The organism is Caballeronia sp. LZ065 (genome assembly GCF_031450975.1).
Classification (GTDB): Bacteria; Pseudomonadota; Gammaproteobacteria; order Burkholderiales; family Burkholderiaceae; genus Caballeronia.
Genome location: NZ_JARUXV010000004.1, coordinates 1,394,757 through 1,451,302 on the forward strand (window position 1 = coordinate 1,394,757; position 56,546 = coordinate 1,451,302).

Genomic DNA, 56,546 nt, shown 5'->3' on the forward strand with positions numbered 1-56,546 from the left:
CCAGCAGAACCTGTTCTGGGCGTTCGTCTATAACCTGATCGGCATCCCGCTGGCGGCGTTCGGTCTGCTCGATCCGATGTTCGCAGGCGCGGCCATGGCGTTCTCGAGCGTGAGCGTCGTGACCAACGCGCTGTTGCTGCGCAGCTGGCGCGCTCAGGCCGGCGCGGTGGACGAAGCGCGCGCCGGCAAGCCGATCACGCGTCCGGCATGACGCGCGTGCTCCGGCGCGACCGTCGGCTCGGCGGCAATGCGCGCGGCGACGTCCGCATCGAACGAAGCCGACTTCGGCGCGCCGCCGGTGTCGATGTGCATCAGCATCTGCTCGCACGCCGATACCGGTTCGGCCGAGTCGCCCTCGAACATCTCCAGATACAGATGGATGCGCTTCCGATCATGCGCGATCACCCGCGCCTCGACCCGCACCGCCGCGCCTTCCTTGATTTCCCGCAGGTAGCTGACGTGCGCTTCCAGCGTGTACAAGGTGCGCTGGCGGGCGCGGCGGCCGGCGGCGTCGAGACCGATGCGGTCCATGAAGGCGTCGGTCGCGAGGCTGTAGATCAGCATGTAGAAGGCATCGCGCAGATGGCCGTTGTAATCGACCCATTCGGCCTTCACGGTGTCGCGATAGATCATCGTCGCTCCTTCAGTCCTCGATGCCATGCCGCGCCTTCGCCGCCGCAATCGCTTCGATCACGCTCGAAATGCAGTCGTCGCGATAGCGTTCCAGCGCCTTGATGTCGCGTCCACCGGTTTGCCGCGACGTGCCGTCGACCACGCGGTCGATCAGTTCGTCAGTCAGTTGCGGTGCTACCAGCTTGGTCCACGGCAGTTCCAGCGCGGGGCCGAACTGCTGCATGAAGTGTCGCATGCCCGCCTCGCCGCCGGCCAGCGTGTAGGTCAGGAACGTGCCCATGAAGGACCAGCGGATGCCCGCGCCGTAACGAATGGCGTCGTCGATTTCTCCAGTCGTCGCGACGCCGTCGTTCACGAGATGCAGCGCCTCGCGCCACAGCGCCTCCAGCAGCCGGTCCGCGATGAAGCCCGGCACTTCCTTGCGCACCCGCAAGGGCCGCATGCCGATGGACGCGTAGAAGCTCATCGCTGCATCGATCGCCTCGCCCGAGGTCGTGTCGCCGCCGAGCACTTCGACGAGCGGCAGCAGATACACCGGATTGAACGGATGCCCGACCACGCAGCGTTCGGGATGCAGGGCGCGCGCGTAGAAGTCGCTCGGCAGCAGGCCCGAAGTCGACGACGCGATGATCGCGTCCGGTTTGGCCGCGCGACTCACGCGCTCATGCAGCGCAAGTTTCAGTTCCTCGCGTTCGGGCGCGCTTTCCTGGATGAAGTCCGCCTGGGCCACGCATTCCTCGACCGTCGCGACCACGCGCAAGCGTTCCGGCGATGCCCCCGCCGCCAGCCCTGCACGCTCAAGCGCGGGCCACGCGTTCGCGACGTTGGCGCGCAATTGCGCTTCGGCGCCGGGCGCGGGGTCCCATGCGGTGACATCGAGACCTGCTCCGAGCGCCCGCGCCACCCAGCCACTGCCGATCACACCCGCGCCGAGCGCGGCGAATTGCTTGACTTGCATGTTGATGAGGTCCGTTTGAGTTCGAGCGAGTGAAGTTCAGGCGAATTGTTCGAGTGAGCGCTTGTCGAGCGGACGCTCGCCGCGCGCGGGCAGCCCCAGCTTCCTGCGGCCTTCGGCGGGCGTCAGCGCGCGCGCGCCCAGCCGCTCGATGATCTCGAGCGCGCGCTGCACGAGCGAACCGTTGGTCGCGTGCACGCCGCGATCGAGCCACAGGTTGTCTTCGAGCCCGACCCGCACGTGGCCGCCGAGCAGCATCGCCTGGGCGACCATCGGCATCTGCATGCGGCCGATGCCGAAGCCGGCCCAGTGCGCGCCGGGCGGCAAGTTGTCGACCATCGCCTTCATCGTGCCGGTGTCGGACGGCGCGCCCCACGGAATGCCCATGCACAGCTGAAACAGCGGCGGGTCATCGAGCAGCCCTTCCTTCAGCAACTGGTTGGCGAACCACAGATGGCCCGTATCGAAAATCTCCAGCTCCGGCTTCACGCCGAGTTCCTGGATGCGCTTCGCGCCCGCACGCAACTGGGCGGGCGTGGAGACGTAGATGTAGTCGCCGTCGCCGAAGTTGAGCGTGCCGCAGTCGAGCGTGCAGATCTCCGGCAGCAGCTCTTCCACGTGCGCGAGACGCGTCAGCCCGCCGACGAGATCCGTGCCGCGCCCGAAGCGCATCGGCTCTTCGCCGGGACCGATCTCGAGATCGCCGCCCATGCCTGCCGTCAGATTGATGATGACGTCCACGTCCGACGAACGGATCCGGTCGACGACTTCGCGGTACAGCGCCGGGTCGCGGCTGCCTCTGCCGGTCTTCGGATCGCGCACGTGGCAATGCGCGACGGTTGCGCCCGCGCGCGCGGCTTCGATCGCTGCTTCGGCGATCTGCTTCGGCGTGACGGGAATGGAGGGATGCCGGGCGGTGGTATCGCCGGCGCCGGTGACCGCGCAGGTCACGATGACTTCATGGTTCATGGCGTTTCCGTTCCAGATGACTGTTAGGGTTCCTGCTTTCCCTGCCCGCCCGAAGATCCAGGAGAACGTCGGGCGCACTGCTCAGCGTGTCAAAGCCCCAGATACTGCTTCACCGCGGGCAAGCCGTCCTTGCCGTCGACCGTCTTCACGCCGGCCAGCCACGCATCCAGCACCTGCGGATTGCTCTTCAGATACGCCTTCGCCGCTTCCTGCGGGCGCTCCTTGTTCATCACGGGCTGCATCAGGCGGTTTTCCAGATCGGTCGTGAAGCGCAGGTTCGACACCAGCTTGCCGGCATTCGGACAGCGCGACAGGAAGTCGGTGTTGGTCAGCGTGTAGACGCGCGCCTCGCCATAGTTCGGGCCGAATACCTCGTCGCCGCCCGAGAGATAGTCGAGCTTCATCTGGATGTTCATGGGGTGCGGTTCCCAGCCCAAAAATACAACCGGCTTCTTCTCGCGGATGGCGCGCTCGACCGTCACCAGCATGCCCGCTTCGCTCGATTCCACGAGCTTGAAGCCGCCGAGTCCGAACTGGTTCGAATCGATCATCTTCTGGATCTTCGCGTTGGCGCTGCTGCCCGGCTCGATGCCATAGATCTTGCCGTCGAGCTCGTCGCGATGCTTGGCGATATCGGCGAAGGTCTTGATGCCCGCGTCATAAGCGTAGGCCGGCACGGCGAGTGTGGCCTTCGCGCCGGACAGATTCGGCGGATCAAGCTTCTGGATGCTCTTCGATTCAAGATACGGCTCGACGGCCTTCTGCTGCACCGGCCACCAGTAACCGAGCGAGACATCGATCTGCTTGCTCTTGAGGCCGGCCAGCGAGATGGGGACCGAGGCCACTGTCGTCTTCGGTGCATAGCCGAGCCCTTCGAACACGACCGAAGCAAGCGCGGTGGTGGACGTGATGTCGGTCCAGCCGATATCGACGAAACGCACGGTCTTGCAACTGGCATCTTCCGCACGCGCGTCCTGCGTCAAGGCAAACGCCACGCCCGCGGCGCAGGTTCCGGCCATCAGCAGCTGGGAAATCAGGCGATGTCTCATTGGCGTTCTTCCGTGGTGGGTTGTCTCGATGAACCGGTTCGTGGCGCCGGCATGGAGTTAAAAGTATCGCCGCATAAAAGTGCGCGAACGTCCGCCGGCGACTGCGACTTGCCTGCTTGCGACGTCGTTTCAAAAATCATCCGTTCGTGCGGTGGGAGAGGCGGCAACGAAAAGTATTTCGTTGCGTGCTTTGATCTTGACTGGCGGTTATTTCGCTCACGACAAGGCGAACGATGTCAAGGAAACCGTTCGGTCAGGAATGTCGCGAGTGTGTCATTTCGCAGCCCGACCATTCATGAATATGAAATGCTCGCGAGCAAGAGTAACCTTCATCGACGGCGGCAAAGTTTGTGGGAGTTCGTACATTGCCATGCCTTCCGGACGAGTAATCTGCGTTTGAGGGATCGACGCCGGGCACAGACTTAGACACGCAGCAGGGAAAAAGAGAGATTTCCCGTCTTGGTTCGAGTATCCAGGCGCTTAAAGCCACGCAGTCCAATTACAGGTGCATAAAAATGGACCGACAGGACGCTATCCGAGAGCGTGCGCGTAGCTACGCGCGCGAGCCGTTGTTTCAACCCGCCTTCGAGCAGATCAGCGCTTCACGCATGACAGCCTTCACTGAAGGCTTCGAGAAAATCATCGGCGAGCATTTCGGCAGTTATGCCCAATTGCATGAATTTGCGTGCCGTGAATATCGGCAGTTCTGGAAATACTTCCTCGATTCGGCCGAAGGGCTTGAATGGTCGGGATCGGATGAACCGGTTTGTATTGGCACGCAATCCGAAACAGCGCGATTCTTTCCGAATGTCGAATTGAATTACGCCGAGAATCTGCTAAGCAGGCGCATTGCTTCCGACGACGCTCCCGCGCTGACCTCCTGTTATGCCGATGGCCGCCGCATCACCTACACGCGCGGCGAACTGCGCGAACGGGTCATGCGGCTTGCGCACGCACTGAGTGAACTTGGCTTGAAGCCGGGCGACCGCGTGGCCGCCATCATGCGCAACGACGGCGATGCGATCACGGTTGCGCTGGCGGTGACGGCGCTGGGCGCCACGCTTTCCACGGCCGCGCCGGAAAACGGCGTGCAAGCAATACTCGACCGCTTCGCGCCGCTCGAACCGAAGATGTTGTTCGCGCACACCACGCAGCGGCCCTTCGACACCGGCGGCTCGATCTCGGGCCACATTGCGGCCGTCGCGACACAGTTGGGATCGCTCACGGATATCGTCTGTCTCGACGAAACCGAATTGCCCAGTTCCGTGACGGTGCGTCAGCACGAAATGCGTGCACTGATTCTGCGCGGCAATGCCTTGCGTTTCGAGTGGAAGCGTTTCGAGTTCAATCACCCGTTGTTCATCATGTTTTCGTCGGGCACCACCGGCAAGCCGAAATGCATTGTCCACGGTGCGGGCGGCACGCTCATCGAGCATGTGAAAGAACACCGGCTGCACAGCAACTTCGGCCCCGGCGACAAGCTGTTCTTCCACACCAGTTGCTCTTGGATGATGTGGAACTGGCAATTGTCCGCGCTGGCATCGGGCGTGGAGATCGTCACCTATGACGGCCCCGTGGCCGCGGTGGACACGCTCTGGCGGCTCATCGCGAACGAGCGCGCAACGGTCTTCGGCACGAGCCCCGCGTATCTCAAGATGAGCGAGGACGCCGGTCTCGAACCCGGCGCGCAGTTCGATCTCTCGGCGCTGCGTGCGATGTTGTCGACGGGCGCCGTGCTCTACGACGCGCAATTCCACTGGGTCCACGACCACGTGAAGCCCTTGCAGGTGCAATCGATATCCGGCGGCACGGACATCATCGGCTGCTTCGTGCTGGGCAATCCCAACCTGCCGGTCTATGCAGGCGAGGCCCAGTGCCGGAGCCTCGGCCTCGACGTGCAGGCGTTCGACCAGGGCGCGAGCACCATCATGCCGGGCGAGCTGGTCTGCATCAATCCGTTTCCTTCACGACCGCTCGGCTTCTTCGGCGATGCCGACCACACACGCTTTCATCAAGCCTACTTCGCGGCGAACGAAGGCGTATGGACGCATGGCGACGTGATCGAGTTCTCGCCACAGGGCTCCGCGCGCCTGCATGGCCGCAGCGATGGCGTGCTCAACGTGCGCGGCATCAACGTGAGCCCGGGCGAGATCTACCGCATCCTGAGCGGCATCGCGGAAGTCCGCCAGGCGATGGCCGTGCCGCAGACGGACACCAATGCGGGCGAGGCAGGGCAACGCATCGTGCTGCTGCTCGTGCTGCGCCCTGGTGCGCAGATGAACGCGGCGCTCGCCGCGCGTATCCGTCGCGAGTTGAAACGTCAAGGCAACGCAGCGCTGGTTCCCGACGTGATCGTTCAGGTGGACGCGTTGCCGGTCACGCACAACGGCAAACCTTCCGAGGCCGCGGCCCGCGATGCAGTGAACGGCCTGCCGGCGCGCAATGTTTCGTCGCTGGCGAATCCGGATTGCCTCGAACGCATTCGTGAACACCCGTCCCTTTCGCGCGTGAGGACCGCGTTGCCTGCGCCGGGCGAATCCATCGCGCAACTCGAGGCTTATCTGTGCGCGCTGTGGGAGCAGTGTTTCAGTTTTTCGCCGATCGGCCGCGACGACAATTTCTTCGACCTCGGCGGCCATTCGCTGCTGGCCGCGCGCATGCTCGCCGACGTGCAGCGCGTCACGGGCCACGCACTGACGCTCTCGACGATGATCGTCGCGCCGACCATCGCGCGTCTCGCGGCCGTGCTCGCCGCGGGTTCCGGGTCGCAGACCACGGGCTCGACAGTCGTGCAGATGCGCGCGGGCACGGGCCGTCCGCTGTTCATGGCGCACAGCATTACCGGCTCGGTGATGGAGTGCCTGACGCTCGCGGGCATGCTGGAGAACGAACGGCCCGTGTACGGTCTGCAGGCGCTCGGACTCGACGGCGACGAAGCACCGCAGCACAGCGTCGAAAAAATGGCGCAAGGCTACGTGCGGCGGATTCGCGAAGTGCAGCCGCAAGGCCCATATGCGATCGCCGGCTATTCGTTTGGCGGGCTGATCGCGTTCGAGATCGCGCAACAGCTCGTGGCCGCGGGCGAGCAGATCGAAATGTTGTGCCTGCTCGATACCTACGTGCATGAACACTGCCTGCCGTTCCCGCAATGGACGCGCTTCCAGGCGGACGTCATCGCCGATCGTCTGCGTGAATTCCGCTCGCTCGATACGCGGGCACGCCTGGGCTATGTGTGCACCAAGGCGGGCGCGTTCGCGGACCGCGTCCGCATGCGTCTGGGGCATCAGGCCCACAAGGCCGCGCCCGACGCGCAAGGCCTGCCGCCTGCGCTGATGCGCGTGCGCGAGTCGATGCGCGTTGCGATGACGACCTACACGCCGCGCCACTACCAGGGCGGTCCGATTGTCTATGTGCGGGCCACCGTTCTGGAGACGATGCGCGGCGATCCGCTGCCGGTATGGCAACGTGTCGCGAAGAACGGCTTGCAGGTGATGAAGGTCGAGGGCAGGCACACTGATCTCGTGGTCGAGCCGCAACTCGCGACGGTTGCGCAGACGCTGACGCACGCGCTCTCGCGCGCCTGAAGGGGTAACGCGCATGATGATCCGGCGCGCTCTACGGGGCGCGCCGGATTGCGCATGCATTTTGCTCTTGCTACGGTGAAGGGCTTACCTTCATCGAACCTCCGATGCCCGCTCCACAAGACATCCACTTTCTGCTGCTGCCCGAGTTCTCGTCGATCGGCTTCATGTCGGCGATCGAGCCGTTGCGCGTCGCGAACCGCTTCGCGGGCGATCTGTATCGCTGGCATATCCTTTCCACCGACGGCGGCGCCGTAGCCGCGAGCAACGGCATCACGGTGAATGCGGAAGCCGCGTGCAAGGACGTCACGGATGCCCGCACCGTGTTCGTCGTGTCGGGCTTCGAGCCGCTTGCGGGCTTCACACGGGAACTCGGCGACTGGCTCAAGCGGCTGGACCGCGCGGGCGCGACGCTCGGCGGCATCGACACCGGCAGCTTCATCCTCGCGCGCTGCGGCCTGCTCGCGGGTAAGCGCGCGACGTTGCATTGGGAAGCCGCGGCGGCATTCGCGGAACAGTATCCCGAGATCGAGACGAGCCAGGAACTCTTCGAAATCGATACGCGCCGCATCACCTGCGCGGGCGGCACCGCTTCCATCGACATGATGCTCGATCTGATCGGTCGTGAACATGGCGCGGGCCTCGCGGCACAGGTGTCGGAGCAGTTCGTGCTGGGCCGCATCCGGCAACGGTCGGATCATCAGCGCCTGCAACTTGCCGCGCGCTATGGCATCCACAATCGCAAGCTGATTCAGGTGATCGGCGTGATGGAACAGAACATGGAGGAACCGCTGGCGCCCGATGCGCTCGCCGCGTCCATCGGCGTCACGCGGCGTCAGCTGGAGCGCCTGTTCTGCGCGGCGCTGCAGGACACGCCGACACACTTCTATCTCGGTCTGCGCCTCGCGCGCGCACGCGAACTGCTGCAACAGACCGACATGTCGATCCTGGCGGTCTGCGTGGCGTGCGGCTTCGAATCGCCGTCGCATTTCTCGCGCACGTATCGCGCGCGCTTCAACACGAGTCCGCGCCAGGACCGAAGCGCACTGCGCAACGGCGGTCCCGCGCGGCTCGCGGCAGCCTAGAACGAGTGACGCATGCCGATGCGCACGTCGGACTGCGTGTTGGTGGATGAAGGCGTGAAGCTGTAGCCGATCACGGCGTCGATGGGGCCGGAGGCGCGCAGATAGTCGCCGGAGATATAGACGTCGGTGCGCTTCGAGAGCAGGTAGTGCAGGCCGAGCGATCCCTGATTCCAGTGATTGCCTTCAAAGCGCGTGTGCTGATAGCCGCCGTACAGCGCAAGGTCGGGCCTGAAGTTGTACGATGCGCCGCCCTCGTACACCTGCATGTGCGAAGTCTGGCCGAGCCCCTTGATGGTCGTGTACGTGAAGTTACCCGACAGCATCAGGTTGCCGAGCGTCCAGGCCGCGCCCACCGCGAACGCGCCTTGCTTGTCGACGGGAAAGGAGTTCGCGCTGTAGAGATCGGTGACGGCGCCCGTCGCGGGATCGACGGATACGGTCGGTTGGCCGAGAAACGTGCGCGCGCCGATCATCGCGTAGGGATCGAACGCATAGATACCGTTCGGGTTGTTGAGCTGCGTGTACGCGGCGCCTACGTTGAAGGTGTTCGCGGCGTAGTGCGCGCCGACGCTCCACGCGCTGTTCTGATGGAAGTTGCCCGACACGTTGCCGAACGAATACATGCCGCCGAACGTGAAGCCGCCGATGTTGTTCGACAGGAACTTGATCGAGTTGGGCAAGCGGTCGCCGTTCATGCGGTCGAAGTCGCCTTGATGGATTGCGTAGCCGCTGGCCCACGCCGAGATGTTGTAGAGATAGACGAACTCTTCGGTCATGTCGAGCTGATTGCCGAGCGAGACCGTGCCCCACTGGTTCTTCAGGCCCACATACGCCTGACGCCCGAACTCCGCGCCGCCGAACGCATAGCGGCCCGTGCCGAGACGAAAGCCCGATTCCAGCACGAAGACGGCTTGCAGTCCGCCGCCGAGATCTTCCACGCCACGAAAGCCGAGGCGGTTGCCGTAGGAAACGCCGTCATCGAACTTGACGACATGCGCGCCGCCGCTGTTGTTCACCCACGTGACGCCGGCATCGAGGATGCCGTAGAGGGTGACGCTGCTTTGCGCGTGCGCCAGCGCCGGAGCGAGGCTCGCGCCCGCGGCGACAGCGAGGCTCGCGAGCCGGGCCGTGCTTGCAGTGCGTGTCCTGCGGGTTGCGGCATGTCGCTTTCTCATGTGCTCGTCCTCTTCTCGTCGTGATCGGTTTCTGTCGTTGGAATGAGCGATGTCCCGCCTTCACGCGTCGCGTGATGACTCATCGCCTGACCTGCCGGGAACTGCGGAGACTGCCGCTGAAGCGCCTGAGTGGCTATGCGGCGAAACGGATCGATTCGCCGGTGTTGTAAAAATAAGGTTCCATATAAAGGAAGGCTCGACCGATTGCGACGCAAATCTGTCTCTCTGCGACTGATACGTTCCGCACCCGGATGAATTCGCGCCTACTTCACGCCGAGCGCTGTGTGCACCGCTTCACTCTGCTCGTCACGGCATGCACGAAGCGGGGTTCGCATTGCGGTCACGTTGCAGTGTCCGGGTCGACGCCCGAAGCCAAATTGATCGCGGCTCGCTCCGACCGCAAACTCTCATCACCCACCGTACAGCGGGCCGGAGCTCCTGATGAGCGCGCGTGTGAACGCTGGTTCAATGACGGGCCGAATCGATGCACTTGAGAAGAGTCAAGTACGCTTGGTCCCGCACGATCAAAAGACGATAACGCAGTGCACGAACGCAGTCGCGCGCATCGCCATGAACAAGCCAACGGCGCGCTTCGAGCTTGTGTCGCTGGATGCCTGAGATCAAGGTTGAACGCCTTAGATAAGTTACAGCCAAGACCTGCTTCACATGGTGCGCGATCCCGGGTGATTCGCACCGCCCTTTTCTTTCAAGGCTGTACACCTTCCCTTGACCATCATGCTCGTTAATTGGTAGTACCTCATCGCGCCGCTCCATGACGTGAACAGAGCAAAGCGATTTCATCAATTGACCGAGTAAGCATCAGATTTATCCAGTTCTCTTGCCGTGTTTATTACCTTACGATCACCACACACAAAAATTCTGCCCATCCAGAACGAACATTTCTAAGGTACGAAACACATGAGCAACATTTTCTTGAGCATAGGTGAAGTAAAAGGCGAATCAGCTGTTATCGGTCATGTGGGTGAAATTGAAGCACTCAGCTGGGGATGGCGACTGACTCAAGCGACCCGGGTATCGTCGTACTCGGAAGGGCGAAAAGCCAGCGTCGATAATCTTTCGTTCGTCCCATCGCGTCAGTCTCGCGTCAAACGGGCTCATGTCCATGCTATTGAAGTCGACCGTGGCGCAAAAAGCAGTGTTATCTCTCCGAAGCCAGGACGCTCAGGCGGCAACTGAAGGACTCGTCGGCAAACTCGTTCCCCCGCTCGATTTCATGACGATCACCATGAAGCACGTCATGGTGCATGACATCCGCCCATACGGCTCCGCTTAAGGTCACTTCGAAGAAGTCTTTTTGTCTTTCGCTGAATTCAAGCGCGACTACATACCCACCGCCATGGGTGGCGCCGTGGGCGGCATTGCATCGGTCTCCTATAACATCGGCCTGGCATGAAGATCAAAAGACCCAAACCCAATTGGTACACCGTTGCGGGGGGCGTCGCGGTCCTGCTGTTGCAGACACCCTTCATCCCTTCAGCGTACGAGTTCCAGACTCAATCCGTCACGGCGCTGGGCGAGGTGGTCCGGCTGAATGCCGGCGGCTTTCATCCGGAAGTAGTGTTCACCACGCAGAGCGGTGAGCGCATCTCGATCGCCGGGAGTAGCCGTTATCCAACCGAGGTGGGCGACAGGATCGAAGTGCGCTACATGCCCGACACCCCGAAGTTGGCGAAGATCAATCAGATCGAGAACATTTGGGGCATTGAGATTTACATCACGGCATTCTCCGCCATCTTCATCAACGGTGGCTTGTTTGGGATGCGGGCTTACTTGAACCGGCAGGCGGAGAGCGATGCTTAAAGAAAGCTTGTGGTCCTATGAGACATCGGGCGCCGTCGGCGGCACGTTTGGTGATCTTGCTCTATCGAGCGGGCCGTTCATCCTGAAAAGCCCGGAAGGCATTTTTCACGCTTATCGATATCGCGGCTTTGGTCCAGGACTGGGCGTAACAAGACGCGTACCGGAGCAGATACGTCTGCCCGACTTGAAACTGCCGCGGGGCAAGACCGGGAGCGCGACAGGCAGCACCGCCGACTTTCCCGGACGAGGCTGGGTGTTTCGCCTTCACAAGCCCGAACTCAAGCCGCGTGACTTCGAAGGCTTCACGCTCTTTGCCGACGCCTCTGCCGGCCTCCTAATCGCGGAAGGCGTCACGGGTTTGATTGTGGGCATCAGCGAAAAAGCCCTCGTGCCCTGGATATTCGCGCCCGGACTTTTCGCCCACGCCATCGCTGCCAGTGCAAAGAGTTTCGTGCTTCTTTAAGGGCAAAGCGAGGGCTTGATCGATGGCGGCGGGATTGGCTTCATGGTGGGCCACGTGTCTTATGTGGGCCTATGCTGAAAAGCGATTTCGACGAGAAGACATTCAAGCACCCGCACCACACACAATTTCACAAGCCGAAACACTCAATAACGTACGAGATCGTCTTATTCTGTCTACGCCTGCTGCTTGGTCGATTGGAATGGGTGAAGAAGCTTGAAGCGAAGTAGAGCACGCGTCCCGTTCGTGCTGTACGAACGAACGCGCTTAGTCCCGCTCATCCCGCTCGGGGTGAATGTCGTTCGTCTATGGGCGATGCATGGCGCGGTCAGCAAAAGGGCTTGACGCAAGGTACGCCTCCCCGGCACGGCTCTACGCTTACGGCTTCTGATGTTATCGCTCGTCAAGTGCGTGTACTTGGAGGTCTGCTCATGCGCTTTTCACTTCACAAAGCCAAAAAAAGAATGATTGACAGCAAAGCGATCCTGAAACGCGTCTCTCGCCACGCTTGAGGATCGCATCATCATCGCTATTGTTCAAATTGCGGATGGTGCGCATTTGTTATAGCACGCTCCGGCCGCGTTAATACCCATCCACCGACCCAACGGGAATACGAATTGACGAACGAAGTGTATCTCCGAGATATCGGCTTCATCGTACGCCGGCGTCCTGACTACCTGAGTTTAAGCTACGAAGAACTTGGCAATCGATTCCATGCCGAATTGTTTCTGGATCGGCGCGCGGAATGGTCAACCAACTTGTTCATCATGCCCGAGTTGTCCGCGCTTATCGGCATACACGGGATGGCTGGCTTCGACGCCTGCGAAGACATCGAGCGCGCGGTTCGCTCAGGTGAATTGCAGGTTGAATTGAAGGAGCCCGAGCACACCTTCGTGGGCCGCGAGGTATTGCCCCCGCCGCCCCGCGCTCGCACCTACACGCCCGAGCAGCTATGGCCACGGGCCGCGCCCGACGCGGCACCCATGAAGCTCAAAGCCATGGCAGCACGCCTCGATTGCTCTTATCTCGATGGCTCGCGTCGTCGCATCGACGCACCCGCCGAGTTGTACAAGCACGTCAACCCCGTCACTGCTTCATCGGTCGATCGAGTGACCTTCGATTTTCCGGGCGGGGGGCCAAGCCCCGCCTTCCTGAAAACGGCTCACGTCCACGGGCGGTCCGTGGATGTCTTTACGCCGCTCGGCAAGCCGCCTGAAGGATATGCCCTTCCAAGCGGCGATAGAGTCATCAAAGGCTTGGAAGTCCTTGCACCACAGCAAACCAAGGATTTGACGAGGGTTTCATTGAATACGCAGATGAATCCTGAAGACGCCTATTGGGCCACGAAATATGGAGAGGCCGGCTTCTCCTCCGGCGCGACTGCGGAAATAGAACAAGGCGTCGCGATCTTCCCATGGAAGGATTGGCGCGACATCCCGCAAGAATACGTGGATAGCACCATGAGCCATGAAACCGGGCATCTATGGAGTCAATCGCTATGGAAGGATGGATCGAAGAAACAGGCATGGCTCGACGCAATGGCAAGCGATGGAAAAGCGCCTTCCGATTATGCTCGCCGCAACGAGAACGAGGACTTCGCCGAATCCGTGAATATGTACTTTTCGAGTCTCGGCTCTCCCTGCGAAGAGAGGGGCCGGGAAAAATATCCGGCGCGTTACCGCTATTTGGATCGACACTCGAAATGAAGCGAGTCACGACATTAGCCGCAGCTATCTTCATGCTCAGCGCCTGCGCGAGCACCGTTATCTCAAGCACATCGCATATGAACCGAGCCGATTTTCCGGGTGCACAAGATGCATCTCAACCCCATCCGGGCACGATCACGATGAAGTACAAGTGGAACGGCAGCACCGAAGAAATGCGCGCCGCCGATTACCCGGATTTCTTCACCCTATACTGCTACAACATCGAAGGCAACAAAGTGAAAAGGAGTGAGGCTGCATGGTGCATTCCTGTTACCGAGGTTGAAACGGACTCTTTCGATAAGCAAGGAAAGCCGGCTGATCCGCACACTGCGGAGTTCATCGAAATCACTGTGTACGGTCCGGGCCATACGTTCCTCAAGCACATCACCGGACAGCCCCGTTCGTGGAGCGTCAACCCACGCCAGCCGCCTGCAAAGTGAAGGCATAAAAAAACCCGCGTCGATGGCAAGAACCAAAGACGCGGGTGAGGCAGATACCTAAGCTTCACAAGTGCCTCTTAGAGGCGCACGGTAAAGAGATATTCGAAGCGTGGCGGGAAACCGTCGCACCAGCATGGATCAGCGTCATGAGCGCCCCCACGCCGATCTCGTCGCGTCGGCCGTCACGTGACGACCCATCGCCTGACCTGCCGGAAACTGCGGGCCTGCCGCTGAAGCGCCCGAGTGGCCTTGCGGCGAAACAGACCGATCCGCCCCGCACCCGGAAAAAAGCCCGCTTACTTCACGCCCAACGCCGTCTGCACCGCTTCGAGGCCATTTCCGCCGCTTGCGGTCGTCACGCCATCGAGCCAGGATTTAAGCAACTCGGGATGATGCTTCAGCGCGTCGCTGGCGGCTTCATCGACATGGGTCTTCTTCTCCAACACCTCGGTGATGACGCCGTTCTCGAGATCCACATTGAAGGCCATCTGCTTGAACAGGCGTCCGAGATTCGGACACTGCTGCTCGTAGCCGCTGCGCGCCACCGTATTGACCGTCGCGCCACCGTAGTTCGGACCGAAGTAGCGGTCGCCGCCGTCGAGATACGCGAGCTTGAACTTCGTGTTCATAAGATGTGGCTCCCACGCAAGAAAGACGATCCACTTCTTGTCACGCAGCGCACGCTCGACCTGCGTGAGCATGGCGGTCTCGCTCGACTCCACCACCTTCCAGTCGCCCAGCCCAAAAGCCTTGTCGTCCACCATGCGCTTGATGTTCTGATTCGCGGGCGCGCCCGGTTCGATGCCATAGATGCGGTTATCGAACTTGTCCGCGTTCTTCGCGAGGTCCGCGAACGAATGCACGCCCGCCGCGGCCACGTAATCCGGCACGGCGAGCGTGAACTTCGCATTCGACAGATTCGGCCGCACCACTTCGATCGACTTCTCCTCGAAGAACGGCTTCACGAGCGGCGCTTGAGCGGGCATCCAGTTGCCGAGGAACACATCGATCTGTCCTTTCTTCAAGCCCTGATAGGTAATCGGCACCGACAGGTTCGCGACGTTCTGCCGATAGCCCAGCGCCTTGAGCACGATGCCACTCATTGCATTGGTGGCGTCGATGTCGGTCCACCCCGGGCCAGCCATGCGCACCTGCGTGCAGGACTGCGGCTCCGCGGCGAATGCGTGAGATGCCACGCAGGCGAGCGCGGCGGCGAAGAGCGCGTGGATGAAGCCCTTTTTCATGATGGGTCCTGTCGTAGGTGGAGAGAAGAGGAACACGTCAGCGCTCGACGGCCGGAAAACGCGCCATGGCTTCGAGATCGTCAAGGTCGATATGGTTGCGCATGTAGCGCTGGCTCGCATCCACGTGCGGCTGCCAGTCCCATGACTGGATGGTGCCGCGCGTCGTCGCCGCAAAGTGGAAATGACGGCGGCGCTGGCTCGTCAGCACGTCCTGATGCAGCGCATCGAGATTCCAGCGGCGCGCGATCTCCGCGCGGAACTCGGCCACGAGCGAAGCGTGGCGTTCCACGTCAGCGAGATTGGTGCGTTCGAGGGGACCGGAATGAACGTCGTACAGCTGGTCCGGATCCACGCTGGAATGGATGAACTTGTAGCGGCCCCGCCGGATCATGACAATCGGCGCGATGGCCCCTTCCGCGAGGTACTCGCCGGTCGCCTCGTCATGCCCGCCGCTGCCCTGCAGATGCGGCACGAGGCTCTGGCCGTCAACGCTGTCGGGCCATGCTTCCGGCCCGGTCACGGCCGCTCCGCGCGCCAGTTCGACAAGCGTCGGCAACACATCCAGATGCGACACCGACTCCGTCACGCGACGCGCGTGGAACTGCTTCGGCGCGTGCACGATCAGCGGCACGCGGCAACCGCCTTCGAAGAACGTCATCTTGTACCAGAGGCCGCGCTCCCCGAGCATCTCGCCATGATCCGACGTGACGACGATGATCGTGTCGTCCGCGAGTCCCGCCTGTTCGAGTGCTTCGAGTATCGCCGCAAACTGGTCGTCCACGTAGGACACCGCGCCAAAGTACGCGCGCCGCGCATTGCGGATCTGCCGTTCGGTGGGCGGCGTGCGGTCCGCCTCGTACACATGGCGCAGGCGCTTCGAATGGGGATCGCTGGCATCGAGTGAATCCCGATACGACGGCATGTCGATGTCTTCGTCGCGATACAGGTCCCAGTATTTGCGCGGAATGGCGTAGGGATCGTGCGGATGCGTGAGCGACGCGACCATCATGAACGGACGCGCGTCCCGGCCCGCGTTGCGCTCGCGGGCGATATCGAAGAGTTTCTGGCGCGTGGTGAAGGTCACTTCGTCGTCGAAGTCGAGCTGATTGGTGCGCACGCACGGACCCGCATCGATCACCGAGCTCATGTTGTGATACCACGTCGGGCGCGCTTCAGGGTTTTGCCAGTCGGGCGTCCAGCCGAAATCGGCGGGATAGATGTCGGTCGTGAGACGCTCCTCGAAACCATGCAACTGATCCGCGCCGCAGAAATGCATCTTGCCGGACAGAATCGTGCGATAGCCTTCGGCGCGCAGGTAATGCGCGAAGGTCAGAGTTTCGGACGGGAACTCGGCGGCGTTGTCGTACGCGCCGATGTTCGAAGGCAGCTTGCCCGCGAGAAGCGAAAAGCGCGAAGGCGCGCACAGCGGACTTGCGCAATAGGCCGACTCGAACACGACGCCTTCGCGCGCAAGTGCGTCGATGCGCGGCGTCTTCGTGACTTGGTTGCCATAGGCCGACAGCGCAAACGGCGTAAGCTGGTCGGCCATCAGTACGAGAATATTTTGTTTCGTCTCAAGCATGAAAGCGTGCCTCGAATAGAATCCACCACAGCAGGCGTTGGTTGAACAGCGGTTGAATATCACTATTGCCGGTCAATTCGCGGCTGTGAAGACAGCAAATCGTTATGCGCCCATAAGGAGGGGTTATGCCGCGGCCGGATCGTCTGCCGCCCATGCAGGCGTTGTTGATGTTCGAATCCGCCGCGCGCCTCGCGAGCTTCACGGCCGCCGCGCGCGAACTCGGGTCCACGCAGCCGGCGGTGAGTCAGCGCGTGGTGCAGCTGGAGGAAGCGCTCGGCGCGGCGCTGTTCGAGCGCGGGCATCGGGGCGTCACGTTGACGGAAGACGGCGTGCGGCTGTTCGAAGCCGTGCGCCAGGGGCTCGATGTGATTCGCACGGCCACGGCGGACATTCGCTCGCGGCGCGCGCAGCGCACGCTCACGCTGGCCACCGACTTCGGCTTCGCCACCTACTGGCTGATGCCGCGCCTGCCGCAGTTCAAGGCGCTGATGCCGGATGTTGATGTCAAGATCACCACGTCGCAGAGCATGCCGAGCGCAACCGGTCAGCACGCAGACGTCGTGATCGTGTTCGGCGATACCCAGGCGGACTGGAGCCCGCGCCGCGCCGTGAAGCTGTTTCCCGAGTGCGTGATGCCGGTGTGCAGCCCGGCGCTGTTGCACAAGGTCCAGGCGCCGCGCACGCCCGCAGATTTTCTGGCGCTGCCGCTGCTGCATCTTGAAGCCACGCATCCTGAGCGCTGGCTCTCATGGAGCGCCTGGTTCGAAGTGCATGGCCTCGCCGCGCCGCCCACGCAGGGCGGCTTCACGTTCAACAGCTATGCGCTCGTCACGCACGCGGCGGTGATGGGTCAGGGCGTCGCGCTCGGCTGGGCGCCGCTCGTGGACGAGCTGATCGCCACCGGCCAGCTGGTGGCGCTGCGCGACACCCCGCTCGTCACGGAGCGCGGCTACATGCTGGTCACGCCGCGCGAGCCGGCCGCGGCGGTGCGGGCGTTCAGCGATTGGCTGCTCGAGGAATGCGACGTGGGCGTCTGACGTTTTTGTACTAGCTGCGCGGCGCGTGGCTTCTATCGTTCAAACCCCGTCTTTTGCTCTACTGATGCGCACGCTCGCCGTATTTCGCGGCGCGGCGATCATCCGAATGTGGAGCACGCATGGCAGCCGATTCCCGCTTTGATCAACTGGTGCTTACCGTTTCGTGCCCGAGCGCGGCGGGGCAGGTGGCCGCCATTGTCGGCTTTCTGGAGCGGCATCACGGGTATATCGACGAACTCAGCGTCTTCGACGACGACCTGAGCGGACGCTTCTTCGTGCGCTGCGTGTTCCATGGCGCGCGACCGGACGAGCTGCTGGATCTGGCCATGTTGCAGCGCGAGTTCGAGCCTATTGCCGGGCGCTTTTCCATGTCCTGGGCGATGCACGACCTGGCCGTGCGGCCGAAAGTGTTGCTCATGGTGTCGAAGCTCGAACATTGCCTCGCGGACCTGCTGTTCCGCTGGCGCATGGGCGAACTGAAGATGGATATCGTCGGCATTGGGTCCAATCACCCGGACCTTGCGCCGCTGGCGGAGCAGCACGGCCTGCCGTTCCATCATCTGCCGGTCACGGCGGAGACCAAGGCGCAACAGGAAGCCCGCTTGCTCGATCTGTTCGATACCTCCGGCGCCGAACTCATGGTGCTCGCGCGCTACATGCAGATTCTCTCGGGCGAGACGAGCCGCAAGCTGAGTGGGCGGGCCATCAACATCCATCACTCGTTCCTGCCGGGATTCAAGGGCGCGAAGCCCTATCATCAGGCGCACACGCGCGGCGTCAAGTTGATCGGCGCGACCGCGCACTTCGTCACCGACGACCTCGACGAAGGCCCGATCATCGAGCAGGAAGTGGAGCGTGTGGATCACGCCTACAGCCCGGAGCGCCTGCTGGCAACCGGACGCGACGTGGAATGCATCACGCTGGCGCGCGCGGTCAAGGCGTTCATCGAGCGGCGGGTGTTCATCAACGGCGAACGGACCGTGGTGCTGCGCTAACGGCGCGCAAGCTTGCGTGCCGCGCGCAACGCAAAAGCGCCATGTGCCGCCAGCGCCATCACCACCACACTGCCGCCGATGACGGCGAAGCGTGTCGGCGTCTCGCCGAGGAACGCCCAGATCCAGAAGGGTCCGAGCACGGTCTCGATCAGCAGGAACAAACCCACCTGCGGCGCCGGCAGCACGCGTGCCGACGCCGCGATCATGCCCAATGCCAGCGGCACGACTATGGCGCCTTCGAGCGCCATCAGAAGCATCTGGCTGCCATTCGGAAAGACTGCACGCGGCACGAACGGCAGCAGCACCACAGCGGCCAGCAGTCCGCCGAACGCCGGAGCAAGCGCCAGGTCGCCGCAGGACCGCCGCGACAGCAGCAACGCCGCGGCCATCAACAGCGCAGTGGCCAGCGCCAGTGCATCGCCTGCGCCGATGGCCGCCCGCGTGGAGAATGACGGCCACACGACCGTGACCACGCCGAGCAACGCGCAGGCGCACGCGAGCCAGGTCGTGCGCGGCGGCCAGTCCTTGAAGAACACGCCGGCGCCGAGCGCGGCCCAGAGCGGCGCCGTCGCGATGAGCGTGAGCATGTTCGAGATATTCGTCATCATCGCGCTGAGGACGAAGGTGACGGAGGACAGGCCATAGCAGACGATGACCGCCCGTGCGGCCCAGCCCCTTGCGACGGTTCGCCAGCCGGAGCCGTGCCGGAACAGCGTGACGACGACGCCGGCCAGCAGCATCAGCAGGCCGCGCGCAAACGCCATCTGGAAGGGGTCGCCGTGAATCAGCCGCAGCAGCAGAGTATCGACGCTGAGCAACGCCGCGCCGAGCGAGGCCAGCAGGAGGCCCTTGCCGGGCGAGTCCATCGCTGCCACGTTCCACACACGACCACGACGCTCCGCCGCTTCATGCATCGATGAGATCCCGCCGCACGAGTTCGGGGATCACGCACTCGGCGAATACCGAACCCACCGGCAGCAAGGGAGCGGCCGCGATCCAGCCCAGTTCCTCGATCTCCGCATGCGGCAGGCACACGCCATCCACGGACGTGAGCCACGCATGGATACGAATGGCGTGCTCTTCACCTGCCGCCCGCCGTTCATAGGTGCCGAACGGCTCGGCCTGAACGAGTTCCACGCCGAGTTCCTCCCGCAACTCCCGGCGCAGGCAGTCGAGTTGCCCTTCGGCTTTTTCCATCTTGCCACCTGGAGAAATAAAGGTCGATGTGCCGCGCTTGCGCACGACGAGCAAACGTCGATTCTTCACGATGATCGCGGCACACTTTTCGATCATGTCGCCCGGCTCAAAGGTTGTTGGTGATCGCGTCGCGAATGTTCGCCGTCCGCGCTTCGGCGCCACGACTCAGTCGCAGCGTGTGATCGTCGTGGCCCGTCAACAGGTTGATGATGTCGCGACAGAGCGGCTCCTTTCTCTGCAGATAGGCGAGCACCGTTTCGTCCGAAGGCTCGGTGAAACTGTCGGCAAAGATGGAAATGCCTTCCAGGGACTTGGTCGACAAGCCGATCAGCAGAAGACGGTACTTGACGTCATCGACCGATCTGGCGATTTCGTAGATTGGACTGTGATACGTGATGCCGTATTCGCGCATGAGGCCGACGAAGTAGTCCTTTGCCACCCTGCGTTGCTCGGGGAACTCGTCCTGATAGAGCGCGATGCCGTCGTTGATGACCTCGATGCCGTTGCGCAGGCAGAAGTTGACGACATGCGCATGAATGGCGATTTTCTCGCCCAGCAGAACGAGGTTCTTCCGGTCCTGAACGATGTCGGTTTCAAGCGTTGCAATGGCGATATTGCGAAACGCCCCGCTGATGTCCTCCACGACATGCCGCACCACCAGGTCGCCGAACCTGCGCTTCAGTTCGTCCACACGATGGGACAGAATCTCGCGATGGATGGAACAGCCGCTGTTGGCGCTGAAGAGGTGAACCGGAATACCCTGCAGCATCAGCAGGCAAGCGGCAAGCGTGCTGTCGCGCCCCCCGGTGAACATGACAAGTTGAGGTGCGAGTGGCTTCATGGCAAGGCTCCGTCGGTTACCTTCAGGGCGTGCGCGATCCTTCGCGCACGGATCCCTGCGCTGATCCCTTCAATGACAAATTTCACGACTTCGTCTGCATCATCGAAGAGGCCGACGCTGTCGATGTCTTCCTGATGAATGAAACCGGCCGACAAGGGCTGCTCGCGCAGCCATGCGATCAGCCCGCGCCAGAAGGCGCGATCCACCAGCGCGACCGGTTTCGATGCAAGCTTGCCCGTCTGGATCAGCGTGAGCATTTCGAACAGTTCGTCGAGCGTGCCCATGCCGCCGGGCATCACGACATAGGCGTCCGAACACTGGCTGAATGCAAATTTTCGCGTGAAGAAACGATTGAATGTCAGTGAGATGTCCTGGTCCCGCGTATCGAGCGGTTCGAACGGAAGCCTGATGTTGAAACCAATGGCTTGCGTCCCGCCGGCGCGCGCGCCTTCCAGCGCCGCGCGCATGATGCCGGGACCGCCGCCCGAGATGACAGACAGGTCCTCACGCGCGAGTTTCCCGGCGATCAGCCTCGCCATCTCGAAGTGGCGGGAACCCGGTGCCGCGCGTGCGCTGCCGAAGATGCTGACCGCGCCGTTCAGTCTGCGCGACAGCTCATGCACGCCGCGCAGCTCGTTCAGTACTTCGCGATACACACATCCTCCGGTGGCTGACAGCAGATCGTTCAATGCTAAGATCATATTTCACGATCATTCATCATCCTAACTAATAATTTTAGCGGCCCCCGTGAATAAAATTGACAACCCAACGAAGCGAATGCCCACCCTTCGCGCCTTACTGAGTTTCGAAACGGTGGCTGGGTTTTCGAGTTTCTCGAAGGCCGCTCAATCGATCGGCATGACGCACGGCGCAATCAGCCATCAGATGCGAACGCTCGAAGACTGGCTCGGCCAGCCGCTCTTCGATCGGCACAGCGGCGGCGTGCGGCTCACGCGCAACGGCGAGCGTCTGAAGCAGGTCTGCAAGGACACCTTCGCCGCGCTGGAAGAAGGATGCCGGCAGATCAGGGAGGATCAGGCGGCGCAGCGGCTCTCCCTAGGCTGCTCCACCACCTTCCTCGCGCAATGGCTGCTGCCGCGTTTCGAAGCCTTTGTTCAGCAGCATCCGGCACTGGCGGTGTGCTTCCAGACGCGTGCCAATTTTGATGCGTTGCTGGACGGTTCCGTCGACGTGCTGATCCTGAGCGGGCAGCCCCGTGCATCGGTGGGCGGCGTGACGGTGACGCACCTGGCTTCGGAGCGTATCGGTCCGGTATGCGCGCCAGGCTGGCCGGACCCGCCCGTTGCGCCGGACCGGATGCTGGATCTGCCGTTGTTGCACGCATCGTCGAAGCTCAATGCGTGGAGCGAGTGGGGCGAAGCCCATGGCGTCGGCCTCGACGTGTCGGGCGGCGCGGTCTTCGAGTCGCTGACGCTCTCGGTGGAAGCGGCCAAGGGCGCACTCGGCTTTGCCATCGCGCCTGAATTCCTGGTGCGCAGCGAAATGGAAAAGGGCACCTTGATCGCTCCGCTGGGCTTTCATCCGGTGGATCGCGAAACCTGGATCTACACGCGCGATCCCGTCAGGCAACCCTCCAACGTGACGCCCTTCGTGACCTGGCTTCTCGAAACCGAACGCAACGCACAGGATCGCAGCGGCGGTGACCTTCACGCTCCCGAAAAAACCAGTGGCCCGATCAGCGCAAGCTGATCGGGCCACTTCGATTGCAGCGAATGATTGCAGCGAAAATCCGGAAGACTTACTGGGTCCAGGAATTCACACGGTCCGCGTGCGCGCTGATCCACGCATCGGCGGCGGCTTGCGGCTTCTCGCCATTCTGCGTGGCCAGCATCACGCTGTCGATCTCACCCGGCTTCCACTGGAATTTCTTCAGGAAGGCCACCACGGTCGGCGCTTTCTTTTCCAGTTCCGGATTCACGACGTTGTCCACGTGCTCGGATTCGCCGAATACCTTCTTCGGATCTTCAAGGAACTTGAGCTTGTACTTCGCGAACATCCAGTGCGGCTTCCAGCCCGTCACGATGATCGGCTTGTTGGCGGCTTCCGAGCGCGCCAGTTCCGCCGTCATCGCCGAACCCGAGCTGGGCATGAGCCTGTAGTCGAGGTTGTAGGCCTTGATGGCTTCGCTCGTCTTCTGCATCACGCCCGCGCCCGCGTCGATGCCGACGATGCGCGAGTCGAATTCCGCCTTCTTCGCTTCGAGGTCGGACAGGCTGCTGACGTCCACGTTCTCCGGCACGATCAGGCCGATCTTCGCGTCCTGGAAGTTCGGCCCGAGATTGACGACCTTCGACTTGAAGTTGTTCCAGTACGCGCCGTGCGTGACCGGGAGCCAGGCGGACAAGGTTGCGTCCAGATCGCCGCGCGCGACGCCCTGCCACATCACGCCCGCTGCCACCGGCACCAGTTGCACCGGATAGCCCAGCTTCTTCTCGATGATGCGCGCGGCGACATTCGACGTCGCGACGCTGTCATCCCAGCCCTCGACGTAGCCGATCTTGATGGTTGGCTTGTCAGCGGCGTTTGCCCCCAGGCTCGCTGCGAGGGCAGCGGTCATCGCCCCCAGAACGAGCTTTCTTCTCATCGCTTTCATTCGATTTCCCCTTAAGCGGCCCCACGCCGTGTAGCGTCAAGATTCACCAGCCAGAATTGACCCGTAACGCGCTTTTCCGACATCGACTTGTCCAGAAACGACGCTCCTCCCTGCCCTCTCCCCGATACGGGCCTGCCCGAGGAAATCCGGTTCGTGCTCGTGCTTACTTGTCGACGACGAGATCGCTCAACGGCTTGCTGCAACAGAGCAGCACCATGCCTTGATCGATCTCGCGCTGACGAATGCCGCCCGCATGCTTCATGCTGACTTCACCGGACACCAGCTTGACCTTGCAGGTGCCGCACATGCCTTGTGTGCATGAGGAAGGCAGACGGACACCGGCCTTCTTCGCGGCATCGAGCACATGTTCGTTGCTGCCGCATTCGATATCCCGGCGGCTCTTGGCGAAGTTCACCTTGTAGCGTGTGTCGACTGGCGCGGCGACGGGCTCTACCGCAGGTTCTATTACGGGCTCTACCGGCGCCGGAGCAAACCCCACCGCCTGCTCGCGCGCTTCCACGAAGTCCGTGTGCGTGGCGAGTGCATCGGCGACATGCGCCGTCGTCAGTTCGGCCGCTACTTCCTCGATCACGCCGAACGAAAAACTTTCTTCGTGATAGTGCTTGCGATCGAAGCCGCCTTCGTCGAGCAGATCGCGCACCGCCTTCATGTACGGCGCCGGTCCGCAGGTGAAGACCTCACGTTCCAGATAATCCGGGGCGATCAGCTTGAGCAGCGGCAGGCTCAAAAATCCTGTCACACCAGGCCAGCTGGTACGCGCGCCGACGCGCTCGCAGACAAACGACGCACGGAAGTTCTTCTGATTCGACGCGATCAGTTCCAGCTCGCGCGCGAAGATGATGTCGTCCGGCGTGCGCGCGCTGTGGACGAACACGATGTCGGCGTCCTCGACGAGTTCGTGATGGGCACGGCTCATCGACATCAACGGGGTGACGCCCGAGCCCGCCGAGAGGAACAGATACTTGCGCGCCGGATGCCGCGCGCAGGTGAACTCGCCCGACGGCCCGAGCACCCTCACCGTGGTGCCCGCGACGACCGTGTCATGCAGCCAGTTCGACACCTTGCCGCCCGGCACGCGCTTCACCGTGATGGAGATCGTGTGCGGCCGTGTCGGCGCCGAAGAGATGGTGTAGCAACGGTTGATCTGCTCGCCGTCGATATCGAGTTCGAGCGTGATGAACTGACCCGGTTCGAACACGAAGGCGCGTTCGCCCGGCGCCTTGAAGAAGAAGCTCTTGACGTCGTGGGTCTCCTGCCGGACGTGACAACAGACGAGCGTCTCGTCGGTGTCGCAATCCCAGCGCGCCGGCAGCGCGCCCCAGAATTGCGGCTGGGTGACTCGGCTGTCGGTCGGCTCGAACGTGGCCTGATCGCGCATCATGCTTGACTCCTGCTCGCTGCTCGGGGTGCGCGCTTAGCGCATGAAGGAAACGACTTTCTCGCCGTGCGCCGCATCGACGCCGTGGGCCGGCGTGTTCGCGTAGTCACCCAGGCGATTGATGTACCACTCGCAGAACTTCTCGACGAGACCTTCCGTGAACGGAGAATACGGACCCGGCTCATACGCGTTGCTCGTGACGCCGAGCTGCGAATACTCGACCAGCGTGCGGTCCTGATCGTTCGTCGCGCGCCACACGGCGGTGAGATTGTCGACGTCGTAGTCGATGCCTTCGCGCGCATCCTTGTGCACCAGCCATTTCGTGCGCACGACGGTTTCGCCGGCCGACAGCGGAATCACACTGAACGTGACGATGTGATCGCTCATGAAGTGGTGCCAGGAATTCGGCTGCGTCCAGAACGACAGGCCGCCCAGGTCCGCGCGCTCGAATCCGCCCAGCAACTTCTTCGACGCGACCTTCGCATCGAGCGTCTGCGATTCGCCGTCGCGGTCGAGCGGCAGGCGCTGCGTGCGGAAGCCCGTTACGAGGTCCGAAAGACGTTCGATCTCGGCGGACGGCAGGCACATCGCTTCCCATTGCTTCGTGCGTTCTTCGACGGTCTTCTCGAACGCGGCCATGCCTTCCTCGTTGGCAGGCGAGCGTTGATAGCCGAAGCCGTATTCATACAGCGAGATGGTCAGCTCGGGATGGTTCGCGACGCAGTGATAGCACTCGCGGTTGTTCTCCATCGTGAGCTTCCAGTTGCCTTTCTCGACGATGTCGATGCTCGCGGCAATCTTCGTGTCCTTGAGTCCGTGCGGCGCGAGATACGGCTCCATGGCTTCGCGCATGACAGCGAAGTCGACGGGCGGTTCCTCGGCGAGGCAGATGAAGATCAGGCCCGCGAGATTCTGCACGTGCACCTTCTTGAGGCTGTGTTTGCAGCGGTCGAACTGGTCGCCCATGTGCTCGGCGAACATCAGGTCGCCCGAGAGGTTATAGGTCCAGCTGTGATACGGACACACGATATTGCCGAGCGAACCCTTCTCCTGATTGCACAGGCGCGCGCCGCGATGCCGGCAGACGTTATAGAACGCGCGGATTTCCATGTCGTCGTCGCGCACGATCAGGATCGAGTCATTGCCGATCTCGACCGTCGTGTAATCACCCGGTTCGGGAATGTCCGGTTCGATGGCGACCTGGATCCAGGTCTTGCGGAAGATGGCATCGAGGTCGAGCGCGTGAACGTCCTCGCTCGTGTAGAACGGCGCCTCGAGCGTATGGCCCTTTTTGCGGCGTTCGATCATTGCGCGAACGTCTGCCGAAACTTTCATCGTGTGCTCCGTGTGCGTCACGTCTGGTGCCCCGCCACACACCTTTGAACGCGGGCTGCTGCTTGTTGCTGCTTGTTGCTGCTTGTATGGGGTCGAAAAAATCAGTAATCGACCAGTTGATGCTCGCGCAAATACGCCAGTATCACTTGTGCTTTTTCGACAGAACTTCCTTCAATTACGACGCTGCCGCCACGGCTTTCCGTGGTCGTCGCGGACAGCATGCGCGAGTGGCCCGAACGCTTTTCGGGCGCGGCCAGTCTCTTCGGTTTGGCGCCGGCCGGGCGCACCGTCCAGGCCGCTTTTTCCTTGTCCGCCGCCACCGCCGATGCAACCGGCGCAACATGTCCTTCACGCAGGCGTGCATAGGCATAGCGCGGCACGGCATTGGCGAGCGGATGCACGGCGACGAGCGCGGGCAACGGCGCGCGCACGCGGCGGCGCAGGCCCTTCGGCATGAACTGGCGCACTTCCACGCCGTCCGGCGTCACGGCGACATCCACGGCCGCGCCGACCAGCGGCAGATTCAGTGCATCCGCCAGCTTGTAGGGCAGCGTGCCGCTGTCATAGGCGCCTTCGGCGCGCGTGCCGGTGAACACCAGGTGATAGCCGGCGAGCCGCTGCGCCAGCGCGGAGCAGGCATCGCCCTCGGTGTTGAGCACTTCGACCTTCGGCGCGCCGAGCGCGAGGTATTCAGCGAGCGCCGGATTGGCGGGATCGCCGGCGTGGAGCACGTCGAGCTGTGCGCCCTGCGCTTTCGCGATGCCGATGGCAATGGTCAGCGCGGCGGCATCGTTGCGGCTGTAGCGCGCGGTGCCGCTGACGGGATGACGCCCGGTGGATACGAGAACGGCGATCTTCACGCTGCGACTCCTTCCGCGACGGACGCGGGCTGCACGACCGGCGTGCCGCCAGCCCGCGCCGACCGCGCGGCGGTGGCCGCATCGGTCAGCGCCTTGATGGTTTCCTGCGTGTCCGCGACGATGGTCAGGTTGGCGCGCTTGGCAATTGGCGCGCTGGCGTCGAGATTGACCGCGATGACATGGCGGCAATCCTTGATGCCCTGCAAATGCTGCACCGCGCCCGAAATGCCGAACGCGATATACACGCTCGCCTCGACGGTCTTGCCGGTTGCGCCGATCTGCTTGTCGCGCGTGAACTTGCCGTCGTCCACGGCCACGCGGCTCGCGCCGATCGCCGCGCCCAGCGTGCCCGCGAGGGCCTCGAACGCGGCGATGTCGGAGACGCCGTTGCCCGCCGACACGATGAAATCCGCTTCCTCCAGCGCGACCTGCGCGGCATCCATTTCCTCGATGCCGAGATCGACGAAGACACTCGCCTTCGCCGCCGGCACGATGCCTTGCGCGGGCACCGCTTCACCCGCGCCGACGAACGGCAGCCGCGCATCCACCGCATTGGCGGCGAGCAGCACGACGTCGGGCAGGTCGCGCGAGGCGATTGCACGGCCCGCCTGTGCGTAGGACGCGACATGCGACGCATCGAGCTCGACCACCTGCGTGGCGATCGACGCATCGGCGCGCGCGGCGTAGCGGCGGCCCAGATCGCCGTCGCCGGTGGCGTTGTCGGGCATGAAGATGCGCACCGGCGCAAAGTGCGCGACGCAGGCCGTCAGCGCCCGCACTTCCTCATCGGGCGCGAAGTTGCGCCGGTCGAAACCGGGCAGTTCGATATAACGGTCCGCGCCGAGTGCGGCGGCATCGTCCTTGAATTCGCCGAAGGCAATCAGCACGACTTCGGTGGCGCCGTCCGCGAGCAGCGCGGCGGCGGCCAGCGTCTGACGCGCGTGATCGTCGAGCGCGCCGCGGTCCGTGTGCGCGGCGACGAGCAGCGCGCGCGTTGCGGCCTGCGTCATGCGGCGCGGCTTGGCGGCATCCTTATGTGCGCCGTGCGTGAACTGCAGCATGGCGCCGTTGCCGATCTCGCCCAGCGTGATCCGCTTCAGGCCCGCCGCCGTGACGATGAACGGCCGACGGGGATCGATTCGCTTGATATCGTTGTTCATCGCTTTACTCCAGCGCCGCCGCGACCAGTTCCGCCACGTCCAGCACTTCAGGACGCGGACCGACCACCCCTTCCAGCATCGCCGTGCATTGCGGGCAACCGACCGCGACCACGTCTGCGCCGATCGACCGTGCATCGGCGATACGGATGTCGGGGATGCGCTGCTTGCCGGGAATGTCGGTCAGCGGCGCGCCGCCGCCACCGCCGCAGCAGCGCGCGCGCATGCCGTGGCGTTCCATCTCGACGACCTTGATGCCGATGGTCTTCAGCAGCTTGCGCGGCGCTTCGGTCTCGCCGTTGTAGCGGCCGAGATAGCAGGGATCGTGATACGTGATCTTCTTGTCCGCGAGCACCGCGGCGGCCTTCGGCGTGAGCTTGCCGCTCGCGACCAGTTCGGCCATGAACGCGCTGTGATGCTGCACTTCGTAGTAACCACCGAGTGCGCGATACTCGTTGCGCAGGCTGTGCAGCACGTGCGGGTCGGCGGTGACGATGCGGCGGAACTGATACTGCGACAGCGTGTTCATCAGCTTCGACGCGCATTCCTGGAACGTGGCTTCGTCGCCGAGACGCCGGGCGGTGTCGCCGGTATCCGTTTCCACGCCGCCGAGCACCGCGTAATCCACGCCAGCCTTGTTCATCACCTTGGCGAGTGCACGCAGCGTGCGCTGGTAGCGCATGTCGAAGGCGCCTTCTCCGGCAATCAGCAACACATCGACCGGACGTCCTGGCTGCGCAACCTGCACCTGCAGATCCACCGACCAATCGTAACGCGCGCCGATGTCATAACCGTTCTGACTGCCGGTTTCGCGCAAGTTGGCGAGCGTGATCGGACCCTTGCCCGGCACGTCACCTTCCACGAGCGTCTGGTTGCGGCGCATGTCGACGATGGCATCGACGTGCTCGATCAGCATCGGGCACTCCTGCACGCAGGCGCGGCAGGTGGTGCAGGACCAGATCGTGTTGGCTTCGATCATCTGCGAGATCAGCGGCTTGCCCGGTCCGCCCGAATGCTTGCCGACCGGAATGCCGGGCGTCGGACTGCCCGCGTATTGCGCATCCGATCCGCCGACCATGCCCGTCACGAGATCCTGAATCAGCTTCTTCGGGTTCAGCGGCTGGCCGGAGGCGAACGCCGGGCACGCGGCTTCGCACTTGCCGCACTGCACGCAGGCATCGAAACTCAGCAGCTGGTTCCAGCGGAACTCCACCGGCTTGCCGACGCCGTATTCCTTCGCCTCCAGCACGGGCTTCTTCAGCGCCGTGGGCGGCACGACTTCCCGTTCCGTATGCGCCTTGAAGCGTTCCTGGCGCGGATGAAACGCGAGATGCAGGAGACCCGCCATCGCGTGCTTCATCGGACCACCCTTCGCCGCGCCGAAGGTCATCGTGTAGGCGCCGGCCGCCACCAGCAACGCGACGATGATCGCCAGCGCACCCGACATCCACGACGCCGGCAACAGCATGAACAACGCGAGCCCCGCCGCGAACGAGCCGAGCAGCAGCGGCAGGCTGTCCCACGGACCATGCGACAGCCGCGCGGGCACGTCCTTGGCGCGACGGCGCTTCCACACGAACACCGCACCGACGAGCATGATGATCGCCGCGATGAAGATCAGCCTGTCGAGCCAGGGCGAGTAGATTGCAAGGCCGTAGTTGATGAAGACGAGCGCCATCGCGAGGATCGCGCCGCCGGCGGTGGCGACGTGCGTCCTGGCGATATACGGATCGCGCGACACGACATGATGCAGGTCCACGAAATAGCGCTTCGGGATGGTGAGCAGGTTTGCCCAGCCATATGCGCCTGCCGTCGTTGCGCGGCCTTCGCGCCAGTAGGCCGCACGCTTGAGCAGTGCGAACGCGAGGCCGGCCATCGAGAGCCACAGCAGCACGGTGATGACAAACACGGGGTTCATCGTCCAATACCCTCGTCAGAAGTCTTTGCAGAGGCGCAGCGAATCGTAGATCGCGCTGTGGATGTTGTGCATCGAGATGCAGTCGCCGACGCGGAACAGCAGGAAGCGTCCATTGCCCAGTTCTTCCGACAGCGACGGCTGCGGTTCCGAAGCGAACAGCGTGTGCATGTCAATCTGACCGCGATTGAGCGACTCAGGCTTGAGCTTCCAGTAGATGGCATCGTTCGGCGTGATGCCGTTCTCGATCACCACCTGATCCACAGCCCGCTCTTCCTGCTCCTCGGTGTACTCGTTGCGGATCACGGCAATCTTCTTGCCGTCTTCCTCGTAGACCTTGTCGAGCCAGTAGTTCGGCGTGTGGATCACGCCCTGCGCGTACAGGCGGCGGTAGAAGATCGGGAACGTGGTGCCGCCGGTGTCGTCGGCGACCTTCACATCGGGCGTGACGATCTCGACCGTGTTGCCCCGTGAAGCGATGAAGTCCGCGACGCCTGCACCCGCATGGGTCGACACGCCGTCGTAGACGAGCACGTTCTTGCCCGGCTCGACCTTGCCTGAGAGAATGTCCCACGAGCTCACGGCCAAACCTTGCTCGACGCCCCATGCGGGAACCTGATCCGTGAACGACGAACCGCCTGTCGCGAGCACGACGATGTCGGGCTTTTCCGCCATGATCATCTTGTCGTCGGCGGCGACGCCCAGACGGCGATCGACGCCCAGACGCTTCGTCTCCATGTCGAACCAGCGCACGATGCCCGCCATCTGCTCACGCTGCGGCGCTTTGGCGGCCAGCATGATCTGCCCGCCGACATAGTCATTCTTCTCGAACAGCACGACATCGTGACCGCGCGAACGCGCCACGCGCGCCGCCTCGAGTCCGGCCGGGCCCGCGCCGACCACCACGACCTTGCGCTTCGGTCCGCGCGTCTTTTCGATCACATGCGGCATCGTCGCTTCGCGCGAGGTCGCTGCGTTCTGCACGCACAGCACGTCGAGGCCGTTGTACTGGCGGTCGATGCAATAGTTCGCGCCCACGCACTGTTTGATTTCGTCTTCGCGGCCGTCGCGGATCTTGATGACCATATGCGGGTCCGCAATCTGCGCGCGCGTCATGCCGACCAGATCGACCATGCCGTTCGCCAGCAGCCGTTCTGCCTGGCCGGCGTCGCGGATGCTTTGCGCATGCATCACAGGCAGCTTGACGACCGACTTGATGCCGGCCGCGAGATGCACGAACGGCTCGGGCGGCAGGGCCATCGGCGGCATGCAGTTGGCGAGCGTGTTGTGCGTATCCGCGCCCGACCCGATCACGCCGACATAGTCGATCAGACCGGACTCGGACATGGCCTGTGCGATTTCCTTCAGGTTCTCGTGCGAGAGACCATCTTCATGAAACTCGTCGCCGCACATGCGCAGGCCGACGCAGAAGTCCGCGCCCACGGCCTCACGCACGGCTTGCAGCACTTCCCGACCGAAGCGCAGGCGGTTCTCCAGCGAACCGCCCCATTCGTCCGTGCGGAAGTTGGTGCGCGGGCTCCAGAACTGATCGATCAGATGCTGGTGCGCCGCCGAGATCTCGATTCCGTCCATGCCGGCATCCTTCACGCGCTTCGCGGCGGCCGCGAAGTCCTGAATGATGCGCTTGATCTCTTCGACTTCGATGATCTTCGCGTTGCCGCGATGGACCGGCTCGCGCACGCCCGAGGGCGACATCAGATGCGGCCAGTGTTCACCATGCCACGCCGAGCGACGGCCCATGTGCGTCGCCTGGATCATGATGAACGCGCCGTGCCGGTGCATGGCTTCGGCGAGCCGTGACAGCGGGTCGATGACCTTGTCGGTCGAGAGGTTTACCGACTTCCACCAGCCTTGCGGGCTGTCGATCGACACCGGGCTCGAGCCGCCGCATACGGCGAGGCCCACGCCGCCCTTCGCCTTTTCCTCGTAGTAACGGATGTAGCGGTCCCCGGGCAGGCCGCCCGGCTCGGCATAGACCTCCGCATGCGCGGTGCTGACGATGCGGTTGCGCAGGGTCAGCTTGTTCAGCTGAAGAGGCTTGAAAAGGTTCGGATAACGCATTGCGATCGACCTCGGGGTGGCTCAGTGTGGTGACGTCTGCAAAACCTTGGCTGCTGGCCGCGTGTGGGTTACGCGAGCGGCGAGACTTCGAACACGCAGTGGTCGTGTCCTTCCGCCGCGCATTGCGTTTCAATGGACGTCGAGCGCGGGCCTTTCCTTGCGCTGTCCGGAGCGGTGTCGTTGACCCGGTCCATCGCGCCCGAGAACCATCCGGCGAACATGTAGCAGAGCTTCCCCTGCTTGCCCGGCTGCGCCAGCACGAACGACGAGTTGTGCAGATGGATGCGGGCGTGCGAACTGGTCGGATCGGATTCGACGATCGAGAACAGGCCCCAGCCGCGCTGCGACAAACGCTTCAGGTAATGCTCGAACACCGCCATGCCGCTGATGCCGTGCTTCTCGGCTTCCTTGTCGCACCAGTGATACGCCGACTTGTAGCCGGCCTTGTAGAGAATCTCGGCGTAGGTTTCGCGGCCGAGCGCTTCCTCGACGGCAACGTGATTGTTCGTGAAGAAATGACGCGGGACGTACAGCATCGGCAGCGCGTCGGTAGTCCAGACGCCGGTTTGCGGATCGACGTCGATGGGCAGTTGAGGTTGCATCGCAAGGCTCCTTGTTGTTGTGCTCAGGTTCAGACGTTCCACACTTCGCCGAAGAAGCGCATCCAGTTCTCGCCCATCACCTTCTTGATGCGCGACTCGCTCCAGCCCGCGCGTTCCATCGCGGCCGTGAGATTCGGGAACTCGCCAATGGTGCGGATGCCTTCCGGATTCACCACCTTGCCGAAGTTCGTCAGACGGCGATAGCGACCCTTGTCGTGCGTGATCCAGTCGAAGAACTCGGTGCTGTAGCCCTGCGTGAAGTCCGTGCCGATCCCCACCTTGTCTTCGCCGATCACATCGATCGTGTATTCGATCGCCTCGAGGTAATCATCGACGGTCGCATCCGGGCCTTTCTTCAGGAACGGCGAGAACATCGTCACGCCGACAAAGCCGTTGGCATCCGCGATCTCGCGCAGTTGATCGTCGGTCTTGTTGCGCGGATGATCCTTCAGGCCCGACGGGCAGCAATGCGAATACGTGACCGGCTTCTTCGAGCACGCAATCGCGTCCGATGACGTCTTCGCGCCCACGTGCGAGAGGTCCACCATGATGCCCACGCGATTCATCTCGTGGATCACTTCCTTGCCATAACCCGACAGTCCGCCATCGGGTTCATAACAGCCGGTGCCCACCAGGTTCTGCGTGTTGTAGCAGAGCTGCACCACGTTCACGCCGAGTTCCTTGAACACTTCGATATAGCCGAGGTTGTCCTCGAACGCATACGAGTTCTGGAAGCCGAAGATGATGCCGGTCTTGTTCTCTTTCTTCGCGCGCAGGATGTCGTCGGTGGTGCGCACCAGCGTCAGGATCTCGCTGTACTCGCGGATCTGCTGCTTCATTTCCGCGATGTTGTCGATAGTCTTCTGAAAGTCTTCCCACACCGAGACGGTGCAGTTCACGGCGGTGACATTACCTTTGCGCATGTCCTCGAACACGGAGCGCTCGAACTTCGAAATGTTCAGGCCGTCGATGATGATGCTGTTGTCGTGCAGGGTGCTCATCGTGAAGTGCTCCGTGTTGCTCGGTAAATGGGAAGGCGCGCGCACAACGCCGCGAGCGGCGCTTTGAACGGGAGAGTCGTGTTCGACATGGAAGGGTCCGTGGGGTCAGGAAGGACGGTCGTTTCGGTCAGGTCTGGCGCGGCTCTCAGCCGGTTCTCGCCGCCTTCATTCGTTGCGTCTATTCTTGACTCTTGCCCTGCCGGTCAATTTACGAATTTAGACGTGTTCTTGGCGTTTTCCGACATCCACGTCTGTTTTCGACAAGTGGCGAATCAAGATTCGGTGTAGCTCTTCGAACGGCAGTGCTTGCTGCACTGCGACGGCACGATCGTGCGCTGGAGCGGTGCGCACCTTTGCCTGTCAGGCCCCGCGTCAGTGCGCAGGTGCTTTCAAGCATGAGCGATGCCTTGAGCCGCTCAGGGTTTCGCCTGATGGCATGGTAGTTGCAATCGAAACCAAAATTGCAAAAGTGGCAAAGCGCCGCGTCTGACGGCGCCAATCAAACAGATTCGAAGGAATCAGTTCTCACATGTCCCCCGATCGCACGGCGTCGCTGTCGCACTTCGCGTTCATGCCGCTTCCCAACTTCACGATGATCGCCTTCACCAACGCGATCGAAGTCCTGCGCATGGCGAACTATCTGACGGGACAGCCGTTGTATCGCTGGTCGATCGTCAGCCCGGACGGCGGTCCGGTCACCGCGAGCAATGGCCTGTCCGTCGATACCGGCCCGGTGGAATGCGTCGGGCAACCGGACATCGTCTTCGTGGTCGGCGGTATCGACGTGCAGCGTGCCACCACCGCCGAACATCTGTCCGCACTCCGCCGCTTCGCGCGCACCGGCAGCGTGCTCGGCTCGCTCTGCACCGGCACCTACGCACTCGCCCGCGCCGGACTGCTTGCCGGCTATGCCTGCGCCATCCACTGGGAAAACATGTCGGCGCTCAAGGAAGAGTTTCCCGACACGCGCTTTCTCAAGGAACTGTTCGTCATCGACCGCGACCGCGTCACCTGCACGGGCGGCGTCGCGCCGCTCGACATGATGCTCAACCTCATTGCCGCGCGGGTCGGCACGGCACGCGTGACGCAGATCGCGGAGCAGTTCATCGTCGAACACGTGCGCGATACCAGCGCACAGCAGCGGATGCCATTGGTGGCGCGGCTCGGATCGGCCAACAAGTCGCTCTTCGAAGTGATCTCGCTGATGGAGAACAACATCGAAGAGCCTTTGTCGCGGGAAGAACTGGCGCGGCTCGCCAGCATGTCGCAACGTCAGTTGCAGCGGCTGTTCCGCGAGCATCTCGGCATGACGCCGACGCATTACTATCTGACGCTGCGCCTGCGCCGCGCGCGCGAACTCCTGCTGCAAACCGACATGTCCATCATGCACATCACGATGGCGTGTGGCTTTCAATCCGCCTGCCATTTTTCGAAGAGCTATCGCGACGCGTTCGGCACCGCGCCGACCCGCGAGCGTCGCAAGCAGGTGCCGCCGCTTTCGTCGGTTTCGGCGATGGTCGCCTGAACGTTCAGATGCGCATGCGCAGACGCGTTTCGCAGACCTCGCAACCGCCTACCCGCTCGGTGCGGAAGACTCCATCCAGCGTGAAGCCCAGCGCCTTGTAGAAGCGCAGGCCGCGCGCATTTTCCTCCAGCGCCCAGAGCGTCATCTGCCGATAGCCCTCGCTCGCGGCGGCGTTCACCGCCTCTTCGATCAGCATCCTGCCCGCGCCTTGCCGCCAGTGCGGCGGGTCGATATAGACCGCCTCGATTTCGGCATCCGTGCGGTTCTTGTCGTAGTCACGTGAAGCGCCCCACGCGATCCAGCCGAGCGTGACGTCGTTGCGCTGCGCCAGCATCACGCGCGGCATGCCGCGCGCGATCAGTTCAGACCATAGCGCCTGGCGCCGCGGCACCGAAAGCGAGGCAAGAAATTCAGCGGGGAAGATGGACCGGTAAGCGACTTGCCACGCGTTGACGTGGATGCGCGCGATCTCCGCCGCGTCGGCAGCGAGCGCGAGGCGGACGGAGAGCGCGGTGCGGAGATAGTCGGCGGTCATGCATCGAGTATGCCGCCGTTTCTGCAGGAAAGCTCGAACTGATACCGCGGTTTCAGGCGCTGTATCAAGCCGCCTTCAGCAGCCCATGCGGATCGATGACGAATTTGCGCGGCGCACCACCGTCGAACTTGCGATAGCCGTCAGGCGCGTCATCGAGCGACACCACGGAAACGTTCACGATGTCCGCAATCGGCAGCCGGTCCCACAGGATCGCCTGCATCAGATTGCGGTTGTACTTCATCACCGGCGTCTGGCCCGTGTGGAACGAATGCGACTTCGCCCAGCCCAGACCGAGGCGAATGCTCAGGCTGCCCTTCTTCGCGGCGGCATCGACGGCGCCCGGGTCGTCCGTGACATACAGGCCCGGAATGCCGATCGCGCCCGCCGCCTTGGTGATCTCCATCAGCGAGTTGAGCACCGTGGCCGGCGCTTCGTGGCCGCTGTCCGAGCCGTGACCATGCGCCTCGAAGCCGACGCAATCCACCGCGCAGTCCACTTCCGGCTTGCCGAGCAACTGCTCAATCTGCTCGCCGAGCGTCGCGTCCTTTGAGAGATCAATGGTCTCGAAGCCCATCTTGCGCGCATGCGCGAGACGCTCCTCGTTCATGTCGCCGACGATCGTGCACGCCGCGCCCAGGATGCGCGCCGAGGCCGCTGCCGCCATGCCCACCGGACCCGCGCCCGCGATATACACCGTCGAACCCGGCCCGACACCGGCCATCACGGCGCCGTGATAACCCGTCGGAAGAATGTCGGAGAGACAGGTGAGGTCGCGGATCTTGGACATCGCCTGCGCCTTGTCGGGAAACTTCAGCAGATTGAAGTCGGCATACGGCACCATCACGTACTCGGCCTGCCCGCCAATCCAGCCGCCCATGTCCACGTAACCGTAAGCACCGCCCGCGCGCGACGGATTCACGTTCAGGCACACGCCCGTGTGCTGCGCCTTGCAGGTCGGGCAACGGCCGCACGCCACATTGAACGGCACGGAAACCAGGTCGCCGATGGCAAGCGTCTCGACGTCGCGACCCACCTCGATCACTTCGCCCGTGATCTCGTGTCCGAGCACGAGGCCGACCGGGGCGGTCGTGCGGCCGCGCACCATGTGCTGATCCGAGCCGCAAATATTGGTCGTGACGACGCGCAGGATCACGCCGTGGCCGATGTCGCGGCCGCGTGGATCGACCATCTTCGGATAGTCGATGGATTGCACTTCGACCTTGCCCTGCCCCAGATAAACGACACCGCGATTGCTGCTCATTGATCGTCTCCATGTTTCGTGGACGGCTCGCGCGACGTCCGTGCCTGCACCTTTGCGGTCCATCGCGCCCGTGCATCGAGGGTAGCGCCGCTTGCACACGGCGACTGTCACTCAATGCGACGCGCGTTTGACTGAATCCGACATCGTCGCCCCCGAACGTTCCGTTCCGATTTTTATTGATTGACCGTTCAAAATAAAAAACCTAACATCGGCGCACGATACTGACTGGAAAGCCTGTCATGCCCAAGCTCGGCATGCGCGAGATTCGCCGCGCGCAATTGATCGACGCCACGTTGCAGACCATCGACCAATCCGGTCTGGCGGGGGCCACGCTGGCCTCGGTCGCGCAGCGCGCCAGCATCTCGACGGGCATCGTGAGCCACTATTTCGGCGACAAGGACGGGCTGCTCGAAGCCACCATGCGCCACGTGCTGCGCGCGCTGTGGCTCGGCACGGCGCGCCGTCGCAAGGCCGCGAAGCCCGACCCGCGCTCGAAGTTGCGGGCCGTGGTGGCGGCGAATTTCGACGTCGAACAGGTGAACGGCCCGGTCATGAAAACGTGGCTGGCGTTCTGGTCGGAAAGCATGCACAAGGCCGAACTGAAGCGGCTGCAACACGTCAACACGCGGCGTCTCCATTCCAATCTGTGCGCCGACTTCTCCCGGGCGCTGCCGAAGCCCGCCGCACGGCGCGCGGCAAGCGGCCTGGCCGCGCTGATCGACGGACTGTGGCTGCGCGGCGCGCTCGCCGGCGAGCCGTTCGACACCAAGGCAGCATTGCGCCTGGCTTACGACTACATCGATCTCGTGCTGGACGCGCGCGGTTGACCTCACCCCAGTTGAAGGAGCGCGACATGTCGGCTTTCGAAGAGCAACGGCTTTACATCGGCGGCGCCTATGTCGATGCAACCAGCGGCGAAACCTTCGACACCCTCGATCCCGCCAACGGGGAACTGCTCGCCCACGTGCAGCAGGCTTCGCAAGCGGATATCGACCGCGCGGTGCGCAGCGCGCGCGAAGGTCAGCGCGAATGGGCCGCGCTGACCGCGATGCAGCGCTCGCGCATCCTGCGGCGCGCCGTCGATCTTTTGCGCGCCCGCAACGACGAACTCGCCGCGCTCGAAACGCGCGACACCGGCAAGCCCATTGCCGAGACGCGCGCCGTGGATATCGTCACGGGCGCGGATGTCATCGAGTATTACGCGGGACTGGCCACGGCCATCGAAGGCGGGCAGATTCCCTTGCGCGAGTCGTCGTTCGTCTATACGCGGCGCGAGCCACTCGGTGTGTGCGCGGGCATCGGCGCGTGGAACTATCCCATTCAGATCGCGTGCTGGAAATCGGCGCCCGCGCTTGCGGCGGGCAACGCGATGATCTTCAAGCCGAGCGAAGTCACGCCGCTGAGCGCGTTGAAGCTCGCGGAAATCTATTCCGAGGCGGGCGTGCCCGCGGGCGTCTTCAACGTCGTGCAGGGCGACGGGCGCGTCGGCGCGATGCTGGCGGAACATGCGGGCATCGAGAAGATTTCGTTCACGGGCGGCGTCGAGACCGGCAAGAAAGTCATGGCGCGCGCGGGTGGATCGACGCTCAAGGAAGTCACGATGGAACTGGGCGGCAAGTCGCCGCTCCTCGTGTTCGACGACGCCAGTCTCGAACGCGCGGCGGACATCGCGATGAGCGCCAACTTCTTCAGCTCCGGCCAGGTGTGTACGAACGGCACGCGTGTGTTCGTCCAGCGCGGCGTGATGGAAGCGTTCGAGGCGCTGCTGCTGGAACGTGTGAAGCGCATCCGCATCGGCGCACCCGATGATCCTGCTACCAACTTCGGTCCGCTCGTCAGCGCGGCGCAGATGCAGAAGGTGCTGGGCTTCATCGAGAGCGGCAAGCGCGAAGGCGCGCGGCTCATCGCGGGCGGTGCACGGCTGACCGAAGGCGTACTCGCGCAAGGCCAGTACGTCCAGCCAACCGTGTTCGCCGATTGCCGCGACGACATGCGCATCGTGCGCGAGGAAATCTTCGGCCCGGTGCTGAGCCTCCTTGCCTTCGACGACGAAGACGAAGTGATCGCCCGCGCCAACGACACCGACTACGGTCTCGCAGCGGGCGTCGTGACGGAGAATCTGTCGCGCGCGCATCGCGTGATTCATCGGCTTCAGGCGGGTATCTGCTGGATCAACACCTGGGGCGAGTCGCCGGCGGAAATGCCGGTCGGCGGCTACAAGCAGTCGGGAATCGGCCGCGAGAACGGCATAGCGACGCTCAACGCCTACACGCGCATCAAGTCCGTGCAGGTGGAGCTCGGCCCCTATCAGCCCGTGTTTTAAGGAGCTTCACGATGAGCGCGAACGAATACGACTACATCGTCGTCGGCGCGGGATCGGCGGGCAACGTGCTCGCCTCGCGTCTCACCGAGGACGCGGACGTGACGGTGCTGCTGCTGGAAGCGGGCGGCCCCGATCATCGCTTCGACTTCCGCACGCAGATGCCTGCCGCACTGGCGTATCCGTTGCAGGGACGGCGTTATAACTGGGCGTATGAAACCGAGCCCGAGCCGCACATGAACAACCGCCGCATGGAGTGCGGCCGCGGCAAGGGGCTGGGCGGGTCGTCGCTCATCAACGGCATGTGCTATATCCGCGGCAACGCGCTCGATTACGACAACTGGGCCTCGATGCCTGGTCTCGACAACTGGAGCTATCTCGACTGCCTGCCCTATTTTCGCAAGGCGGAGACACGCGACATCGGGCCGAATGCGTATCACGGCGGCGACGGCCCCGTGCACGTGACGACCAGCAAGCCCGGCAACAACCCGCTCTTTGCCGCGATGGTCGAAGCTGGCGTGCAGGCAGGTTATCCGCGCACCGAAGACCTCAACGGTTATCAGCAGGAAGGCTTCGGTCCGATGGACCGCACCGTGACCGCGAAGGGCAGGCGCGCCAGCACCGCGCGCGGCTATCTGGACCGCGCGAAACAGCGCGGCAATCTCACGATCGTTACGTATGCAACCACCGACCGCGTGCTGTTCTCGGGCAAGCGGGCGATCGGCGTCGCGTATCTGCATGGCGGCGAACGCGTGACCGCGCATGTGCGCCGCGAAGTGCTCGTGTGCAGCGGCGCCATTGCCTCGCCTCAGTTGCTGCAACGCTCGGGCGTCGGACGGCCCGACTGGCTGAAGCCGCTGGAGATTGCCGTGGTGCACGATCTGCCGGGCGTCGGCGAGAATCTTCAGGATCACCTCGAGATGTACATGCAGTACGAATGCAAGGAACCCGTGTCGCTGTATCCGGCGTTGCAGTGGTGGAATCAGCCGGCCATCGGGCTCGAATGGCTGTTGAACGGCACGGGCATCGGCGCGAGCAACCAGTTCGAGGCGGGCGGCTTCATCCGCACGCGCGATGATGATGCATGGCCCAACATCCAGTATCACTTCCTGCCGGTCGCGATCAACTACAACGGCTCGAATCCGATCCGCATGCACGGGTTCCAGGCGCACGTCGGCTCGATGCGTTCTCCGAGCCGTGGCCGCGTGAAGCTCAAGTCGCGCGATCCGCATGCGCATCCGGGCATCCTGTTCAACTACATGGCCGATCCGCTCGACTGGCGCGAGTTCCGCGATGCGATTCGCATCACGCGCGAGATCATGCGTCAGCCGGCTCTCGACCGCTACCGGGGCCGCGAGCTGCATCCGTCCGACGACCTCAAGAGCGACGCGGAATTCGATGCCTTCATCCGCGCCAAGGCGGAGACGGCGTATCACCCGTCATGCTCGTGCAAGATGGGCGACGACGACATGGCGGTCGTGGATGGCGAAGGCCGCGTGCATGGCATGCAGGGGCTGCGTGTCGTGGATGCGTCGATCATGCCGCAGATCACGACCGGCAATCTCAATGCGCCGACCATCATGCTGGCGGAGAAGATCGCGGATCGCATCCGGGGCGTCGAGCCGCTGGCGCGGGTCGAGACGCCTTACTTCGTGGCGGACGGAAAACGAGCGCGGGCTGCGCAGGCACTGGATCTGGCCGGACACTGATCGAGCCTGGTGAGGTTCGTCGTACTGCGGTACGACCGGACACGTTTCACTGTGGGTTCTAATGGAATACGGCAAGGGCGGGCATGTCCCTTTCCCGCCCGATAACTCGATACCCGAGAGTATTTCATGTCAGTGAGTTCGGTCGGCAGCCGTCCTGCCGATACAGCATCGCCAGCCGATTCGTCGGATTCCAGTGCAACCCAGCCCGTTCAACAAGACGCGCCGCAGCCAACGAAACCCGACGATGCCGACACAGGCGTCCAGGCCGACGAACCGCGCACGCCATCCATCCCGACCCAGCTCTCTGTCGACCCGCCGGCAGACTCCACTTCGCCCTCGCCCAATGCGCCGGCTTCGGATGCATCGAAGCAGGGAGACGCCATCCTCCAAGGCGCCACCGCCGATGAACTCGACCGTCTGAACGCGACCTACGACGCCGACGACATCGCGTCCTGGCGCAATCAGGACAACGCCGCCAGCGCGCGCGAGCTCAACGGCATCAACATGACAGGCCGTCCGGACTACGCAAAGGCGTTCCAGAACCAATTGCCCGGCCTTCAGGCACAGATCGCCGACATGCCTGACGACGCCCTGCGTGAACAGAACCTGGCCCAGCTCTCGATGTTCAGTATGGCTTTCGAGAACACCGCCGATCCGGGTCAGCGTGCCGCCATCGTCAAGCAGTTCGAGTCGTTCCGCCAAGCCATGTCCGAAGAGCATGACGACGTTCAGGCCGATCCCGTCAAGCACGCCGAGTCAATCTTCACGGCGCCCTTCGGCAGCGGCTATCTCGATGCCGAAGGCAAGCGCGGCGTCGAGCGCCTGGATAACCTGCGCGACAACTTCGAGAGCGCCACCACGTCCGGGGAGCGCGAAACCGCCATGGCCCAGGCCGCCGCGCTCAAGCGTGTTCTGCAGTCGCAGATCGCGGACCGCATTGATGACGAGGTCGATGCAGCGCGACTCGCCCGCCAGAAGACCTTCGGCGAGGTGATCCAGCGCATGCAGGATGCCTCCGGCATGACCGTCTACGGCACGGGCGACGATTCCCCCAAGCGGCTGCAGTACTTCGGCGCAATGCTGAACGACGAACAGCACGCGCTCGCCTTCACCGAACTGATGAGGATGAGTCCCGACGGCTTCAGCAAGCTCAGAGAATGGGAGGACCGCACCCGTTGCCTGGACGCCGATGCGGAACACGCCGAGCAAGGCCATCTGTTCCACCGCTTCGAGTTGCCGCCTTTCTCCAGCTTCTCCGATGTGCTCAAGAACCCGCCCTTGCCCAATGATGACTATGGCAAGAACCTTCTGGACGAGTATCAATGGGCACAACGCCGGCTCGTGGCCGCGCAACAGCGCATCAGCGTGCAAGGCAAGACCGACATGAACCCGCTGCGTCGCGAATACCTCGCAGCCTATTCACCACCCCCGCCGGAATGGCAGCAGCAACTCGACGAGGCGTTTTGCCGCCTGAGCGTCGGCGCCATGCCCGTGGTAAGCCTGTTCACCAACTCGATCTGCCCGCACAGCCATCTGAACGATACTGGTCGCACGTTCATCGATATCGGTGCCGGTGTGCTCGGCACGGCGCTGGGCTACAAGATGCCCGACATGGACATCGTCGGTCCGGCAATCAAGGGCGGCATGTCCAAGGCCGGCGCGCTGCTCGACCTGCTGCGCAAGCCCAAGGCCGTCGAAGTGGCGGCGCCGGGCGCGGCAGAAGTCGCCCAGGCTGCCTCATCCGCCAAGGCGCCGCCGCTCAGCGAACTCGACTCTGCCAGCGCGCATATCAACGGCGAACAGCCTTTACCCTCGTCTTACCGGTACGACGCGTCGATCACCCAATCCACGCCAGGCAGCGCGCCCGGCGTGATGGTCGACCAGCAAGGCCAGAACTTCATCACGATGGACGGCCAACCTTTCGCGGTCAAGTACGACAAGGACAACGGCACCTGGCGCGTCTACGATCGAAGCAATCCGTGGCGGCCTTCGTTCCCGGTGCGGGTCAACGAGCAGGGGATCTGGGAACCCCACTCGGATACCGGGCTTGCCGGCGGTGCTCCGCCGCCTCTACCAGCCGAAAAGAAGCAAGCCATCCTGGACGATGTGAGGCAGCATCCCTACTTTTCGCATAAACAGATTGGCCTCCGGAACGATGTAAGCGCGAGTGCGGTAGGCAAGATTCTGCAAGCGAACGACATGGAACAGCAGGGACTCGGGCAGCAATGGCAAGCACACGTGAACCAGCTCACTCCGGATGTCCGGTCGAGAATCACCGAGTCGCTGGCGGCCCATCCCTATCAATATGCGGAGATCGCACAACAATTCGACACCACGCCCGGCGTCGTGAAATGGGTGGCCAAAGGCGCGCCGGAAAACCTGTCGTTCAAGACTACCGCCGAAGCGATCGGAACCGAGCTGTCAGAATTTCCCGGGCTGGATCATGGAGAGTTGGCCAAACGGTTCGATGTCACCCGCGAAGAAGTCGACGCCATCGCCGCCCTTCCTCAAGATCCTCCAGGAGGAAACGTGGCACGCCTCGCTGGCAACGCGATGCGACCCGAAATCATTCAAATGGTGACGGACTACCTGCGGAAACATCCGGATGCAAGCTATTCGAACATCGCGGCAAAACTTGCCGTCAGCGCGAACGCGGTCTCCAAGATTGCAGCGGAAAGCGGACTGGAGCGCACGGTGCCCCGTTACCGTATCTCCAGTGAAACGACTGAAGCGATACGGCATTACGTCGTGACGCACCCGGATGCCGGGCCGGGCGCCGTTGCCCGAGAGTTCGGCGTTTCAATCCCTGTCGTGAAGCGAATCCGACAAGGAGTTTTGCAGCAGCAAAGCTGGCAGCAGGCCGCTGCGACACCTGCAACGATCAAGCACCGCGTGGTACAGGATCTCCAGACGACATCCATGACGTACGTGGAGATTGCCAGGAAAGAAGGAACAGACCTCGCCACGGTCATGAAGCTCGCCGGAGCGCGGGAACTGGAGCGGCCCATCGCCCCTGCGGCGGCAGGCGCGCCGGCCGTTGCCACTGCCACCGAGATGGCGCCGCCAGGGCTCACCGAAGCCAATCGGGCCGACATCCGGAATTTCATGGAAAACTGGGTCGCGCCCGGATACATCGCGCAGATGCTCGGGCTCGACGAGAATCTCGTCTCCCGGTACGTGCATAAGCTCGCGCCGAATTACGCGACCACAGGTTACTTCCCGGTCAACCCGGTGCCGCTCGAGCAGAACATACGCGTCCAAGAACCGCCACCGACGCAGCCAACGGCGCCCACCGTGCCAATGCTGACCCGGCAAGACCAGGAAACCGTCCAGCTGCTCATAGGTGACGGCTATCAATTCCCGCTGCAATCCATCGCGGACTGGATCCAGCAGCCCATTGAAACGGTGCGGGTTTACATCCGCTCCATCAATCCAGCCTATCTGCAAGCGCATCCGTGATTGATCGAGTCATACCCGCATCACGTATCGAACCGCGCACGCGCCGTCGCGGCAATGCGCATCAACGCGTCCACGCTGAGCCGCGCCGCGATCGCTTTCACATAGTCGTGATGCCAGCTTTGCAGCGGCGCATCGAGATATTGCGCATGGAGGTAGCGAATCAGCGCGATGCGCCGATGCTTCAGCGCAATGCTGCGATCGAGCAGCGCGAGCGCCGCGTCCGCATCGTGCTTTTTGAAGGCACGTGCGGACAGTTGTGCGGCGGCATCGCGTGACGGATTCATCGCGCCAGGGCGTGACCTGCAGCGCTACGCAACCGCCACGCCTCATGATCCGCGCGACGCCAGTCCAATTCCAGCCCGAGACGTTTCGTGCCGGGGCGGATCTTCGGTTTGTGCAGCGTGAGCGTCAGCGCATCGAGCGCGGGCCATTCATCGAACGAGAGTGCGGCAATCTCCACGGCCAGCGTTTCGAGCAGGCGCGTATGCGGCTTCGTTTCGAGAAACGCGCTCACGCGATTGCACCACGCTTCGTAGTCGATGAGACCATCGTCCGATTCATCCGGCATCGCGCGGTAATGCAGGCTCGCATCGATGCAGACGGGCTGTGGCCCTGCATGCTCATGCTCGTAGAGACCGACGCGCGTTTGCACGATCAGCTCGTCGACCACGACACGCCAGCCTCGTCCGCCCATCTCCAGCGGCTCGAACGGCTTCATGAGAGCAGCGGCTCAGCGGCGTCGAGCATGATCTTCACAAAGTAGTCCGCGAAGCTGCGGCGCACGATCAGTTCGAAGCGGTCGCCGCCGAGCGGCACCAGCGTCAGCGATGCCTTGAAGAAGTGGCTCTGCGCGCACTGGCCTTCGCCGAACAGCTTCGGATGCAGATCGAGCGGACAGCCGCGCGACAGCAACTCGCGCGTCTTCGGGCCATCGATATCGAGCACCGTGTAGCCGCTGCCAATATCCACCGCCGCCGAGAACTGACCGACGAACGCTTCACGCAGCTTCGCTTCGAGCGGCGCGGGACGCGAGGCGTCGTGAGCGGCGTCGGAATGCACGAGCCATTCGTCGGGACCGAGCCACAGCATCGTGTAGCCATTGCCGCGCGCGACGGTATTCGGCTTCTCGGGCGGCGTACAGCCGAGCACGTTCTGCACTGCCGTCACGAAACTCGCGTCACGCGTGTCGCCACGCACGTTCACGAGTTCGAGGAACGGCCGCTCGGTGAGGCGGAACGCCTTCGGCGACCCGCCCTGATGAGCTTTGAGAAGCGCATCGGCGCCAACGAGCGGGGATTCCTGCCAGGTACCGCTCAGTGCCTGTGCGCCGATGGCACGATCGACGACCGCGGCGCCCGTTTTGATCTCATTCAACATGCTGACGTGCTCCTTCGCTGTCGTAGAACACCGAACTGGTGATTTTTGCTTTCACTTGCTTGCCGCTCGCGAGCGGGATCAGGACCGATTCGCCCATCTTGTCGAGACCGCCCTTCAACACGGCCAGCGCGATCGAACGCTTCAGGATCGGGCTGTAGTAGCTCGAGGTCACATGGCCGAGCATCGGCGCGGTGTCGCCCTGGAACGGGCCGGCCACGATCTGCGCGCCTTCCGGCAACACGTATTGCGGATCGTCGGTCAGCAGGCCGACGAACTGCTTGCGCCCCTGCTTTGACGTGTCCGAACGCATCAGCGAACGCTTGCCGATGAAGTCCTTCGACTTCGCGACCAGTCCGCCCATGCCGAGGTCGTAGGGCGTCATCGAGCCGTCCGTATCCTGGCCGACGATGATGTAGCCCTTCTCCGCGCGCAGCACGTGCATGGTCTCCGTGCCATACGGCGTGATGTCGAACTCGGCGCCCGCTTCCATCAGCGCTTCCCACACCGCGCGTCCGACGTTCGCCGGCACGTTCACTTCATAGGCGAGTTCGCCCGAGAAGCTGATGCGCATGATGCGCGCCGCCGCGCCCGCCACCGTGCCGTCGCGATAGCTCATGAACGGGAACGCCGCGTTGGCGAAGTCCACGTCGTGACAGACCTTCTGCAGCACCTTGCGGCTGTTCGGCCCGACGACCGCGAAGGTCGCCCAATGGTCCGTCACGGACGCCAGCCGCACGCGCATGTCGGGCCATTCGGTCTGCAGCCAGCGTTCGAGCCACGTCAGCACGCGCGCGGCGCCGCCGGTGGTGGTCGTCATCATGTAGTGCTGTTCGCCGAGGCGCACGGTCACGCCGTCATCGAAGATCATGCCGTTTTCGTCGAGCATCAGGCCGTAGCGGCACTTGCCCACTTCGAGCTTGCTCCACGGATTCGTGTACATCCAGTTGAGCAGCTTGGCGGCATCCGGGCCCTGAATGTCGATCTTGCCGAGCGTCGAGGCATCGAGAATGCCGACGCTTTCACGCGTCGCGAGCGACTCGCGCGCCACGGCCGCATGCATGTCCTCGCCCGCTTTCGGGTAATACCACGGACGCTTCCAGTTGCCGACATCCTCGAACATCGCGCCGTTCCCGACGTGCCACTCGTGAATGGCGGTCTTGCGCACCGGATCGAGAAATTCGCCCAGCTCGCGGCCCGCGAACGTGCCGAACGTCACGGGCGTGTAGTTCGGGCGGAAGGTCGTCGTGCCGGTTTCGGGAATGGTCTTGTTCAGCGCCTGCGCGAGAATCGCCATGCCGTTGATGTTGCCGAGCTTGCCCTGGTCGGTGCCGAAGCCCATCGCCGTATAGCGCTTCACGTGCTCGACCGACTCGAAGCCTTCGCGTGCGGCGAGATAGATGTCCGCCGCCGACACGTCGTTCTGGTAATCGACGAACTGCTTCGGACCGCGCGTCGCCAGCTCCTTGTTGCCGACGATCCACAACGGCAGCATCGGCGCCTCGACGATCTCGGCCACCTGCACCGGCTGCGGCTTCGCGACGATATGCCCCGCCGCACGCGCCGCATCCGCGCCCGCCTCGACGCCAAACCGAAGGCCGCGCGCCAGCGAGAACTCGCCCGCGCATGCACCGACGCTGCTCTCCGCCTGCATCGCCTTGCCCGGCACGAAGCACGCTTTCTCGTCGTGCCAGTGCGCCTTGCCGCCCGACTGCGCGAACAAGTGCAGCACCGGGCTCCAGCCGCCCGACATGGCCACCAGATCGCATGCCAGGTCTTCCTGCTTCTGCCCGACCTGTCCGTTCGCATAGGCCGCGACTTCCACCGACGCGACGCGCAGCTTGCCTCGCGCGGCGGTGATCACCGCGTTGTTCATCACGCGGATGCCTTGGCGGCGTGCGGCTGCCGGCAGCGTGCCCTTCGATTCGGCTGCACGCGGATCCACCACGGTCACCGCGGCGCCGGCCGTCTTCAGGTCGAGCGCGCACTGATAGGCGTCGTCGTTATTGGCGAACACGACCGCGTTGCGGCCCGGCAGCACCGCGTAGCGATGCAGATACGTCGACACCGCCGATGCCAGCATGATGCCCGGCAGGTCGTTGTTGCCGAACACGATCGGACGCTCGTGCGCGCCGGTCGCGAGAACCACGCGCTTCGCGCGGACCTTCCACATCAGTTCGCGCGTGCCCTTGCGGGTCGAGACCGGCAGATGCTCGGTCAGACGCTGCGTGATCGTCACGAGGTTGTGATCCTGATAACCGAACGCCGTGCTGCGCGACAGGATCTTCACGTCGGGCATGCGGCGCAGTTCGGCTTCGACCTTTTGCACCCATTGCAGCGCGGGCTTGCCGTCGATCTCGGCGCGGCACGACAGCAGCGAGCCGCCGAGTTCACGCTGGTCGTCGACCAGGATCACGCGCGCGCCGGAAAGACCCGCCGCATGCGCCGCCGCCAGACCCGACGGTCCGCCGCCGACCACGAGCACGTCGCAATGCGCGAAGCACTTGTCGTAGCGGTCGGCATCGAGATGCTTCGGCGCTTCGCCGAGACCCGCTGCGTCGCGAATCACTTCTTCGTACTTCGGCCAGAACTTGCGCGGCCACATGAAGGTCTTGTAGTAGAAGCCCGCCGGAATGAAGCGCGCGATCTTCTGATTGACCGCCATGCGGTCGTTCTCGATGTTCGGCTTCGCATTCACGCTCTTGGCGACGAGCCCCTGATACAGCTCGACTTCCGTGGCGCGCGCATTGGGCACTGTGTAAGCGCCGGTTTCGAGCTGGACGACGGCATTCGGCTCTTCCACGCCCGCCGTGATGATGCCGCGCGGACGGTGGTACTTCCAGCTGCGCGCGACGAAGCGTTCGCCGCTGGCGAGCAGCGCGGAAGCGAGCGTGTCGCCTTCATAGCCCTGATAGGTCTTGCCGTTGAACGTGAAGGTCAGCGTAATGGCGCGGTTGATGCGCCCGCCCAGGCCGAGTCGGTCTTTCTGGCTCATTTCGACTGTGCTCCGTTGTCATTCATCACAGCCAGCGGACGGTCGAACGTCTCGTAGCCCTGAATCTCGTAGGAAACCGTATCGCGCTGCACCTTGAACCAGCGGCGGCAGCCCTGTGCGTGCATCCATTGCTCGCGCGCCGTGCCACGCGGATTCTTGCGCATGAAGAGGTAGTCGCCCCATTCACGGTCGGTGAGCTTTTCGGTGTCGAGCGGACGCGCAATGTCCGCTTCGCCGCCGCAGGAGAATTCGGTTTCGGCGCGTGGCCCGCACCAGGGGCATTCGATCAGCAACATGGTTCTTTCCTCGTGTGCGGGTTAGTGAGCCACGGCAGCCGCGCCGTGTTCGTCGATCAGATGGCCGGTATAGAAACGGTCCAGCGAGAAGGCTGCGTTCAGCGCATGCGGTTCGTCGCGCGCGATGGTGTGCGCATACGCCCAGCCCGAGCCCGGCGTTGCCTTGAAGCCGCCCGTGCCCCAGCCGCAGTTGAAGTACAGGCCCTTGACGTCGGTCTTGGAGATGATCGGGCAGGCGTCCGGCGAGACATCGACGATGCCGCCCCACTGGCGGTTCATGCGCACGCGCGAGAACACCGGGAACATCTCGACGATTGCCTCCAGCGTGCCTTCGATGATGTGGAAGCTGCCGCGCTGCCCGAAGCCCGTGTACTGGTCCACGCCCGCGCCGATCACGAGATCGCCCTTGTCGGACTGGCTGATGTACGCGTGCACCGCGTTCGACATCACCACCGTGTTCACCACCGGCTTGATCGGCTCGGACACGAGCGCCTGCAACGGATGGCTTTCGAGCGGCAGGCGCACGCCCGCCATGTCGGCGAGGTTCGTCGTGTTGCCCGCCGCAACCACCGCGACCTTCTTCGCCTTGATGAAGCCCTTGGTCGTATCGACGCCCGTCACCTGGTTGCCTTCGCGGCGAATGCCGACGACCTGGCAGTTCTGGACGATGTCCACGCCCGCACGGTCCGCGCCGCGCGCGAAGCCCCACGCCACGGCGTCGTGACGCGCGACGCCGCCGCGCCGTTGAATGGACGCGCCCAGCACCGGATAGCGGCTGTTGAGGTTGATGGTCGGCTCGATTTCCTTGATCTGCTGCGGCGTGAGGAACTCGGCATCGACGCCATTGAGGCGGTTCGCGTTCACACGGCGCTCGGTATCGCGCACGTCCTGCAGCGTATGCGCGAGATTCATCACGCCGCGCTGCGAGAACATCACGTTGTAGTTGAGGTCCTGCGAGAGGCCTTCCCAGAGCTTCATCGCCTTTTCGTAGAGCGCGGCGGATTCGTCCCACAGGTAGTTGGAACGCACGATGGTCGTGTTGCGCGCCGTATTGCCGCCGCCGATCCAGCCCTTCTCCAGAATCGCGACGTTCGTGATGCCGTGTTCCTTCGCGAGGTAATACGCGGTCGCGAGACCATGGCCGCCGCCGCCGACGATCACCACGTCGTATTCGCGCTTCGGCTCCGGACTTCTCCACTGGCGTTCCCAGTTCTCGTGATACGACATGCCGTTGCGCAGCAGGCTGAATATCGAGTAGCGGCTCATGGTGTTTCCTTCTTCGTGCAGGGTGTTATGCGTTGAATCAGAATCAGCATTCGATGACGTTCACGGCGAGGCCACCGCGCGACGTCTCCTTGTATTTCGTCTTCATGTCGGCGCCGGTTTCGCGCATCGTCTTGATGACCGAGTCGAGCGACACGTAGTGCGTGCCGTCGCCTTTCATCGCCATGCGCGCGGCGTTGAGCGCCTTGATCGCGCCCATGGCGTTGCGTTCGATGCACGGAATCTGCACGAGCCCGCCAACCGGATCGCAGGTCATGCCGAGGTTGTGTTCCATGCCGATCTCGGCGGCGTTCTCGACCTGCGCGGGCGTGCCGCCCATGACTGCGGCGAGCGCGGCGGCGGCCATCGAACAGGCGACGCCCACTTCCCCTTGGCAGCCCACTTCGGCGCCGGAGATCGATGCCGTTTCCTTGTAGATGATGCCGATGGCCGCGGCCGTCAGCAGGAAGCGCACGATGCCTTCGTCGTTCGCGCCGTGCATGAACTTCACGTAGTAGTGCAGCACGGCGGGAATCACGCCAGCGGCGCCGTTGGTCGGCGCGGTGACGACGCGGCCGCCTGCGGCGTTTTCCTCGTTCACGGCCATTGCGTAGAGATTGACCCAGTCGAGCATCGAGAGCGGATCGCGCAGCGACTCTTCCGAGCGCGAGCGCAGCGACGCGGACAGGTCCGCCGCGCGACGCTTCACGTGCATCGGGCCAGGCAGCTCGCCGCGTTCCTTGCAGCCGCGCTCGACGCACGCGGCCATCACGCGCCACACGGCCAGCATGCCTTCGCGCACGTCGGCTTCGCTGCGGCTCGCACATTCGTTCTGCATCGTCACTTCGGCGATGGAGAGACCGGTTTCGCGGCACACGCGCATGAGATCGCCGCCGGTGCGGAACGGATGGGGCACCGTGCCGCCCGCGCGCACGCCGTTGACGCGATCGCCCTCGCGATTCACGACGAAGCCGCCGCCGACCGAGTAGTACTCTTTCTCGACGAGCAACTGGCCGTTGTCGTCGAACGCCTGGAAGCGCATGCCGTTCGGATGCACGACGCTCGAACCGGGCGCACCCGGCATCAGCTTGCGATAGAAGCCGATGTGCTCGCGCTCTTCGAACATCGCCTCGTGCTTGCCGAGCAGCATCAGGCGCTTGCTCTTGCGGATGGCCTCCAGGCGCGGCGCGATCAGGTCGGGATCGATCAGGTCGGGCAGATTGCCTTCGAGGCCGAGCAGCACGGCCTTGTCGGTGCCGTGGCCCTTGCCGGTCGCGCCGAGCGAACCGAACAGCTCGACGCGCACTCGCGTGACGAAGGCGAGCAGATTGGCGTCCTCGATGTGGGACGCGAACCGGCACGCCGCGATCATCGGTCCGACGGTATGCGAGCTCGACGGTCCGATGCCGATCTTGAACAGATCGAAGACGCTGACGTTCATGAGCGAGTCCCTTTGCTTGGCTTTGACTGGGCGCGGCGCGACGGGCGCCTGCGTGGTTTCGGTATGGCGCTCATTGCACCAAACCGCAAAAAGACTCGATAGAACAAAAGCGCCGTCGAAATGGGATGGCGGCGTCAGCGCGTAGCTCGGCTTGCGCGCGTCGGTGTAATCCCTAGGTTCCTGGAGCGGTTCGCGGGTTTTCTGACGCGGGTGCCGAACGCCGCGCGCGAGTGATATGCTCGCCGGATAACTTCGAGCCGCCGCACGTCACGCGCATGAACCCCGCAGAGTCCCTTCCACCGCTGTCCATCGACGGTCAATCGAAATCGCGTATTCGCTTCGGCATCATCCTGCTGCCGAACTTCACGCTGACCGCGTTCTCCGGTTTCGTCGACCTGTTGCGCCTGTCCGCCGACGAAGGCGATTTCAGCCGTCCCGTGCGTTGCTCCTGGAGCGTGATCGGCGAGACGCTGGCGCCAGTCCGCGCAAGCTGCGGCATCCAGATCACGCCGTGGGAAACCTATGAGGAAGCCGAGCCGTTCGACTACGTGGTCGTGGTCGGCGGCCTGCTGCATTCCGGTCCCGCGACGAGCGATGCCACGTTGCAGTTCATTCGCCGCGCGGCCGCGGCGGACGCGACCATCGTCGGCATGTGTACGGGCGTCTTCTCGATGATGCGCGCCGGCGTGCTCGAAGGGCACCGCATCTGCGTGAGCTGGTTTCACTACTGGGATTTCGTCGAGCGCTTTCCGCATGCGGATGAACAGGCGCTGGTTGCGGACCGGCTGTTCGTGATCGACCGGCGGCGCATCACGTGCTCGGGCGGGCGGGCCTCCATCGACGTGGCCGCGGCCATTCTGCTGCGCCACTTCGAGACCGCGACGGTGCAGAAGGCGTTGCGCATCCTGCTCGTCGACGACATGCAGAAAGGCAACGCGCCGCAGCCGCATCCGCCCGGTCTCGCGCCGGCGACGCATCCGAAGGTCAAACGTGCGATCCTGCTGATGGAACAGCACGTCGGGCGGTCGCTGACGCTCGATGAACTGGCCCACAAGCTCGACATGTCGACGCGGCAGCTCGAACGTCTCTTCAAGGCGGAGACGGGCAAGGCGCCACAGGCGTATGCGAAGCAGGTGCGGCTGCGCACGGCGGCATGGCTGCTGACGAGTTCGGACAAGACAGTGGCGGATATCGCGTCGAGCTGCAGCTTCTCGGATGCATCGCATCTCGGCCGCGAGTTCCGCAAGCAGTTCGGCGTGCCGCCGATGATGTATCGCGAACAAGGCGGTGCGCAGGATGCGCAGGCCGCCGAGCAATCGATGGACTACGACGAGACTTTTCCGGGCCGCGCCCAGGCGCTGTAGAGCGCCTCAGAGTACTTGGTTCACGTTTTCCGCGGCTCATTACACCAAGGAGGAACGGCATGGCGACTCACGGATACTCGCAGGAAGAATGGCAGGTACGTTGCGATCTGGCGGCGCTCTATCGCGTGATCGGGCATTTTCGCTGGACCGACATGATCTTCACGCACATCAGTGCGCGCGTGCCGGGATCGGACCATCACTTTCTGATCAACCGCTATGGCGTGCTGTTCGATGAGATGCGGGCGTCGGATCTGGTGCGCATCGACAGCGAAGGACGGCCGGTCGAACCCGGCGCCCGCGACGACCCGGAGCGTTATCGCGTGAACCCGGCGGGTTTTACGATTCATTCGGCGATTCACATGGCCCGTCACGATGTGGCGTGCGTCGTGCATACGCATACGGCGGCGGGTGCGGGAGTATCGGCGCAGAAGCGCGGACTGCTGCCCATTAGTCAGCATGCGTTGAAGTATTACGGGCATCTGGCTTATCACGACTATGAAGGGATTGCGCTGGATCTTGCCGAGCGGGATCGGCTCGTGAATGATTTGGGTGCGCATAACGCGATGATCTTGCGCAATCATGGGTTGCTTACCTGCGGGAAGTCGATTCCGGAGGCGTTTCAGGAAATGTATTTTCTTGAACGGGCTTGTGAGATTCAATTGCGGGCGCTGGCGGGTGGCGGGGAATTGAACTGGCCTTCGGAGAAGGTGTGCGAGGTGACGGCTTCGCAATATCGGCGCGATGAGTCGGAGGGGATTACGCGCATGCAGTGGGAAGCGGCGTTGAGGATGATTGAAGGAGGGGCGAGGACGGATTATCGGAGTTAGGGCGGTTTGCTGGTTGCTGATGGCAGTCTTGAATGCCCTCGATTTTGTTGATCGGGGGCATTTTTGTTTTACGAAATGCCATGCATTGGAAGACGGGATGGCGGTACTGTTTGGTGTCTTCTTGTGTTCGCTCACATTTGAGGAGCCTGCGGATGCCGGTATGGTGCACTTTCACGCTCAATGGCAAGGAAACTTCAACGCTCGTGTGTCATGGCTGTGGAACTGTCGAGGCGTTTTCTGGCAGGCTGGAAGGTCGCGACAGTCCGCAGCTAAGCGACAGGCCCCGAATCGGACCTATACCGCCTGGAGTCTACTACCTGATCGACCGTCAATCCGGGGGTACGCTCGGCTTCGCGCGTGACTGGATCGCGGAAGCTATGGGCTCAACCGACCACTCGAAATGGTTCGCGCTTTGGAATCCTCAAACTGGCGACACCACGATGATAAACGGCATAAAGCGTGGGCATTTCCGGCTTCACCCAGCTGGCAGTCGCAGACTCAGCGAAGGTTGTATCACCGTCGTCAATTCTGCTGAATTTGAATATCTTCAACGTTTCATCCGGAAGACGCCCGGACAGATTCGGATTCCCGGCACGACCCTTAATGCATATGGCACGGTTGAAGTGAGATGAGGCGAGTTCTGTTCAGGGTCACACTGGCTTTGATTCTTATCGGCCTCACTTATCGCGCGGGCATCTGGCTGGCGGTCTTCATCATCCGGCAAACGCCGGAGATGCCAGACTGGCTGGATGACACCATTCGCTTCGGGATTGAGCTTACGCATTCGGACGTCAGCGATCCCGAAGATATATCCACAATCGCCAACTTGGCTACATTCGTCGCCAGCTGGATTGTGGTGGGGGTTATGTTGAGTGCAGCCTATGTGCTGGCTTGCAGATTCTGGCATCGCAGGCAGCAACGCAAGGGAGCGACTACAAGCTAAGAAGGATTACCAACGTTAGGGGGTTTAGGTGAGGCGGCTTGCGTGCTGCTCGTGGCAGTCCGTACCCGCCCTTCTGTTGATCGTAGGTATATCTGCTTTACAAAATTCCATGATTTCAAGGAGCGTGGAGACGGTATCTTCGATTACATCTCGTGTATTCTCGGGCGGGCAGCAGCGTGACCACAAGACGCCTTCGATTCGCGCCATTGCTTCTCCGCCAGGCCTTTCGTATATCGCTCTGGTTCATACTTTCGTATGAACTCGGCATCGTTGTCTTTCGTTTTATCGATACCCACGCTCAGGGGTGTACGCTATGGGTTTACAGGATCGTCAGATTCGGACTGGATACATTTGGTTATCGCGATGAAAAGGACCCCGACACCATCGGCGCCTTCTGCGGCCTCTTCGCTCTGGTCCTCAGCTGGATCTTCTCAGCCTTGGCCCTATGGCTGGCCTACCGCTTGATCACCCGCATGGTCCGCAGCCGACATCCATAACACCGCTTCCGTTCACCATAAGACGGCCCTCGAATACTTCCGGATCACCATGGAAGACGTGTTGATCACGAAGGTCCACCCATCCGCCGACGCCGGCTACGCCATCGAAAGCGTCGGCCTGTCCTTCGCGAAAATAAAACAGGAATACGTCGTGCAAAACGCCCAAGGCGGCAGCATGGGCGCGGTCACTGCCGCCTTCGACATCAAGGCCAACAAGGCCCTGTAACTCAATTCGCCCCCGCCACATAGGCCTTCACCGCCGGCAGCCCGTCTTTCCCGTCGAACGTCTTCACCCCCGCCAGCCACTTGTCCAGCACCGTCGGATTGGCCTTCAGCCACTCGCGCGCCGCCTTGTTCGCATCGGTCTTGTTCATGATCGGCAGCATCACGTGGTTCTCGATATCCGTCGTGAATTGCAGATTGGAAACCAGCTTCGCGACATTCGGACAACGCGAATCGTAATCCGTGGGCGTCACGGTCAGCACCTTCGCCTCGCCATAATTGGGACCAAAGACATCATCGCCACCCGTGAGATAATCGATCTTCATCTGCACGTTCATGGGGTGCGGTTCCCACCCCAAAAATACAATCGGCTTCTGCTCGCGAACCGCGCGATTCACCTCGACCAGCATGCCCGCCTCGCTCGATTCCACCAGCTTGAACTTGCCAAGTCCATACTGATTCGAATCGATCATTTTCTTGATCAGCGCATTGCCGTCATTGCCCGGTTCGATGCCATAGATCTTGCCATCGAGCTTGTCGTAGTTCTTCGCGATATCGGTGAAATTGCGAATACCCGCCTGATACGCATAGTCCGGCACCGCCAGCGTGTACTTTGCGCCCGTGAGATTCGGCGTCGCCAGCACCTTCACCTGATTCTTCTTCTTGAACGGATCGATGATCGGGTCCATCGTCGGCGACCAGTAGCCGAGGAACACGTCGATCTGCTTGCTCTTCACGCCCGCGAACGTGATCGGCACCGACGCGATCGTCTTCGTCGGG

51 protein-coding genes (2 of these 51 cut by a window edge) are annotated in these 56,546 nt (G+C 62.9%); 21 read left to right on the forward strand and 30 right to left on the reverse strand.

Annotated features, from left to right (window positions below; all coding sequences use genetic code 11):
• Positions 1-211: the 3' end of a heavy metal translocating P-type ATPase gene (locus tag QCE63_RS32945; protein WP_309838999.1), read on the forward strand. The gene continues 2,045 nt to the left of window position 1, outside the view; only the last 211 of its 2,256 coding nucleotides appear in the window; the start codon falls outside the window, past its left edge; its stop codon occupies positions 209-211.
• Here the strand turns inward: QCE63_RS32945 and QCE63_RS32950 are convergent.
• The 4 genes from QCE63_RS32950 to QCE63_RS32965 form a co-directional block, all read right to left on the reverse strand.
• Positions 154-660 (reverse strand): thioesterase family protein, encoded by a 507-nt coding sequence (locus QCE63_RS32950; protein ID WP_309839001.1) that lies wholly within the window; start codon positions 658-660, stop codon positions 154-156. The two genes, QCE63_RS32945 and QCE63_RS32950, sit on opposite strands and share 58 nt — an antisense overlap.
• Positions 644-1,591: an L-carnitine dehydrogenase gene (locus QCE63_RS32955; protein WP_309839003.1), complete on the reverse strand. Its 948-nt coding sequence runs from the start codon at positions 1,589-1,591 to the stop codon at positions 644-646. Before QCE63_RS32955 ends, QCE63_RS32950 begins: the two co-directional genes overlap by 17 nt.
• Positions 1,592-1,627: 36 nt before the next feature.
• The gene (locus tag QCE63_RS32960) at positions 1,628-2,557 is read right to left on the reverse strand and encodes a 3-keto-5-aminohexanoate cleavage protein (RefSeq protein WP_309839005.1); all 930 of its coding nucleotides are present in this window, start codon (positions 2,555-2,557) and stop codon (positions 1,628-1,630) included.
• Between the two features lie 89 nt (positions 2,558-2,646).
• Positions 2,647-3,606 (reverse strand): choline ABC transporter substrate-binding protein, encoded by a 960-nt coding sequence (locus QCE63_RS32965; RefSeq protein WP_309839007.1) that lies wholly within the window; start codon positions 3,604-3,606, stop codon positions 2,647-2,649.
• Between the two features lie 515 nt (positions 3,607-4,121).
• Here QCE63_RS32965 and QCE63_RS32970 point away from each other — a divergent pair.
• Together QCE63_RS32970 and QCE63_RS32975 are read left to right on the forward strand one after the other, a co-directional pair.
• Positions 4,122-7,190 (forward strand): acetoacetate--CoA ligase, encoded by a 3,069-nt coding sequence (locus QCE63_RS32970; RefSeq protein WP_309839008.1) that lies wholly within the window; start codon positions 4,122-4,124, stop codon positions 7,188-7,190.
• A gap of 104 nt (positions 7,191-7,294) precedes the next feature.
• A complete protein-coding gene (locus QCE63_RS32975) occupies positions 7,295-8,272 on the forward strand; it encodes a GlxA family transcriptional regulator (RefSeq protein WP_309839010.1) in 978 nt (325 codons plus the stop codon).
• Here QCE63_RS32975 and QCE63_RS32980 read toward each other — a convergent pair.
• Positions 8,269-9,447 (reverse strand): porin, encoded by a 1,179-nt coding sequence (locus tag QCE63_RS32980; protein WP_309839012.1) that lies wholly within the window; start codon positions 9,445-9,447, stop codon positions 8,269-8,271. The two genes, QCE63_RS32975 and QCE63_RS32980, sit on opposite strands and share 4 nt — an antisense overlap.
• Positions 9,448-10,365: 918 nt before the next feature.
• Here QCE63_RS32980 and QCE63_RS32985 point away from each other — a divergent pair.
• The 5 genes from QCE63_RS32985 (at position 10,366) to QCE63_RS33005 (ending at position 13,874) form a co-directional block, all read left to right on the forward strand.
• Positions 10,366-10,644 carry a type VI secretion system tube protein Hcp gene (locus QCE63_RS32985; RefSeq protein ID WP_309839014.1) on the forward strand — a complete coding sequence of 93 codons (279 nt, stop codon included), beginning with the start codon at positions 10,366-10,368 and terminating at the stop codon, positions 10,642-10,644.
• Positions 10,645-10,857: 213 nt separating this feature from the next.
• A complete protein-coding gene (locus tag QCE63_RS32990; RefSeq protein WP_309839017.1) occupies positions 10,858-11,268 on the forward strand; it encodes a DUF3592 domain-containing protein in 411 nt (136 codons plus the stop codon).
• A complete protein-coding gene (locus tag QCE63_RS32995; protein ID WP_309839019.1) occupies positions 11,261-11,731 on the forward strand; it encodes a hypothetical protein in 471 nt (156 codons plus the stop codon). The genes QCE63_RS32990 and QCE63_RS32995 overlap by 8 nt, the downstream gene beginning before the upstream one ends.
• Positions 11,732-12,345: 614 nt before the next feature.
• The gene (locus QCE63_RS33000; protein ID WP_309839020.1) at positions 12,346-13,434 is read left to right on the forward strand and encodes a hypothetical protein; all 1,089 of its coding nucleotides are present in this window, start codon (positions 12,346-12,348) and stop codon (positions 13,432-13,434) included.
• Positions 13,431-13,874, forward strand: coding sequence for a hypothetical protein (locus QCE63_RS33005; protein ID WP_309839022.1), 444 nt, complete (start codon positions 13,431-13,433; stop codon positions 13,872-13,874). Before QCE63_RS33000 ends, QCE63_RS33005 begins: the two co-directional genes overlap by 4 nt.
• A 296-nt stretch (positions 13,875-14,170) precedes the next feature.
• Here the strand turns inward: QCE63_RS33005 and QCE63_RS33010 are convergent, their stop codons facing one another.
• Together QCE63_RS33010 and betC are read right to left on the reverse strand one after the other, a co-directional pair.
• A complete protein-coding gene (locus QCE63_RS33010; protein WP_309839024.1) occupies positions 14,171-15,118 on the reverse strand; it encodes a choline ABC transporter substrate-binding protein in 948 nt (315 codons plus the stop codon).
• A gap of 37 nt (positions 15,119-15,155) precedes the next feature.
• Entirely contained in the window at positions 15,156-16,700 is a 1,545-nt protein-coding gene (gene betC, locus QCE63_RS33015) for a choline-sulfatase (protein ID WP_309839026.1), read from the reverse strand.
• 125 nt (positions 16,701-16,825) lie between these two features.
• Between betC and QCE63_RS33020 the strand changes: the two genes are divergently transcribed.
• Positions 16,826-17,737 carry a choline sulfate utilization transcriptional regulator gene (locus tag QCE63_RS33020; protein WP_309839028.1) on the forward strand — a complete coding sequence of 304 codons (912 nt, stop codon included), beginning with the start codon at positions 16,826-16,828 and terminating at the stop codon, positions 17,735-17,737.
• Between the two features lie 119 nt (positions 17,738-17,856).
• A complete protein-coding gene (gene purU, locus QCE63_RS33025; protein WP_309839030.1) occupies positions 17,857-18,732 on the forward strand; it encodes a formyltetrahydrofolate deformylase in 876 nt (291 codons plus the stop codon).
• Here purU and QCE63_RS33030 read toward each other — a convergent pair.
• From QCE63_RS33030 to QCE63_RS33045, 4 genes are read right to left on the reverse strand one after another with little or no spacing between them, the layout of a single operon-like run.
• Complete coding sequence (locus tag QCE63_RS33030; protein WP_309839031.1) at positions 18,729-19,598, reverse strand: DMT family transporter; 870 nt, start codon at positions 19,596-19,598, stop codon at positions 18,729-18,731. The two genes, purU and QCE63_RS33030, sit on opposite strands and share 4 nt — an antisense overlap.
• Positions 19,599-19,638: 40 nt before the next feature.
• Positions 19,639-20,025, reverse strand: a complete 387-nt coding sequence (locus QCE63_RS33035; protein WP_309839033.1) for an NUDIX domain-containing protein — start codon at positions 20,023-20,025, stop codon at positions 19,639-19,641.
• 10 nt (positions 20,026-20,035) lie between these two features.
• Positions 20,036-20,770: a hypothetical protein gene (locus QCE63_RS33040; RefSeq protein WP_309839035.1), complete on the reverse strand. Its 735-nt coding sequence runs from the start codon at positions 20,768-20,770 to the stop codon at positions 20,036-20,038.
• Positions 20,767-21,471, reverse strand: a complete 705-nt coding sequence (locus QCE63_RS33045) for a TIGR00730 family Rossman fold protein (RefSeq protein ID WP_309839037.1) — start codon at positions 21,469-21,471, stop codon at positions 20,767-20,769. Before QCE63_RS33045 ends, QCE63_RS33040 begins: the two co-directional genes overlap by 4 nt.
• Positions 21,472-21,547: 76 nt before the next feature.
• On the opposite strand from QCE63_RS33045, the gene QCE63_RS33050 reads away from it, so the two are divergent.
• Entirely contained in the window at positions 21,548-22,480 is a 933-nt protein-coding gene (locus QCE63_RS33050) for a LysR substrate-binding domain-containing protein (RefSeq protein ID WP_309839040.1), read from the forward strand.
• 49 nt (positions 22,481-22,529) lie between these two features.
• On the opposite strand, the gene QCE63_RS33055 is transcribed toward QCE63_RS33050, so the two are convergent.
• From QCE63_RS33055 to QCE63_RS33095, 9 genes are all read right to left on the reverse strand, one after another.
• Positions 22,530-23,384: a glycine betaine ABC transporter substrate-binding protein gene (locus QCE63_RS33055; RefSeq protein WP_309839042.1), complete on the reverse strand. Its 855-nt coding sequence runs from the start codon at positions 23,382-23,384 to the stop codon at positions 22,530-22,532.
• Positions 23,385-23,547: 163 nt separating this feature from the next.
• Complete coding sequence (locus QCE63_RS33060) at positions 23,548-24,786, reverse strand: FAD-binding oxidoreductase (protein ID WP_404990216.1); 1,239 nt, start codon at positions 24,784-24,786, stop codon at positions 23,548-23,550.
• 33 nt (positions 24,787-24,819) lie between these two features.
• The gene (locus QCE63_RS33065; RefSeq protein ID WP_309839043.1) at positions 24,820-26,118 is read right to left on the reverse strand and encodes an aromatic ring-hydroxylating dioxygenase subunit alpha; all 1,299 of its coding nucleotides are present in this window, start codon (positions 26,116-26,118) and stop codon (positions 24,820-24,822) included.
• A gap of 101 nt (positions 26,119-26,219) precedes the next feature.
• Positions 26,220-26,978, reverse strand: coding sequence for an electron transfer flavoprotein subunit beta/FixA family protein (locus QCE63_RS33070; protein WP_309839045.1), 759 nt, complete (start codon positions 26,976-26,978; stop codon positions 26,220-26,222).
• A complete protein-coding gene (locus QCE63_RS33075; RefSeq protein ID WP_309839047.1) occupies positions 26,975-28,138 on the reverse strand; it encodes an electron transfer flavoprotein subunit alpha/FixB family protein in 1,164 nt (387 codons plus the stop codon). Before QCE63_RS33075 ends, QCE63_RS33070 begins: the two co-directional genes overlap by 4 nt.
• 4 nt (positions 28,139-28,142) lie before the next feature.
• A complete protein-coding gene (locus QCE63_RS33080; RefSeq protein ID WP_309839049.1) occupies positions 28,143-30,053 on the reverse strand; it encodes a (Fe-S)-binding protein in 1,911 nt (636 codons plus the stop codon).
• A 15-nt stretch (positions 30,054-30,068) separates the two neighbouring features.
• Complete coding sequence (locus QCE63_RS33085; protein WP_309839050.1) at positions 30,069-32,132, reverse strand: NADH:flavin oxidoreductase; 2,064 nt, start codon at positions 32,130-32,132, stop codon at positions 30,069-30,071.
• A 68-nt stretch (positions 32,133-32,200) separates the two neighbouring features.
• Positions 32,201-32,734, reverse strand: coding sequence for a DUF5943 domain-containing protein (locus QCE63_RS33090; protein ID WP_309839052.1), 534 nt, complete (start codon positions 32,732-32,734; stop codon positions 32,201-32,203).
• 29 nt (positions 32,735-32,763) lie between these two features.
• Entirely contained in the window at positions 32,764-33,735 is a 972-nt protein-coding gene (locus QCE63_RS33095) for a dipeptidase (RefSeq protein WP_309818909.1), read from the reverse strand.
• A gap of 529 nt (positions 33,736-34,264) precedes the next feature.
• Between QCE63_RS33095 and QCE63_RS33100 the strand changes: the two genes are divergently transcribed.
• The gene (locus QCE63_RS33100; RefSeq protein WP_309839053.1) at positions 34,265-35,260 is read left to right on the forward strand and encodes a GlxA family transcriptional regulator; all 996 of its coding nucleotides are present in this window, start codon (positions 34,265-34,267) and stop codon (positions 35,258-35,260) included.
• A gap of 4 nt (positions 35,261-35,264) precedes the next feature.
• Here the strand turns inward: QCE63_RS33100 and QCE63_RS33105 are convergent, their stop codons facing one another.
• On the reverse strand, positions 35,265-35,795 hold the full coding sequence (locus QCE63_RS33105) for a GNAT family N-acetyltransferase (protein WP_309839055.1): 531 nt from the start codon (positions 35,793-35,795) through the stop codon (positions 35,265-35,267).
• A gap of 64 nt (positions 35,796-35,859) precedes the next feature.
• Complete coding sequence (gene fdhA, locus QCE63_RS33110) at positions 35,860-37,056, reverse strand: formaldehyde dehydrogenase, glutathione-independent (RefSeq protein ID WP_309839057.1); 1,197 nt, start codon at positions 37,054-37,056, stop codon at positions 35,860-35,862.
• Between the two features lie 239 nt (positions 37,057-37,295).
• Between fdhA and betI the strand changes: the two genes are divergently transcribed.
• The 4 genes from betI to QCE63_RS33130 all read left to right on the forward strand — a co-directional run bounded on the left by betI (position 37,296) and on the right by QCE63_RS33130 (position 44,544).
• Positions 37,296-37,883 carry a transcriptional regulator BetI gene (gene betI / locus QCE63_RS33115; RefSeq protein WP_309839058.1) on the forward strand — a complete coding sequence of 196 codons (588 nt, stop codon included), beginning with the start codon at positions 37,296-37,298 and terminating at the stop codon, positions 37,881-37,883.
• Positions 37,884-37,909: 26 nt separating this feature from the next.
• The gene (gene betB / locus QCE63_RS33120; protein ID WP_309839060.1) at positions 37,910-39,379 is read left to right on the forward strand and encodes a betaine-aldehyde dehydrogenase; all 1,470 of its coding nucleotides are present in this window, start codon (positions 37,910-37,912) and stop codon (positions 39,377-39,379) included.
• An 11-nt stretch (positions 39,380-39,390) separates the two neighbouring features.
• Positions 39,391-41,085, forward strand: a complete 1,695-nt coding sequence (gene betA / locus QCE63_RS33125; RefSeq protein ID WP_309839062.1) for a choline dehydrogenase — start codon at positions 39,391-39,393, stop codon at positions 41,083-41,085.
• A gap of 126 nt (positions 41,086-41,211) precedes the next feature.
• A complete protein-coding gene (locus QCE63_RS33130; protein ID WP_309839068.1) occupies positions 41,212-44,544 on the forward strand; it encodes a hypothetical protein in 3,333 nt (1,110 codons plus the stop codon).
• Positions 44,545-44,564: 20 nt separating this feature from the next.
• Here the strand turns inward: QCE63_RS33130 and QCE63_RS33135 are convergent, their stop codons facing one another.
• From QCE63_RS33135 to QCE63_RS33165, 7 genes are read right to left on the reverse strand one after another with little or no spacing between them, the layout of a single operon-like run.
• The gene (locus QCE63_RS33135; protein ID WP_309839070.1) at positions 44,565-44,828 is read right to left on the reverse strand and encodes a hypothetical protein; all 264 of its coding nucleotides are present in this window, start codon (positions 44,826-44,828) and stop codon (positions 44,565-44,567) included.
• Positions 44,825-45,262, reverse strand: a complete 438-nt coding sequence (locus tag QCE63_RS33140; protein ID WP_309839072.1) for a dihydroneopterin aldolase — start codon at positions 45,260-45,262, stop codon at positions 44,825-44,827. The genes QCE63_RS33135 and QCE63_RS33140 overlap by 4 nt, the downstream gene beginning before the upstream one ends.
• Entirely contained in the window at positions 45,259-45,921 is a 663-nt protein-coding gene (locus tag QCE63_RS33145) for a sarcosine oxidase subunit gamma (protein WP_309839074.1), read from the reverse strand. The genes QCE63_RS33140 and QCE63_RS33145 overlap by 4 nt, the downstream gene beginning before the upstream one ends.
• Positions 45,911-48,913 (reverse strand): sarcosine oxidase subunit alpha family protein, encoded by a 3,003-nt coding sequence (locus QCE63_RS33150; protein ID WP_309839080.1) that lies wholly within the window; start codon positions 48,911-48,913, stop codon positions 45,911-45,913. Before QCE63_RS33150 ends, QCE63_RS33145 begins: the two co-directional genes overlap by 11 nt.
• Positions 48,910-49,209, reverse strand: coding sequence for a sarcosine oxidase subunit delta (locus QCE63_RS33155; RefSeq protein WP_309818931.1), 300 nt, complete (start codon positions 49,207-49,209; stop codon positions 48,910-48,912). The genes QCE63_RS33150 and QCE63_RS33155 overlap by 4 nt, the downstream gene beginning before the upstream one ends.
• Positions 49,210-49,230: 21 nt before the next feature.
• A complete protein-coding gene (locus QCE63_RS33160) occupies positions 49,231-50,475 on the reverse strand; it encodes a sarcosine oxidase subunit beta family protein (protein WP_309839091.1) in 1,245 nt (414 codons plus the stop codon).
• Between the two features lie 43 nt (positions 50,476-50,518).
• On the reverse strand, positions 50,519-51,913 hold the full coding sequence (locus QCE63_RS33165) for an L-serine ammonia-lyase (protein WP_309839093.1): 1,395 nt from the start codon (positions 51,911-51,913) through the stop codon (positions 50,519-50,521).
• A gap of 275 nt (positions 51,914-52,188) precedes the next feature.
• Here QCE63_RS33165 and QCE63_RS33170 point away from each other — a divergent pair, with 275 nt between their 5' ends.
• The 5 genes from QCE63_RS33170 to QCE63_RS33190 all read left to right on the forward strand — a co-directional run bounded on the left by QCE63_RS33170 (position 52,189) and on the right by QCE63_RS33190 (position 55,770).
• Complete coding sequence (locus tag QCE63_RS33170; RefSeq protein ID WP_309839097.1) at positions 52,189-53,277, forward strand: GlxA family transcriptional regulator; 1,089 nt, start codon at positions 52,189-52,191, stop codon at positions 53,275-53,277.
• A gap of 59 nt (positions 53,278-53,336) precedes the next feature.
• Positions 53,337-54,104, forward strand: coding sequence for a class II aldolase/adducin family protein (locus QCE63_RS33175; RefSeq protein WP_309839099.1), 768 nt, complete (start codon positions 53,337-53,339; stop codon positions 54,102-54,104).
• A gap of 152 nt (positions 54,105-54,256) precedes the next feature.
• Positions 54,257-54,736, forward strand: a complete 480-nt coding sequence (locus QCE63_RS33180) for a DUF2778 domain-containing protein (protein WP_309839100.1) — start codon at positions 54,257-54,259, stop codon at positions 54,734-54,736.
• Positions 54,733-55,047 carry a hypothetical protein gene (locus QCE63_RS33185; protein ID WP_309839101.1) on the forward strand — a complete coding sequence of 105 codons (315 nt, stop codon included), beginning with the start codon at positions 54,733-54,735 and terminating at the stop codon, positions 55,045-55,047. The genes QCE63_RS33180 and QCE63_RS33185 overlap by 4 nt, the downstream gene beginning before the upstream one ends.
• Before the next feature lie 489 nt (positions 55,048-55,536).
• The gene (locus tag QCE63_RS33190) at positions 55,537-55,770 is read left to right on the forward strand and encodes a type VI secretion system tube protein Hcp (protein ID WP_404990236.1); all 234 of its coding nucleotides are present in this window, start codon (positions 55,537-55,539) and stop codon (positions 55,768-55,770) included.
• 1 nt (position 55,771) lies between these two features.
• Here QCE63_RS33190 and QCE63_RS33195 read toward each other — a convergent pair whose 3' ends face one another.
• Positions 55,772-56,546, reverse strand: partial view of a choline ABC transporter substrate-binding protein gene (locus tag QCE63_RS33195; RefSeq protein WP_309839102.1) — the 3' portion only. 173 nt of this gene lie beyond the right edge of the window; only the last 775 of its 948 coding nucleotides appear in the window; the start codon falls outside the window, past its right edge — the gene reads right to left on this strand; it ends in the stop codon at positions 55,772-55,774.

Excerpts from the sequence above, each read along its gene's own strand:
- QCE63_RS32950 (WP_309839001.1), bottom strand. The coding sequence starts at position 660 with ATGGCATCGAGGACTGAAGGAGCGACGATGATCTATCGCGACACCGTG.
- QCE63_RS32955 (WP_309839003.1), bottom strand. The coding sequence starts at position 1,591 with ATGCAAGTCAAGCAATTCGCCGCGCTCGGCGCGGGTGTGATCGGCAGT.
- QCE63_RS32960 (WP_309839005.1), bottom strand. The coding sequence starts at position 2,557 with ATGAACCATGAAGTCATCGTGACCTGCGCGGTCACCGGCGCCGGCGAT.
- QCE63_RS32965 (WP_309839007.1), bottom strand. The coding sequence starts at position 3,606 with ATGAGACATCGCCTGATTTCCCAGCTGCTGATGGCCGGAACCTGCGCC.
- QCE63_RS32970 (WP_309839008.1), top strand. The coding sequence starts at position 4,122 with ATGGACCGACAGGACGCTATCCGAGAGCGTGCGCGTAGCTACGCGCGC.
- QCE63_RS32975 (WP_309839010.1), top strand. The coding sequence starts at position 7,295 with ATGCCCGCTCCACAAGACATCCACTTTCTGCTGCTGCCCGAGTTCTCG.
- QCE63_RS32980 (WP_309839012.1), bottom strand. The coding sequence starts at position 9,447 with ATGAGAAAGCGACATGCCGCAACCCGCAGGACACGCACTGCAAGCACG.
- QCE63_RS32985 (WP_309839014.1), top strand. The coding sequence starts at position 10,366 with ATGAGCAACATTTTCTTGAGCATAGGTGAAGTAAAAGGCGAATCAGCT.
- QCE63_RS32990 (WP_309839017.1), top strand. The coding sequence starts at position 10,858 with ATGAAGATCAAAAGACCCAAACCCAATTGGTACACCGTTGCGGGGGGC.
- QCE63_RS32995 (WP_309839019.1), top strand. The coding sequence starts at position 11,261 with ATGCTTAAAGAAAGCTTGTGGTCCTATGAGACATCGGGCGCCGTCGGC.
- QCE63_RS33005 (WP_309839022.1), top strand. The coding sequence starts at position 13,431 with ATGAAGCGAGTCACGACATTAGCCGCAGCTATCTTCATGCTCAGCGCC.
- QCE63_RS33010 (WP_309839024.1), bottom strand. The coding sequence starts at position 15,118 with ATGAAAAAGGGCTTCATCCACGCGCTCTTCGCCGCCGCGCTCGCCTGC.
- betC (WP_309839026.1), bottom strand. The coding sequence starts at position 16,700 with ATGCTTGAGACGAAACAAAATATTCTCGTACTGATGGCCGACCAGCTT.
- QCE63_RS33020 (WP_309839028.1), top strand. The coding sequence starts at position 16,826 with ATGCCGCGGCCGGATCGTCTGCCGCCCATGCAGGCGTTGTTGATGTTC.
- purU (WP_309839030.1), top strand. The coding sequence starts at position 17,857 with ATGGCAGCCGATTCCCGCTTTGATCAACTGGTGCTTACCGTTTCGTGC.
- QCE63_RS33030 (WP_309839031.1), bottom strand. The coding sequence starts at position 19,598 with ATGGACTCGCCCGGCAAGGGCCTCCTGCTGGCCTCGCTCGGCGCGGCG.
- QCE63_RS33035 (WP_309839033.1), bottom strand. The coding sequence starts at position 20,025 with ATGATCGAAAAGTGTGCCGCGATCATCGTGAAGAATCGACGTTTGCTC.
- QCE63_RS33040 (WP_309839035.1), bottom strand. The coding sequence starts at position 20,770 with ATGAAGCCACTCGCACCTCAACTTGTCATGTTCACCGGGGGGCGCGAC.
- QCE63_RS33045 (WP_309839037.1), bottom strand. The coding sequence starts at position 21,471 with ATGATCTTAGCATTGAACGATCTGCTGTCAGCCACCGGAGGATGTGTG.
- QCE63_RS33050 (WP_309839040.1), top strand. The coding sequence starts at position 21,548 with ATGCCCACCCTTCGCGCCTTACTGAGTTTCGAAACGGTGGCTGGGTTT.
- QCE63_RS33055 (WP_309839042.1), bottom strand. The coding sequence starts at position 23,384 with ATGAAAGCGATGAGAAGAAAGCTCGTTCTGGGGGCGATGACCGCTGCC.
- QCE63_RS33060 (WP_404990216.1), bottom strand. The coding sequence starts at position 24,786 with ATGATGCGCGATCAGGCCACGTTCGAGCCGACCGACAGCCGAGTCACC.
- QCE63_RS33065 (WP_309839043.1), bottom strand. The coding sequence starts at position 26,118 with ATGAAAGTTTCGGCAGACGTTCGCGCAATGATCGAACGCCGCAAAAAG.
- QCE63_RS33075 (WP_309839047.1), bottom strand. The coding sequence starts at position 28,138 with ATGAACAACGATATCAAGCGAATCGATCCCCGTCGGCCGTTCATCGTC.
- QCE63_RS33080 (WP_309839049.1), bottom strand. The coding sequence starts at position 30,053 with ATGAACCCCGTGTTTGTCATCACCGTGCTGCTGTGGCTCTCGATGGCC.
- QCE63_RS33085 (WP_309839050.1), bottom strand. The coding sequence starts at position 32,132 with ATGCGTTATCCGAACCTTTTCAAGCCTCTTCAGCTGAACAAGCTGACC.
- QCE63_RS33090 (WP_309839052.1), bottom strand. The coding sequence starts at position 32,734 with ATGCAACCTCAACTGCCCATCGACGTCGATCCGCAAACCGGCGTCTGG.
- QCE63_RS33095 (WP_309818909.1), bottom strand. The coding sequence starts at position 33,735 with ATGAGCACCCTGCACGACAACAGCATCATCATCGACGGCCTGAACATT.
- QCE63_RS33100 (WP_309839053.1), top strand. The coding sequence starts at position 34,265 with ATGTCCCCCGATCGCACGGCGTCGCTGTCGCACTTCGCGTTCATGCCG.
- QCE63_RS33105 (WP_309839055.1), bottom strand. The coding sequence starts at position 35,795 with ATGACCGCCGACTATCTCCGCACCGCGCTCTCCGTCCGCCTCGCGCTC.
- fdhA (WP_309839057.1), bottom strand. The coding sequence starts at position 37,056 with ATGAGCAGCAATCGCGGTGTCGTTTATCTGGGGCAGGGCAAGGTCGAA.
- betI (WP_309839058.1), top strand. The coding sequence starts at position 37,296 with ATGCCCAAGCTCGGCATGCGCGAGATTCGCCGCGCGCAATTGATCGAC.
- betB (WP_309839060.1), top strand. The coding sequence starts at position 37,910 with ATGTCGGCTTTCGAAGAGCAACGGCTTTACATCGGCGGCGCCTATGTC.
- betA (WP_309839062.1), top strand. The coding sequence starts at position 39,391 with ATGAGCGCGAACGAATACGACTACATCGTCGTCGGCGCGGGATCGGCG.
- QCE63_RS33130 (WP_309839068.1), top strand. The coding sequence starts at position 41,212 with ATGTCAGTGAGTTCGGTCGGCAGCCGTCCTGCCGATACAGCATCGCCA.
- QCE63_RS33135 (WP_309839070.1), bottom strand. The coding sequence starts at position 44,828 with ATGAATCCGTCACGCGATGCCGCCGCACAACTGTCCGCACGTGCCTTC.
- QCE63_RS33140 (WP_309839072.1), bottom strand. The coding sequence starts at position 45,262 with ATGAAGCCGTTCGAGCCGCTGGAGATGGGCGGACGAGGCTGGCGTGTC.
- QCE63_RS33145 (WP_309839074.1), bottom strand. The coding sequence starts at position 45,921 with ATGTTGAATGAGATCAAAACGGGCGCCGCGGTCGTCGATCGTGCCATC.
- QCE63_RS33150 (WP_309839080.1), bottom strand. The coding sequence starts at position 48,913 with ATGAGCCAGAAAGACCGACTCGGCCTGGGCGGGCGCATCAACCGCGCC.
- QCE63_RS33155 (WP_309818931.1), bottom strand. The coding sequence starts at position 49,209 with ATGTTGCTGATCGAATGCCCCTGGTGCGGGCCACGCGCCGAAACCGAA.
- QCE63_RS33160 (WP_309839091.1), bottom strand. The coding sequence starts at position 50,475 with ATGAGCCGCTACTCGATATTCAGCCTGCTGCGCAACGGCATGTCGTAT.
- QCE63_RS33165 (WP_309839093.1), bottom strand. The coding sequence starts at position 51,913 with ATGAACGTCAGCGTCTTCGATCTGTTCAAGATCGGCATCGGACCGTCG.
- QCE63_RS33170 (WP_309839097.1), top strand. The coding sequence starts at position 52,189 with ATGAACCCCGCAGAGTCCCTTCCACCGCTGTCCATCGACGGTCAATCG.
- QCE63_RS33175 (WP_309839099.1), top strand. The coding sequence starts at position 53,337 with ATGGCGACTCACGGATACTCGCAGGAAGAATGGCAGGTACGTTGCGAT.
- QCE63_RS33180 (WP_309839100.1), top strand. The coding sequence starts at position 54,257 with ATGCCGGTATGGTGCACTTTCACGCTCAATGGCAAGGAAACTTCAACG.
- QCE63_RS33185 (WP_309839101.1), top strand. The coding sequence starts at position 54,733 with ATGAGGCGAGTTCTGTTCAGGGTCACACTGGCTTTGATTCTTATCGGC.